The sequence below is a fragment of the Shewanella violacea DSS12 genome, assembly GCF_000091325.1.
Lineage (GTDB): Bacteria > Pseudomonadota > Gammaproteobacteria > Enterobacterales > Shewanellaceae > Shewanella > Shewanella violacea.
The window spans coordinates 3,575,636-3,633,306 of sequence record NC_014012.1 but is presented as its reverse complement, the minus strand read 5'-3'; the positions used below and the strand labels follow the sequence as shown (position 1 = coordinate 3,633,306).

The following is a 57,671-nucleotide window of genomic DNA, read 5'->3' as shown; positions in this document are numbered from 1 at the left end:
CAGGCTGTCAGGATACAGGGCGATAGGCGCGAGCATCTGTGCCAGCTCGGCTTCACTGAAGCTGGCCTCAGCTCCATTAGACTCGGCTTGTGCTTTTGAGAGGCTAGCAAACAGAGTAATACAGAGAATCATACACAGGGCCAAAATCCCCCGAGTTCGATTCTGTCGAGTGAATATCTTCATATCGTCTCCAAACAGCTATTTTTGATTGTGTACCGATTATAAAGAGGCGAAGATGAACGTAAGCTGAAAGTGTTTTTTGTACCCTGGGATGGGCCTAAATGGATTTTGAAACTGCTAAAACATACCTGTTAAATAAGCCTGCAACGGTATTGGATTTCCCCTTCGGTGCAGATGTCTATGTGTTTAAGGTAAAGAAAAAAATGTTCGCCACCTTGGCCATAGGCAAGATGGGTAAAGGTGATAATGAGGGAAACAGGGACTGGTGGATGAATCTTAAGTGTGACCCGGATGAAGCCGCAATCTTGCGGGACATCTTTCCTGGGGTTATTCCCGGTTACCATATGAACAAGGCGCTGTGGAATACCATTATCTTAGATGGTTCGATCCCACGAGGGGAAATCGAGCGCATGATAGATAACTCATTCAAGCTGGTTGTGGGTAATATGACTAAGAAGATGCAGACTTCTATATTACTTCATCTTTAACTTTGAGTATGAGCCTGCAGCTGCAAGCTCCTAGGCCTGTTATTTTTAGTCTCTAGGTCAGTTATAGAGTCACGCGACTGCCATCGTATAGGCCACGGGTTAATGTGTCCTGATCTCCATTTGGGGTGATTAACAAAAGCTCGCCGGACTTGCCATTCTTGATGCTCGAATCGACCGCTAATACCTTGTTGTGAAATAGCCCTAAGACTCTAGTCTGTGAGGTGTGGCCGACGACGATATGCTTCACATCGAAATATGCCAATATCCTATCAATTTCACTCTCTTGGTAATCATCTTCAAAATAGCCTCTGAACCAGGTCGGCCCCTCGCCTAAAAACAGGAAGTTAAGCAGGTCATCACTCTTTATCTCAGCTTTGCTCTTATCGATATTGGCGCGGTAGATTTGATTGGCTTTATCCAGAGTCAGCTTTCTGTCGACCCACTCACCACTGATCCCGCCATGGAGAAACAGGCTGTCGTTGATTTTTACTATGGTGTGCTTGCTGCGCAGCCATTGTCCAATCTCGCTGGTTTTGTCATAAAGCTCATCGTAGCTGCGTTCCAGTAGCCTTTCTGCGGTGTGATAGCGCTCGTTAACGTATCTTAAGTCACCGCGCATCACCATCTGCTCATGGTTACCCATTAACAGGTGCAGTTTTCCACCGGCATCACTGGCCTGTTTATCCAGTTTGTACATAAACCAGAGTACCTCGTTGACCTGATGACCACGGTCGAACATATCTCCCGTCATCACCATATGGCCGGTACCGTAGGCCCAGTTATTATACTCATCGATTATCTTCTGGTTTTTAAGCAGTGTGATAAGCACATCAAATTGGCCATGGACATCACTCAGTGCGACGATTTTGCTGACATGTGTAAATGTGTTAGCTGCTATATTTTTAGCTTTTGGGTTGAGTGTTGGCTCGGGTAATTGGCCACATCCACTGGGACGGTGCAGCTGACCCTTATCTAGGGCTGTGGTTAATAACGCATTGGCGCAAATCCAATAAGCCTGGCGTGTTTGTTGATTTGAACTCTGATCAAACAGGTAAGGCCCATCGAAGATGCTACCTAGTGCTGGTGTTGATTTATATTTTGCTTCATTTGCATCTGCAAAGCTGACCTGAGTAGAAAGCATCAAGGTTAATGTGGCTAAGATTAAGATTTTATTCAATGGACTCTCACTGTTTTTTTCTTATTGATGTTTAGCGTCATAGTCACATAGCGTCATAGTCAAATAGTGACAAGCTGGAAAGATACTAGCATTATCTTTAACAGGGCATCTAGGCATGAAGAGGCCTTAAATAGCGAAGAGATGGAGAAGCGATAGAGAATAGATAGAGAATAGAGATAAAAACGAGATTACAGATTTTAGCTGGTCATTAGCTAGCCATTATTGAGTTTTTTGTGTCTGGATAGACCTGATAGATAGCCTGCCTGCAAGTTTCCCGTTACTGATTGCCCCTTGTTCTATTAATTCCCGGCGTTCATCGCATCTATTTTGTCTCTGAATTGATATCCATGAGAAATGACAACCTATAATTTAAAACAGATAGATTGCCACTGATGTTGGACATATTACTAATTAAATTCCTTGTTAATTCTCGGCGTTCATGGCGTCTATTTTATCGCCTAATATAGATGTCCCCGAGAAGTGACAACCCATGTGTGATAATAAAATATATGGGTAGTCACTCATCGAAATGTTAAGAACGCTAATTGTTAATTCTCGGTGTTCATGGCGTCTATTTTGTCTCCATATAGATACCCCTGAGAAGTGATAATCCTTAGTTTTATTAATTCCCGGCGTTCATTGCGTTCATGGCGTCAATTTTATCGCCTATGGGTCCCGAGAAATTATAACCATCATACTTATCCCAGTTGATTGACCAGGTCATCACGCCGCCAAAATTGGGGAAGTGCTGACTCGGTACTATGCTGCCACAAGCGACGCCTTTAGTGATGCAGTCCAGCGCATCTATGATGTTCTGTGTCGGCGCCTGACCCGAGTTGGCAGAAGCGGGCCCCGAAGGTAAGCCTATGGCCACTTGATCGTCTCGCAGAGGTAAAAATTGTGAGCCGTCGGCGAGTTCGAAGCCTTCGACTAACATCCTGACTGAGGCCACCATCATGTCTACTGAGCCTTCAGGTGCAGCGCCGTTAGTGTAAGGGTTAGAGAGTCCACCATTGTTATACAGCTGAACATGAAGCAAGTCTAAGGTATCTCTTAGCTCGTTGATGAGTGGGATATAAGCGCCCCAAATCCCCGAGTAGGCAACCATACCACCTTGAACATAGGGATGTTCTGGTGCCATGGTGAGGTACATGTCGCCGCCCATATTGGTTTCAATCTGCTTCAGCGCCCTTGGTAATCTGGCCTGGATCTGGGTGCCATGGAGCAAGTTGGAACCACTCTCGAGATCGATATCTAAACCATCGAAGCCCCACTGGGCAATAATCGCAGTCAGACTGGAGACGAAGTTGGCTTCATCGGCATCGGTATTGAGGGTGATATTACCTTCGGCGCCACCTAAAGAGAGCACGATTATCTTACCTTGTGCCTGAAGCGCCGCCATATCTTGCTTAAATTCGCTGGCATCTAGGGCTGGACAGGTAGAGTGAATATCACCACTGAACAGATTGAAGTGCACAGTGCCGTTGGAGTTTCTATCGTTATCGGCAAAGGCGATATCGATAACATCCCATTTCGATGAGATCTCTTTGAGGGGCATAGGACAGCCAGCTGGGTTCACAAAGTCATGCCAGTAGCCAATCAACTTGTGAGTCTGACCCACAGGGGCACTGATGACATTGATGCTGAGCGCCGAGCTGGTGACATTGTTACCTTGAGAGTCTGTGGCCTTAGCAGTAATGGAGTAACTCCCCATAGACCCCGGCGTCCAGCTCGCAGTGTAAGGTTGGCTGTTGTCACTGGAAAGGGCTGCGCCGTTAACCATAAACGCGATACCTGTGATTTCCCCCACCACTGAAGAGGCGGTGGCGGCAAAATTAACGGTTTTTCCTATTGTGACTGTGCCATTTGCATTTGTGGCGCTGATACTCGCGACGATTGGCTCGTTACTTACTGTGACTAACAAGGTATCTTCGGCCGTATTCGCCTCGTTGTCTGTGGCTACAGCCTTGAGTTGAATGTCACCCGTATTTGTTGCAGTCCAGCTGGTTGAGTAGGGCGCGGTTGAATCGACACCTAGACTCACTCCAGCAGCAAAGAACTCTACCTGTGTCACACTGCCATCACTATCACTGGCATCGACCTTGAAATCGACACTGGCATTGGCCAGAACTAGGGCATTACTCCCAGGTGAGGTGATGGTAATTTCAGGTACTATGGCGCAGATACCAAGATCGCTCCAGGCATCACTCCAGTGATCACCGACGCCAGGCTCATAGGCCCAGGCGGCATTAGATGAACACCAACCGGCCACATCACAACGATACTTATGGTTGATATTTTCGACTTGATTGCCGCTCTGATAGCTAGTGCCCGCGACAAATGCAGGCACGCCAGCACAGCCACCACCTACTTGGCCGCCACTCACATTGACCTGAACAGCTGAGCTGAATGTTACTGCGCCGTCATTGTCTGTGGCCTTGACCTTGAAACTGTGGAGTCCTGCTGTTGCTGTCCAGTTATGCTGAAAAGGTGCGCTGGCAACACTTGAGAGTAAGACATCATCGAGATAAAAGTCGACCTGAGTGATAGCGCCATCACTGTCAGCAGCATCGGCTGTGAGTAAGGTTATAGCACCGGCAGTTATCTGTGAATCGGCTGTGGGGCTGGTTAGTGTGGCGCTTGGCGGAATATTGCCGGCCACCGAAGCCACGCTGATATTGACTATGGCAGTAGCACTGGCACCAAGATTGTCAGTGGCTATGGTTTTAATCTGGTGATTGCCAATGGCCGCAGCCCAACTTAGGCTATAGGGAGCCTGGTTACTCATTCCAATGGAGATGCCATCCACCAGATACTCGACACTGACAATACTGCCATCGCTATCATTGGCATTAACGCTGATGACAACGCTGTCATTTTCACTGAAAGAAGCGTTATTTAACGGAGAGGTAAGTGATACCTGAGGTGGGGTGTTTGTCGGGCCGCCATCACAAGTACCTAAACTAGTCCATTCCTGGTAGGGGGCAGATCTTGTTTCTGGGTCGTTGCCCTTGGTCCACCAGTTAGCCGAGTAAGCGATATCCAGATGTTGAACCTGAGCGCCGCCATTATAGGCTTGATCGCCGCTCCAAATTACTAGGCTATTACAATCAACTGCCTGGCTGATGCCGGGAAGTAACAGGCTAGATGCGATTATACTGCGGTATAGAAGAGGTTTAAGGCGAAAATCGCCCAGGGGTGATATGTGGTTTTTCATAATGCATTCCTGATGTTGTTTTTATTTTCATCACGAAATGTAGCCAAAGGCCAACTGCCATGTCGTATGCGTTACTCTGGTTGTTTATCTAACTGTCCATTTATTCTTGTTTCGAAGTGATAGGGTAAATTCACTTCGATAATGAGTCTTTCCTTAACTCTTAATTCAACTTAAAGTGTTTTTAGGATAAATGTAAGTGGCTATTTGCTAATCGATATAAATAATTAAGGATGAGCACTTAACTTGGGCCGCCAAGAAGCTGCAATCATTTGGGTTAGCGCTGAGATTAGCGCTCACGGCACAGGTACTAATGCGCTTTATACTCTGCGACGACAGCTAGATTCAGACAGACAACACATGGTAGTGGGCTCTGTTGGTGATGAATTCACCTTAAAAATAAGCCATTAAAGCTGGGTATATTGCCCATTAATTGAGTATTTTAAGGTCAAGTTTTCTTGCCTTAAAATGAAGGCTGAAGGCATTTTTTGTTGGGTTCATTGGCTGGTTTTGATATTGGGCGATATGTTTGAAGGTGTACCTTCACTGTAACCTATCGCCTACCCGGCGAGGCATGTGCAGACTCTTCTTCGGGACGCTTTTCGCCATCCATGTGAGCTCTACCAAAACATCTGACCGCCACGGATGGTGGAAATGCCGAAAAATGTAGGGAACATTTTTGGCCTTGTTTTGCAAGCTCGTAGCCGTATCTACACCCGTTTATCTATCTCTTCGATTGTAGTTTTAGTGGTAAGCCTAAGCTTTAATTGGTAACACGTTTATGCCCCTTTATGTGTTATCTCATTAGGCTGAGTAGTCTTCAACTAATAACGTTTGCCATACATGCGCTAATGGACAAGCAAAATACAAGACCTGACCCCAAGCTTCTTAAGGAAAAAGCTTATCTCACCACGGAGGGCTACAGACTTACAGACTTCAACAAAACCATAGAACCGACTAAATAACGCCAATTCTGGCTTTGCCTCTATACCCGACCTACCGTTCACTCTCCCCTCCTCTCATTAACCAAATATCCTACTTGATACCGTCTTAGTACTACGCTAGTGTCTATTCTAGTGACCTATTAAAAGAAGATATGTGGCATGATCAATGTGGTCTTAGATACAAACATTCTTTACAAAGAGGGGTTATCCTCTGTTCCTATGTTGAAGTTGCATCGGTTAGTATTATCTGAACACGTAAGAGTGTTTGTCCCTTAATTAGTCAAGATGGAGTTCTTGAATAAAAAAATTTCAGAGTCCGGAACCAAACTACTATCAGCGAAAGATAGCGTTAAAGAAATCCTTTCTAAGAAAACCTTACTAGGTAGAGACATTCACGGTGAAATTAGTACAGTTCAGAATTTGTTAGAGCAACTAATGGAAACAATTGAAGGTGAGCTACGCTTAGATTTTGACGAGTGGGTGCATAAATATAGTGTTGAAATAGTTCCAATTCCTAATGACTGCACTCTAGACGTAATGAAGGATTATTTTGCTGGCAAGAATGCTTTTCGCAAGCCACAAAATAAAGATGACTTCCCTGACTCGTTTATCGAAAAAACAATCAATAGCATCCATGCGAATGTAGGGGAACTAACTGTAATCCTAAACGACGGGATTTTAAATAAGCACTTTGTAAGATCCGGGAAATTACCCATTGCGAATTCTTTAGATTCATTTTTAAGCGAACAAAGGAATGTTGATAAATTTGCAGAACTAGATGCAAACATGGCCTTATTCAGAGTCAATGGTTTAGCTCGAGAATACTTTGGCTCTAAAGAATTTCAGAGGTTGTTTTTAGAACATTTACACACAGAATCAGAGTTTATAGAAGGTATATTCTTAGATGAAGCTAATGTGGCCGTTACTGATACAGGTGGGCTTTATATTTTTGGTGAATCAATATCTGGTTTTAACAACATTACTAACCTAGAGATTATAGAAGTTGAACTACTAGACCAGAATGAGTATTCATTCGATTTTACATGTGACGCAGAGGCTAGAATGTCTTATTGTGCTGAATACCAGTCGGCTCAGGAGCTTTTGGATGACCCCGATCTCGATGTAGAGACTCATAGTATGAATGGTGAAGGCATCCATGACTTAACTCATTCAGTTTCAGTTAGAATATATGGAACTTCCATTATTCGCATCGAAGGTGAAATGGATATAGAGAAAATACAGAGAGATAGTAGTACCCTTCATGTCATTGATAACCCTATAACGGTAACCTTCGACTTTGACGATGTAGAAGTCGATATGTTCAAATAATAGATATCACTACGCGCTAATCATTATCAATCGTGTGATTAACAAGCTTGGTAGGTACATCATCATGTGCCTACCGTATTATGTTCTCTACCCCACCAAACGTACATCAGATCAAACTTGTCACGTCCCCACCACGCAACACCAAACTTTACTTGTCACAATCCCACCAACAAACAACGTTAGACCTCTCCCCCAAAACAGATATCAGATAAAGGGGGCTGAGAGAATTAGATCTTTCTAATAAACCAAGATACTTGTTCTAATCAATGTCAGATTAATTCGACTCAATGCTCTAGCACGTTTATGTCCAAAAGTGAGTTACAACCCAAAAAATCTAATTCGAAGAGATAAACACTCAGGTGTGAACGCGGCTGTGACCTTCGACAGCAAGGACGCTGTCGCAGAGGCTATAGGGACACTTATTATGAAATCAAAAGCCGCGCCGTGTCACAGAAGTAGCTGCACATATCCCGCTGAGCAAGCGATAGATAGCCATGAAGGTACGACCTTCAAAAACACAACCCAAAACACCAACAAAGCCCAATGAACCCAACCGCAAGAAGATATTTGATACTTGTGATCCGACAAGTAAACAATAACCCTATTGGTAAAAACAAAAAAGCCACCCTAAAAAGGGTGGCTAGTCATTACGCTGGTCTACTTACTCATGCGCTTGTACTTGAGGCGATGAGGTTCGATAGCATCTGTGCCCATCGTTTCTTTCAACCAAGTGGTGTATTCGGTGTAGTTACCTTCGTAGAAGTTAACCTGACCTTCGTCGCGGTAATCTAAGATATGGGTGGCGACGCGATCGAGGAACCAGCGATCGTGAGAGATGACCATGGCGCAACCCGGGAACTCGAGTATCGCTTCTTCCAGTGCGCGTAGGGTCTCGACATCGAGATCGTTGGTGGGCTCATCGAGTAACAAGACGTTACCGCCAGACTGGATAAGTTTCGCCAAATGTACCCGGTTACGTTCACCGCCAGATAGGGTGCCGATGATCTTCTGCTGATCGCCACCACGGAAGTTGAAGCGGCCCACATAGGCGCGGCTCGGAACCTCAGTGTTGTTGATACGCATGATATCTTGGCCGCCGGAGATCTCCTGCCAGACGGTTTTCTTATCATCCATGGAGTCACGGAACTGGTCTACCGAGGCAAGTTGTACACTCTCACCAATTTCCACTGTGCCACTGTCTGGCTGCTCTTCGCCTGTGATCATCTTAAATAGTGTAGATTTACCCGCGCCGTTAGCACCGATAATACCGACGATAGCGCCCTTAGGCACAGAGAAACTCAGGTTATCGATGAGTACACGATCGCCATAGGACTTAGTCAGGTTGTTAACTTCGATGACCTTGTCGCCCAGACGTGGTCCAGGTGGAATGAACAGCTCATTGGTCTCGTTACGTTTCTGGTAATCGCTGGTGTTAAGCTCTTCGAAGCGGGCCATACGCGCCTTGCCTTTGGACTGACGGCCCTTAGCACCTTGGCGTACCCATTCGAGTTCCTTGGCTATGGTCTTCTGACGCGCACTCTGGGTGGCGGATTCTAGCTTTAGGCGGGCATCTTTTTGCTCAAGCCAAGAGGAGTAGTTACCTTCCCATGGAATACCTTCACCACGATCTAGCTCTAAAATCCAACCTGCGGCGTTATCGAGGAAGTATCTATCGTGGGTGATAGCGACCACTGTGCCTGTGTAGTCTTTGAGGAAACGTTCCAGCCAGGCGACAGATTCGGCGTCCAGGTGGTTGGTTGGCTCATCGAGTAGCAGCATGTCTGGTTTTTCCAGCAGCAGGCGACAGATGGCTACACGGCGACGTTCACCACCGGATAGCACGGCAATTTTTTGATCCCAGTCTGGCAAGCGCAAGGCGTTAGCGGCGCGCTCTAAGATGTTCTCCAGATTGTGGGCATCTTGAGATTCAATGATGGCTTCCAGTTGACCTTGCTCTTTGGCCAAGGCATCGAAATCAGCATCGGGCTCGGCGTACAGGGCATAGACTTCATCGAGCCTGGTCAGGGCATTTTTAGCTTCAGAAACCGCTTCCTCGATGGCTTCACGCACAGTTTGTGACTCATCGAGTTTAGGCTCCTGGGGCAGATAACCAATTTTAAGGTCTTGCATCGGGCGAGCTTCACCCTCTATGTCGGTATCGATACCAGCCATGATGCGTAGCAGGGTAGATTTACCCGAGCCGTTGAGGCCTAAAACACCGATTTTTGCACCGGGAAAGAAGCTAAGAGAAATGTCTTTAAGAATTTGCTTTTTCGGCGGCACAATCTTGCCGACCCTAAGCATGCTATATACGAACTGAGCCATGATGAATTTACTGAGTGACCAAATAATGGTGCAATTCTACGCGAAACCTAAGTGAACATAAAACTGTTATTAGAAACTTAGCTACCCGGATTGCCTTTAGCTAGTACATGGGAAAGTTCTGGCCCGAATGATGCGATTAACATAGTAAATTTAGCGGTAATAAACCAAGACTTGGTGGTTAAGGTCTAGTGTGACTATGCGAAAAAAGAAACACTGTGTTTTTTAAAAGTTCACATAAGCCATTTTAAAAGAGTAGTTTAGCCTAGGGGCGTCAATAAATCGGATGAAAACAATCACTCATAGGGACTCAGGTGGTAAATTGAGCAAGATAGATGAATTTTCCTCATGGCAAAAAGCAAATGATTTCATGGTGTAAACACTGGGATTGTGAACGATAGCGCTGTAGACTACCGCGCAACCCTACATATAAGAATTTAAAGCTGGAGTGACTAATGCTGAAAAAAGATATGAATATCGCGGACTACGATCCACAACTGTTTAAAGCGATTGAAGATGAGACTCGCCGTCAGGAAGAGCATATCGAACTTATCGCTTCAGAAAACTACGCTAGTCCTCGTGTTCTTGAAGCACAAGGTTCTCAGCTAACCAATAAGTACGCCGAAGGTTACCCAGGTAAGCGTTACTATGGCGGTTGTGAGTATGTAGATATCGCAGAAGCGCTAGCCATTTCTCGTGCTAAAGAACTTTTCGGTGCGACTTACGCCAACGTGCAACCACATTCTGGTTCACAAGCCAATGCTGCAGTATTTATGGCTCTGCTTCAAGGCGGCGACACAGTACTAGGCATGAGCCTGGCTCATGGTGGTCACCTGACTCACGGTTCACACGTTAGCTTCTCTGGTAAGCTATATAATGCGGTTCAGTACGGTATCGATGAGACTACGGGTAAGATCGATTACGCCGAAGTTGAGCGCCTTGCTATTGAGCACAAGCCTAAGATGATCATCGCTGGTTTCAGTGCTTATTCTGGCATCATCGACTGGAGCAAGTTCCGTGAAATCGCCGATAAAGTTGGTGCATACCTGTTCGTAGATATGGCTCACGTTGCCGGTCTGGTTGCTGCGGGTATCTACCCGAACCCTCTGCCACACGCTCACGTTGTTACTACAACAACCCATAAGACCTTAGCCGGTCCGCGCGGTGGTTTGATTCTTTCGGCTATCGATGATGAAGCTATCTACAAGAAGCTAAACTCTGCAGTATTCCCTGGTGGCCAAGGTGGTCCTTTGATGCACGTTATCGCAGCTAAAGCGGTAGCATTTAAAGAAGCCCTAGAGCCTGAGTTTACTGTATATCAGAAGCAAGTTGTTGTTAACGCTAAGGCTATGGCTAAAACCTTCATCGATCGTGGCTATGATGTCGTTTCTGGCGGTACCGATAACCATTTATTCTTGCTGGATTTGATCAGTAAAGATATGACAGGTAAAGATGCCGATGCGGCTCTGGGTCTTGCTAATATCACAGTGAATAAGAACTCAGTACCGAACGATCCACGTTCACCATTTGTCACATCTGGCCTGCGTATTGGTTCTCCGGCTATCACTCGCCGTGGTTTCAAAGAAGAGCAAGCGGTTGCGATTACTAACTGGATGTGTGATGTGTTGGATGACATCACTAATGAAGGTACTATCGAGCGCGTTAAGAATCAGGTTCTGGATCTGTGTGCTAAGTTCCCTGTTTATAGTTAACCTTTAAGGTTAATTCAGGTAAACTTCGATGGCCGCTATTTAGCGGCCATTTTTGTTGGTGATTTCGTTAGAGTAAAAACGTCATTAGTTTTTCTCACTCATTTCTGGAGGCTTGATGCATTGTCCTTTCTGTAGCGCAACCGATACTAAAGTGATCGATTCTCGTCTGGTGGCCGGTGGACATCAGGTAAGACGACGCCGCGAGTGTGTCCAGTGTCACGAGAGATACACCACGTTCGAAGGCGCCGAACTTGTGATGCCACGAGTGGTAAAGCAAGATGGCAGTCGCCAGCCCTTCGATGAAGATAAACTCAGGGGCGGAATGCTCAGGGCGGTAGAGAAGCGCCCCGTGTCTATGGATCAGATTGAACAGGCCCTGACCAAAATCAAGTCGACCCTGAGGGGAACCGGCGAGCGTGAGGTCAAGTCTGAGCTTATCGGAAATTTGATGATGGATCAGCTGGTGGGCCTAGATAAGGTCGCCTATATCCGTTTTGCCTCGGTTTACCGGGCATTCGAAGATGTTTCCGAGTTTGGTGATGCTATCGCCAAACTGCAGAAGTAGACTATTCCATCGATTAGTGATTTTTTAAAACTTTTTTGGTCTGTGAACTTATGTGGTCAATAGAAGATACTGAATTTATGAGCCGTGCAATCAAACTTGCACGTCGAGGCTTATATACCACTCGCCCTAATCCCTGCGTCGGTTGCGTCATCACCTTAGATGATCAGATTTTGGGTGAAGGTTTCCATATTCAAGCCGGTGGCCCCCATGCCGAGGTACACGCCTTAGCCATGGCCACGAAGCGCGCCAGTCAAGCTGCTCTAAAGGGCGCAACAGCCTATGTTACCTTAGAACCTTGCAGCCATTATGGTCGCACTCCTCCCTGCGCAGAAGCACTGATTAAACACGGCATTTCCCGTGTTGTAGTGGCTGTAGAAGATCCCAATCCTCAAGTGTCGGGTCGAGGCATTAAGATGCTCAGAGATGCTGGCATAGAGGTCGATGTTGGTCTGCTTAGTGATGAGGCTGCTGGAATCAATCCAGGTTTTATGAAACGCATGGAGAGGGGACTTCCTTGGGTGACGGTAAAGCTTGCTTCTAGCCTAGATGGCAAGACGGCCTTGAGTAACGGCGCATCAAAATGGATCACAGGTCCAGAGTCTCGCCGTGATGTGCAGCGTCTAAGAGCGCGTAATGAAGCCTTGGTCACAGGCATAGAAACTGTGCTGCTGGATGACCCATGCCTCAATGTACGTCACAGTGAGCTAGGCTTGTTATCGGAGCAAGTCGATGCAGACTCATTGCACCAGCCTCTTAGGGTGGTACTCGATAGCCGCGCCAGACTCACCTCCACGGCTAAGTTATTTACTGTTACCAGTCCTATCCTACTGGTTTCTTGTATCGATTATCCTCAGGCTGAAAAAGACACTTGGCCGCAACATGTTTCCGGGCTCATTCTGGCATCTGACAATGATGGCAGAGTAGAGTTAACGGCCCTGTTTGCTCACTTAGGTAAAACCTATAATTCGGTGTTAATCGAGGCCGGAGCAACACTGGCTGGTAGTGTCATAAGCCAGAATCATGCCGATGAGTTAATCCTCTATCAGGCGATGAAAATTTTAGGCTCGAACGGACGCAATTTAATCTCTCTGCCTGATTATACAGATATGGCAGATATTCCATCCGTCGAATTAATCGATGAACGTAAATTGGGTGGTGACACCCGTTTGACGTTAAAAATAAGGTCATAATTCATGTTTACCGGGATCATAGAGTCAGTCGGGACTTTAAGAAAGATAGAGAGATTAGGCGATGATATTCGTCTTAACGTTGCGAGTAATAAACTCGACCTGTCCGATGTGCGTCTTGGGGATAGCATAGCCACCAATGGCGTGTGTTTGACCGTAGTCGAATGTTTAAGTGATGGATATGTCGCCGATATCTCGGCTGAAACCGTCAGTCTGACAGGCTTTGCCAAATATCAGGTTGGTACCAAGGTTAACCTTGAAAAAGCCGTGACTCCAACAACCCGGTTGGGTGGTCACATGGTTAGCGGTCATGTTGACGGTGTAGCCAGTGTGGATGTCAGGCAATATCGAGGCAAGTCCATCGAGTTTTGGTTGAGTGCACCGGTCGATTTAGCCCGTTATATTGCCCATAAAGGCTCGATAACCATAGATGGGGTCAGCTTGACAGTTAATGAGGTGAAAGATAATCGTTTTAGACTGACAATTGTGCCTCATACTGCCGGAGAGACGACCCTTGAGAGCCTCAAGCCGGGTGACAAGGTGAATATCGAAGTTGACTTGATAGCTCGTCATTTAGAGCGTTTAATGACTTATACCAATAAAGAAGCGTCGGTGCCTGAGTCAAATGTGACTATGGATCTGTTAGCTCGCTCGGGTTTTTTGCGCTAGAGACTAGCAAAACCTGCAAATAGAAGATTAAATTGATAATAAAATATCGGTTCACTGGCTGTTTTGCCTAAACCAGATACTCGAAACTATAAAATTTTAAGGCCTTACAATGTCGTTACACAGTATAGAAGAGATCATCGAAGATATTCGTCTCGGTAAAATGGTTATCTTGATGGACGATGAAGATCGTGAGAATGAAGGCGATCTGATCATGGCAGCAGACATGGTCACGGCGGAAGCGATTAACTTTATGGCGACTTTCGGCCGTGGTTTAATTTGTCAGACCTTGACAAAATCACGTTGTCAGCAGCTGAACTTACCTCTGATGGTTACCAATAACAATGCCCAGTTCTCGACCAACTTCACCATGTCTATCGAGGCTGCTGAAGGGGTTACTACAGGTATTTCGGCCCAAGACAGAGCGGTAACTGTGTTAGCCGCAGTCGCTAAAGAGGCTAAGCCTAGTGATATCGTACAGCCTGGTCATATCTTTCCCTTGATGGCTAAAGAGGGCGGCGTGCTTATTCGCGCCGGTCATACCGAGGCGGGCTGTGATTTAGCCAGACTGGCAGGTTTTGAAGCATCATCTGTGATTGTCGAAATATTGAATGAAGATGGCACCATGGCTCGTCGTCCTGACCTTGAAATTTTTGCTAAAAAACATGGTCTTAAAATGGGCACCATAGCCGACCTTATCGAATATCGAAATACCAAAGAGAGTAATGTGGTACGTGAGGCTAAGTGTAAGCTGCCAACACGTTTCGGTGAATTCGACATGCTGACTTTTAGAGACACTATCGATAATCAGCTCCACTATGTATTGATCAAGGGTGAAGTTAAAGAGGAAGTCTTGGTACGCGTGCATCTGCAAAATACCTTCAATGATCTACTACATTCGGAACGTGATCAGAAGCGTAGTTGGTCCCTTGAGAAGGCGATGCAACGTATTGCCGATGAAGGCGGAGTCTTAGTTCTCTTGGGAAATAGAGAGCATAGCAGTGATATTCTTGCAAAAGTAAAAGCCTTCGAGCTTGAAGACAGTGGCCAGACACTTGCGGCAGCTAAGTGGAAAGGAACTTCTCGTCAAGTGGGGGTAGGATCTCAGATCCTCGCCAACGTTGGAGTGACTAAGATGCGTCTACTCAGCTCTCCTAAACGTTATCATTCACTTTCGGGTTTCGGCTTAGAAGTGACCGAGTACATAAGTGAATAGATAAAATCTATTCAAATTAAATAAATTCTTGTGATTTGCATGGAGAACAACTTAAGGCGCTGTGATATCATACCGCCTCTTCCGTGCCCGAGCCGGTTAAATTAGCTAATTTAGGTAAGATAAATGAACATAGTTCAAGGTAATATCGAGTCGAAAAACGCCAAGGTTGCTATCGTAGTATCACGTTTCAATAGTTTTCTTGTTGAGAGTTTACTCGAAGGCGCGGTTGATACACTAAAGCGTTTCGGTCAAGTCGCTGATGATAACATCACAGTCGTACGAGTCCCCGGAGCCGTAGAGCTGCCTTTAGCCGCACGTCGTGTTGCCGCTAGCGGTAAGTTCGATGGAATTATTGCGCTCGGTGCAGTGATCCGTGGTGGAACGCCACATTTTGATTTTGTTGCAGGTGAATGTAACAAGGGACTAGCTCAAGTTGCACTTGAGTTTGATATTCCTGTCTCATTCGGTGTGTTAACTACCGATACAATAGAGCAAGCGATTGAACGCTCTGGTACTAAGGCAGGTAACAAGGGTGGTGAAGCCGCACTTGGTCTGCTGGAGATGGTTAACGTCCTGCAAGAACTAGAACAGCAGTTGCAAGATTAGGAATAAAGATGAAACCTTCAGAGCGCCGCAAGGCCCGCCGTTTAGCCGTACAAGCCATTTATTCTTGGCAGTTAAGCGGAAATAATATTGCCGATGTGGAGCATGAGTTTCTTACAGAGCAAAAAATCGATGGTATCGATGTCGCATATTTCCGTGAGTTATTCACAGGAACAGCAACAAAACACGCTCAAATAGATGAACTCATTATTCCTCATGTAGAGCGTCCATTTAATGAAGTTTCGCCCATCGAGAAAGCGATATTGAGAATGGCGACCTATGAGCTTACATTCCGCAAGGATGTGCCTTATAAGGTTGCTATTAACGAAGCTATCGAGCTGGCAAAAACTTTTGGTGCAGAAGATGGCCATAAGTTTGTCAACGGTATTCTCGACAAGATAGTGGGTCGTAAGTAATACGAAAAACGGCATCTTAGGATGCCATTTTTTTTGCCTCGCGAATCCAGTATTTATCATAAAATCAGATGTACTTATCTTACTTAGATACGGGCAGACTAATCCTTGAAAGAATTTCAATTAATCGAACACTTCTTTAATCGCCGTGGTCAAACGCGCCGTGATGTCGAGTTGGGCATAGGTGATGATTGTGCGCTGGTACAGGCCGCTCCTAATAAATCCATTGCCATCTCCTGTGACACCTTAGTTGAGAATGTCCATTTTTACCCCGATATACCTCCTCAAGCTTTAGGCTATAAATCCCTTGCAGTTAACTTATCCGATCTCGCTTCCATGGGCGCCGAGCCTGCATGGATGACTCTGGCATTAACTTTGCCTGATGTGGATGAGACCTGGTTAGAGCAGTTTAGTACAGGTTTGTTCGATGCCGCCGAGTATTACGGAGTGTCGCTCATAGGTGGAGACACGACTCGTGGCCCGCGTGCGATTAGCATCACCATCAATGGGTTAGTGCCCACTGGAACCGCGCTGACTCGAAGCGGTGCCAAGAATGGTGACTGGATTTATGTCACCGGCACCTTAGGTGACTCGGCACTAGGCCTGGATGTTATACGAGGTAACAGGCGAGTGGATGTTGAATATAACGAATATTTGATTAATCGTCATTACTACCCGACACCGAGAGTGTTGGCGGGGCAATCGCTGCGAAATCTGGCCACGAGTGCCATAGATCTCTCAGATGGTCTGGCATCGGATATTTTGCATGTACTGAAACGTTCTCAGGTTGGTGCGGTTATCGATGTGGATCTATTGCCGCTATCCCAGGCTGTAAAAGACTCGGTATCAGAGCAAGAAGCCATAAGCTATGCCTTAACCGGCGGTGAGGATTATGAACTGCTCTTTACTGTGCCTGAGGCACAAAAAGGCGCCTTAGAGACGGCTTTAGCCAATGCCTGCGTCGAATTTACCCAGGTGGGACAGGTGACGTCAGACAAACAACTGAGATTAATACGCAATGGAGAGGCATTTAATCTGACCAACATAGGTTTTGAGCATTTTTCCTAATGAACATATTATCTAAAGACAAAGCGTTAACTCATCTTTCCCTGAAGAACCCCATCCACTTTTTAGCACTTGGATTTGGTTCTGGACTCGCGGCAAAAGCGCCGGGAACCTTTGGTACCTTAGCCGCTATTCCGTTATTCCTGCTGATGGCTCCCCTTAGCCTACCTTGGTATCTGGCGCTCACCTTGTTGAGTGTGCTTGCAGGTTTTTATATCTGTGATAAGGCCGCTAAAGATATGGGGGTTCATGATCATGGGGCTATCGTATGGGATGAAATTGCCGGATTACTTATCACCATGATAGCGGCTCCCGCGGGCTGGATCTGGTTAGTGGTGGGCTTCGCCTTATTTCGCTTCTTCGATATCTTAAAGCCTTGGCCGATTCGTTGGCTTGATGCCAAGGTAGAAGGCGGTTTTGGTATCATGATCGATGATGTACTGGCCGGTATTTTCTCGCTGATCTGTTTGCAGGTGTTAGCTTACTATTTCGCTTAGTCTTTTTTCGCTAATTGATTTTGAGTATAGGTAATACCTTGTCTGAGTCTGATTATAAAGACCATGAATACTTCATTAAATCAGCTGCCTGAGCTGAAAACCCATGAAGTGCAATGGGCCGTCAAAACCAAGCGTTAATTGTGGATGCTCAGGTGAGCATTCTTTTCGGCAGTTATACTCGAGGGGAAGGGGTCGAAGATGTTTCTCCAGATACCTTGCAGTTTCATTATTTATTCATATCTATAAAAATCTTAATTATCTATTAGTCAAAACTGATGTTGCGGTCCTAGGACTAATAATCATCAAGTGAGTCTGTGAATCGCTCACCTATATTAGGTTTACTCTTCGGGACCATATAGGCGAGAAGACCAGTCTTCAACCAAGTGTTTTTCCAAGCGATTCTCTACTAGCTTTCTCCATGAGTCGACTAAAGGCAAATTTAATACTTGCTGTAGTGCTTGCTCGTCTAAACAGCCTTCAAAAATTAACTTCATTATTCTAGATAACGGCCAGTCAGGGTAAGGTCGGTCACAGAGGATAATCTCGTCGCCTTCTCCTATATATCCTTCATCTAATACTCTAAAATACCAGCCAGTTCGTAAGGTATTCTGTAGTCTTTGTGCCATATCATGCTGTTCAAATCTAATATTCAATTTCCAACAGGGCATTCGCCCTTGTGATACTTCAAGCAGTGTTGTTCCGATACGAATCTTATCTTTTAGGCAAATTGTATCTTCGTTCAGACCTATTGAACTAATATTCTCACCAAAAGCGCCTAGGGCTTGAAATATTGGTTTTTCACCTAGTTCTTTGCGCCATTCCGGGTAGTGCTCACTCGCATAGCAGTGAAGCGCTTTTTCGACTCCACCGTGAAAACGTCGATCACCTTGTTCGTCATGAATAAACCCCAACCTTGAGGCCTGTTGGCGATCAGTCGTTAACTTCTTATTTATTGCACTTTGTGAACCTTTAGCAAATGGCACTATTTTCCCTACCAATACAGCATTTACCATTCCTATCTTTTTCATATATACCTCTAGTTTTTACCTTGAAGTTGTTAGTAGCAAGGTACTGCTCTTTTATCGTAAGCCCATAGACTTGAAGATTGGCTGCGCGGCCAAAATCTCTATACTTTTGTTGGTCATTTTTAAGTATCGAGTTTCACTGTCTGAGTATAAAACGTGCCTTTGATATCCAGCATTAAGAGGAAATCGATTCAAGAGTATTTCAAGTGCATCATCTCTATCTTTCTTATTAATATTTTCTATCTCTACTTTGAAAAGTAATTTGTTCTCTTTCGATATTTCAACTTGATATCTCATATCTTAATCCTATTTTTTAAGTAAGTTGCTACCAGTTTGTCTAAAAAAATGCCTAGTAATTGGTTCATATGGCTTGTCGGCGTATCGAGTATTCTTGATTCTGACTGCACTAATCTATGCTTGTCACGGGTAGAAAAATCCTCTGAACTCTGCTCTATCAAATCTGGCAAGTCGGAGTTGATAAACTCAAGATGGCATTGAAATCCATAGACCAAGTCTGAGTAACAAATAATTTGTCTTGGGCATCCCTCACTTACCGCTAATACTTTGGCTGAATCAGTGAGCCCTGGCATATCCTTATGCCAGTGTCCTACGACCTCTGATAAACCAAATGCCTCAAGTAATGGGTCATTAATCCCCTCTAGAGTTAATTTGATCGGGAAATAGCCAATTTCTGTTTGTGGACTTTTTTCATATTGAGCACCCAGTGCTTCTCCGATTAGTTGAGCACCAAGGCAAACGCCAATAACTGCTTTACTATCATCATGTGCATTGCGGATCAGTGCCTGTTCTCTTGCCGAATCAAAATATGAACATTCTGCGATACTTGTAGATGGATTTTGTGGGCCGCCTAATATAATTAAGCAATCAAAGTTCTTGGCATCATTGGGGAGAGGCTGTCCAAGATAGACACGGGAGTAACTGCTCTGATAACCACGTTTATGCAACCAGTATTCAAAATACCCAGCACCTTCAAAAGCTTCATGAATAACAAAATGGAACTTCATACATTCTCCAGTGGTTTGTAAGTAGGACCATGATAGCTGGGTAAATCAGTGGCGGGATAATGACAAAAAGACAAATAACAGTGCTAACCCGTCAACTCGGGCTCAAATGAATGAGTTATAGTCATAAGGCTGTGATGCCAAGCTTGAATGATTTAAACGAGCTGTAGTGGGAATGCCGCATTTCTCGGGATAAGTCATAACTGGATCACATAAATAGATGGCTTGAGGATTTGCTTACTTACCTTGTTAACCACATAGCTAATAGCGAGATACCGTTCAGGACCATCTTGGTAGCCTGTTAAGATGGCAGATCTATGTATCAGTTGGCCGATATCGTCGACGCCTTGTGCTAATTACTTAATATGCTAGTCTCGTCATCCCTTGACTTGATAAGGATGAAAGGACATATAACCATGTCAAACCGTCAAACTATATCAGCCAATGAGATGATGGCTGCCAACCCAAGGTCACCCGCTTTGGTCAAGACAATTGAAATGCCTAAAGGTTATGTCGATACCAGGCATCATCATGATTGGCATCAGGTGATATTTCCGATTAAAGGCTTACTTCAAACTGAATCGGAATACTATCAACACCTTGTCCCTCATACTTCAGCCTTATTTGTTCCTGCAACCCTTGAACATCAGTCAATAGCACTATCCAATACAAGCTTCATTGGTATTTATATCAATCCAAAATTTTGTAAAACCTATAGCATGCAGGTTCGTAGCATCTCTTTGACACCTTTCCTCAAGGAGTTACTACAAGAGATCCGCAGAAAGGCTCTGGTGGCAGACAATCAGGATGAACTATTACACCTTTTAGAAGTTCTACATGATCAAATCCTTAGGGATGAAGTGTTTACATTCCAATTATTATTACCCCAAGACAGACGCTTAAAGCTCATTTTTGATTACTTGACCGAAAGGCCTGCTTTAGATTGGTCACTAAAAATGTGGGGAGAGAAAGTAGGAGCCTCAGAGCGAACCCTATCGCGACTTTTTGTAAAAGAATTTAAGACCTCATTTCCTCTGTGGCGACAACATCTACGATTAATATACTCATTATCATTACTAGACGAAAATCTAACGATACAAGCCATTGCCGATAAGATTGGCTACCAAAATGACTCTTCCTATATCAAAGCATTTAAAGTGTATTTCGATACCACACCGCAGCAGTTCAGAGCTAATGGAAATCACCAATATCATGAACTCTGAGAAATTTTATTGGTATTAAGTCTAGGGAAGAAAAGTGCGCATATTCTATCTTTTGATCTTTAGTGTTCCCAAGTTAAACTCCTCCGCCAGGCTGCAGATGGAATCAACACCAGCTAGGCACTTTTATTGCTCATCAGATTTCCGTGTCCTGCTTCCTTCAGGCGCTCCATTAGGATTAACCCCCATTAAAATGACAACCGCCCTCGCCATCTGCCCGAGTTATAAGTCTATTAACTGCTATGTGCCGTGACTACAGTTTGCAATTCTTTGATGGCAGCTTTTATCTGCTTGTAGTGATGGAACCCCGTGAGCGCCTCAGACATCAGCTTTATCAAATAAGTGTATCCATAAAAGTCAGTACCTGTATATCGACATTAAGGGGGAAGGCGTGATTTTGTATGACGCAGACAAGTTTATCCTTGGTGAAGTGAAAGACTGACTAGAGGCAAGTCATTACTTAGCGCAGGAAGATACTCAAGATTGTAATAAAAGGGGTGGTAATGACTGAAGCGACGGGCGGAAGCTATTAGACGTATTGGTCTGCCAAGAGAGACAAATGATGCTAGTGAGCGTCAGAGCTAGCTTTAACCTATAAGGTCGATGCTGGCTATTTAGCCTTACAAGTGACTCTTGGTTATAGCCTCTCGGGGGAAGCTAAAATGTCCAGGTGACTTTGGCAAAGAAGGTGGGATCTGCGATATGGCCAAATAGGTCTTGCCCCGCATTATTAGTACCATTATAAGTGATGCACGCAGTTACTGGACCTATGGGACTGCTTATTCCCAAATTGAAATAGGTATAAGCATCGCCCAGAGCCTTCTTGGTATCCCACCATCCTAGCTGCATATCTAAACTTACTCCGCTGTCCCAGAGTGCAAGCGACTTGTTGTATTCCACTCGGTAGGCCTTAGCTTGACTCAAGTCTCCTAAAATATTATTTAATGTATGGCTAAAAGAGAATTGGCCGTAGGGGGTGTATAGGTCAAACATCAGCTCGGTAAAGTCCAGGCTGATATCTGCAGCATTGGAGCCCTGAATAAGGTATTGATACAGGGTGACGGATAGATACACGTTTTCGTTGAATAGATGTCGGTAGCCAATATAAACATCGGTCTCCAGATTCTCACCAGCCTCAAAGGGACTGGCATCATCGATAAAATTGAATGTCGAAACGAAGGTACCCAGATAGAAACCATTACCGACATCGTATCCAGCGAGCACCTGTACGGCAGGGTCTGTCTGAGTCAAAGATACCCCATAGGCTCTATGATCTGTGGTGACTGTCGTATGACCGTAAAAGCTGCCATCAGCCTGACTGGGTAGTGTGAAAATAAGCAGCAGATAAGCGACTAAATGAAGCGCTTTAGTGACTATAAAAACAGAGAGGGTAGTCGCACTTTTCCATGTGTTCAGTAGATAATTCATATCCCTTGCCTTATTACCGATTAGCTCGTTTCCTTAAAGCCATTAACCTAATGACTCTAAGGAAAATATAGACCAAGGCAAGATCTATATCCAATTTACCTGTGTAGATAATCGTGTTTATACTACCAATAGGTATTATACCGTTTGGTATAACAGCTCCTTAGCGTTTGCTAATGTATTGCTAGTGATCTCATCGCCGCCCAGTAAGCGGGCCAACTCTTCGATGCGTTGATTTCTGTCCAATGGCGTCATGGATGTTTCAGTCTTTCCAGCCTTAGTCTTCTTGTCGACAAACATGTGTTGGTGTCCGTTACCGGCAACTTGAGGTAGGTGGGTGACACACAGCACTTGAGTCGAGTCGCCTAATTTTCTCAGCATACGTCCAACAACGGCCGCAGTCGCTCCTGAAATACCTACATCGACTTCATCGAAAATGAGCGTTGGGGTCGAAACTTTTTTGGCTGTGATAACTTGGATACCTAAGCCTATTCTTGATAGCTCACCACCGGATGCTACCTTCGACAGTGGCTGAAGAGGTTGCCCTGGGTTAGTGGTGACGAGAAACTCTATGGTGTCACAGCCATTGGGGGAATTGAGTTCTTCATTGAATGTGACCGAAATAGTAAATTTTCCCTTCGGCATGTTCAATTCATGGATAGATTGAGTGACTTGCTTGTCTAGCTCTTTGGCATAACGACTACGACTCTGACTGAGTTTTTTGGCATGTACCAAATAGCTGTCTTTACTGGCGGCAACTTGTTGTCTGAGTTCGTCTAAGGCTTCTTCGTCAGAATCTAGGGAGCTTAGCTCAGTTCTAAGTGTGAGATGGTGAGCGGCTAGCTCGTTCGGGCTGACGTGATGTTTACGCGCCAACTCCATGGTTTTGGATAATCTCAGCTCTAAGTGGGTAAAATGTTCCGGATCCAGTTCCAATCCTGCTAAGTAATTCTCCAGCTCGCTGCTGCTCTCTTGAACTTGAATAAGGGCTTCATTTAGCATGCTAACGACATTTTTCAGCAGAGGATCATATGACTCGAGCTCATGGGCTTGAGTGATACCCGCATTGATCAAGGATTCGACGCTGCCCTGATCATTTTCCTGCAAGATGAACAACTCATTTTTACAGGCCTCGACCAAGGCTGTGCCATTGGCGAGTTTCTTGTGCTCAGCCTCTATCTCCTCAAATTCACCAGCAGAAAGGTTAAATTCATCTAGCTCTTCAACTTGGTACTGGAGTAGCTGCTTTCGAGAGATACGCTCTTGTTGTGACTGAGTTAAGACCTTAAGCTCCTTCTCTATCAGTTTACAGCGTTGATAGCCTGCCGTGACTGTATCCAGTAGCATTTTATGATTGGCGTAACTGTCTAACAGAGTAAGCTGATGTTCACTCTTGAGCATGGCATGGTGGGCATGCTGACCGTGAATACCTATAAGCAGTTGGCCAAGATTCTTAGCCTGTGATAATGGCACAGGATTACCATTGATGTATGCCCTAGAGCGACCATCACTGCCAACTGTGCGCCTGAGTATGCAATCATTATCCTGGTCGAGATCATTATCTTCGAGCCAACGTTTGGCAATCGGAATGTCATTTAAGGAGAATCTGGCACTGACTTCAGCTTTCGTCGCACCAGGCCTTACTGTGCCAGCATCGGCTCTGTTACCTAGGCACAGGCCCAGGGCATCAATTGCGATGGATTTACCCGCACCGGTTTCACCTGTAATACTGGTCATCCCAGGTTTGAAGTCCAGCTCCAGAAAGCGGACGATGGCAAAATTATTGATGGTGAGTTGGCAAAGCATAATGACACCCTCTAATGTACTGTGTTTTTAAACAGTATATACTGATTTTATATACAGTAAAGCTTTGAGTGAATTATGTTCAATTTTATTTTTATCTAGGGTAAATAGTGACGAGTTTTTCATTCTGTATTCTAGGGGACAATAAGAACACGACTGGCTGTAGTGGCTTAGGAAGCGAGTAAGTACCCATGAATTGTATCTAGTGACAGGAGTTTATCTTTTGGATAAGCGAGCCTAGAACAAATACTCTCAAGTATGGCGAACTAGGCTATTAAGCCTTATATCATAAGGCTGCTTGTGTTTGTTTTATTTACCTAGCCTCTTTTTAGAGCGCTTTATCTTGGACTCCTCGGCAGGCATATTGTCTCTCATTGGAGGGAGAACACCGAGTTCTTGAAAAAAGTTGATCTGTCTTCTTAACTCAAACAGAGAACCCACACTGGTTTTCTCACCTATGGTGAGTTTCCAAGTATCTGTCTGGCCTTCTGAATTAATCAGAATATGGCCTTCATAAATCAATTTTCTCATGGCTAGGTATAGCTTAGCTCTCAGGCAGTCCTATGCCTATGTTCGATACGCCGGCCTCAATGATCTCTTTTCGCAACGACTTTACAAAGTCGGCATTTAACTTAGGATTATCTTCAATCAGTTGAAGTAGTGTGCCTTGGAGCTCTTTTTCTTCAACCATGACTTCATGATTAAAAATGTAGTCATCGAATGCTTCTTCGTCAAGGTCAACATCTGAAATCGCTTCTATGTAGTTGGCGACTGTGCTTGAAGAAAGTTTACTGATATTGACGATATCTTCTTCGACTTTACCTTGTATTGCACTCAAGAGCGCGATAATCGCAGTGCTTGCATCCATGGCTGGGTAAACCCCATATGCATCGAAGTTGGCAGGATCCGGAGTGTTTAGCTCTAATCTTTCTAGGTAGATATCAATATTGAGCTTTAACTTTTTGTCGTAGATAGATTGCCATAGTAAGCTAAGTGCAGTGTCTAGCACTTGTGGGTCACCAAACTCACACACCTCTGAAAAAAGTTGATAGTTAGGTAGCATACGTTGGCACAATGCGATGGCGAATACTTTTTTCTGTTGCAAGTCTAACGCTTTTACACGTTTAAAGAAGCCGGGCTTGTTTGTCATCTAATACGTCCGTTGATAACTGTGATAACACTTGATTTGCTGCCGATTCTACCTTAGTTAGTTCATCAAGTAACTCTAGTATTTCAGGTTCCACCTCGGCGATACCAGATCCCAATTTTAACCTCGACTCTATCTCATGGCAAAGTTTCTGTGTCGTAGGTACGCCGCAGTAACAACTCGCGCCATGTAGCTTATGTATAGTGCTGAGCATCTGTTTATCATCGAAGTTATCTAAGCAGTATTGAAGCTGTTCTGCAGTCTCAGGTATTGATTCCGCAAACATTTTCAACATATCTAGGGCTAAGTCGGTTTTATTGTTCGCCTGGGTTAAACACAGATCCCAATTTAAGGTGAAGTGATCGAAGTGAGTGAATCTGGGACGAGTCTTCCAGCGGCTGATGACACTCCTAAGAGAGGCTTCATCTATGGGCTTAGGTAAGTAACCATCCATACCACTCTGTTCGATCCTCTCTCTCTCTTCGGCAATGGTATGAGCCGTCACTGCAATAATTGGCGTATTACGATTGAGGGAGTGCTGACGTATCTGTTTCGTGGCGCTAATACCATCAGTACCTGGCATCTGTATATCCATAAAGATGAGATCAAAACTGCGCTCCTGAGCCTGTTTAATCGCGCCCTGACCACTATCAACAACCGTGACTTGACTGACAACTTCTTTCAGCAAGGTATCGATTAATTTTAGATTTGCCGGGTTATCATCCACAGCCAGCACACTCATGGCTTCTCTGGAAATTGGCTCTGGAGGTGTATATTCTTTAAGAAGTTGCTGACTCTCTGAGTTAGGTTGAGGATCTATCAAGGTCTGAGCCAGTACCTTCTCGCCTATTGGCGCCGACATCACCTTATCGACAAAAGGTAGAATGCTATGGAGATCATGCTCCAGATCTCCGCCGATGAAGATAAGATAGTTACACCTGGCTTTAATCTTTTTAAGTTGTGAGCCTATATTTGTGTCTTTATCCAGGCCCTTGTTGCTGATCAGGGCATAATCATAATGAGTATCGTGCTGACTGAAATGATGGGCCAGCAGCTCACTGGAGCGAATATTAGTTAGCCGCATTCCCCAATGCCTGACCTGACGATCTAAGGTATTATTTGACAGTTCTCTTGGCTCAAGTAACAAGATTGTCTTATTGAGCAGTTTATCCACAGATTGTATCTGGCCTATGGGATATATACTGGTGCTGAGGGGGAGGGTGAACCAGAAGGATGAACCGGTATTAGGCTTGGAATGACAGCCTATCTGACCCCCCATACGGTTGATCAGTCGCTTAGTGATGATAAGCCCAAGACCCGTGCCGCCAAATCGACGGGAAATGGATGAGTCTGCCTGGCCAAATGCCTGAAAAAGCAGTTCCTGTTGACTCTCGTCGATACCGATACCTGTATCTATCACTTCACATCTTAGGTTGACCTTGTCATTGGTGGATTCGGTCAACTGGAGTCTTAAATGTACGCTACCAATATCGGTGAATTTGATGGCATTACCGACCAGATTAGTGATGATCTGGCTAAAACGCATCGCATCCCCGGAGAGGTCTTCGGGTATCGACTGATCGATATCTACCACTAATTCTATATCTTTCTCACGGGCACTATTAGATAGCAAGGTAATGGTATCGTCTAAGGTTTCTCTCAGTGCGAACGGCATATTTTCCAATACCATTTTTCCCGCTTCGAGTTTCGAGAAATCTAAGATGTCATTAATGATCCCCAGTAAGTTAGTCGCGCTCTTTTCTATGGTATTAACATAGTCCTGTTGACTCGAATGCAGGGGCGTCTTGAGTAGCTGCTTGGCAAAGCCTATGACGCCATTGAGCGGGGTCCTTAATTCATGGGACATGTTGGCCAGGAACTCTGATTTTATTCGACTGGCCTCTAACGCACGTTTCTTAGCGAGATCTAGCTCGACGTTCTGGATCTCTATCTGCTCTAAAGTTTCCCTTAAATCTGAGGTGGCCTGATCGATATTTTGCTGCATCTCATCGTGATATTCCGACAGGGAGCCAGCCATGGCGTTAATGCCACGTTTGAGCAGGTCTAATTCACCTATCAAGTGACCATCTACCCGAGTATCGAGCTTTCCTTCACGGATCTTGGCCACTACTCGCACCATCTCAGTGATAGGTTGAGTGACGTTTTTAACCAGTCTGAAGGTGAAGAGTAAATTCAGTTGAACACCGATTAACACCATGATAAATGCGGCAACGGCGGCCCTATGTTGCTCAAGCAGGGCATTTTCCTTATTGATTAATACCGCTATATAGCCGAGCTTAGTCGCGATCAGGCGTTCAGTATCATTATTTTCATCGGTATTAAGGTGAAGTTCATTATCAGATGAAAAAATAGGCGTGCGAAGTATGATGCTGTCGCCGACTTGTTCGAGCTGAGTGTTAAGCAGGCTGGTAAAAGGTTGACCGTAACGCATCATCTCATGGTTTTTATAATGATGAGAGGTGACTATGACACGATTCTGGGTATCGAAAATGGCAATAAACTGCACTAAAGAGGCTTTATTTAGTTGGATTGCTGTGATCAGTTTTTTGGTACTTTGGAAATCATCATTCTCTAGGCCTATGGCCGCAGCAATCGCCAATGGCTCAATGATATTGCTGCCTTGTTCTACGAGAGTTTGTTCGAGTTCGTAGAAACGATTTATGGTAAAATAGCAGCCCAGTAGCACACCGACTAGAATCGTCGGCGCTAATGCGAGTACGAGTACCCATGAGCGGAGACTGTATTTCGTCATGTTATCGGCATTATTCATTAAGTTAGCTGATTTCATCAGTTTGTTGACAAATGTGTCACTAGACTGCCAGAGAATGGGCGGTCTTGGCCAGTATTATTATCGATTTAGAGGCCTGAATGGCACAGTTTTTTAAAGCAAAACCAAATAGTTCTAAGCAAATGTCACCCAAAATAAGCTTAGACGTGACTCAGCTCGATCACTTAGGTGCGGGTATCGCTCACCATGATGGCAAGATTGTCTTCATACCCGGGGCGTTACCCGGTGAGCACGTGAAAGGGCAATTGACCGAGCAGAAGAAGCGTCACGCTCGTGCTAAATTGCAAGAGATTGTCACACCATCCCAATATCGAGTCACACCTAAATGTGCCCATTATGACCAATGTGGTGGTTGTGACCTGCAACATCTTTCAATCGATAAGCAACGTAACCATAAGCAAGATGCCTTAGTCGGTCTTATGGCGAAGTTGGGTCAGGCTGAAGCTGAGACTCTCGCACCGGCACTCATAGGTAAAGAATGGGATTATCGTCGCCGTGCCAGACTCGCGACCTTTTATGATAGGAAGACTAAGCATACCACTCTTGGCTTTAGGGCTAAGGCGAGTAAGCAAGTGGTTAAAATCGAGCATTGCCCTGTGTTGGCGGCGCCTCTGTCAGACTTAATTCTGCCTTTATCTCAGGTGTTGAATAGGCTCGCGAGTAAGAAGGCCTTGGGCCATGTAGAGCTTATCGAAGCCAGCAATGGACATTTTGTCGTTATCAGAATGACTCAATCCATGGCGGATAAAGATACTGAAAAATTGCGAGAATTTGCCCTAAGTCACAAGGTAAGCTTGATAGTACAAGGTAATGAATCCGATTTAACCTTGATTGGTGATGAAGCCAAAACGCTGGTTATTGGCTCAAATGAGCTGCCGTATTATGAATTGGATAACGGCATCAAACTGAGTTTCACTCCGGGTAATTTTGTACAGGTTAACGCCGAAATAAATAATGCTATGGTCAATCAAGCCGTAGACTGGTTATCCGTCGAACCCCATGAACGTGTGTTAGATCTCTTCTGTGGTGTCGGCAACTTCAGTCTGCCATTAGCTAAAAAAGGCGCCAGCGTTATAGGTGTTGAAGGTGTGCCTGAGATGGTGCAACAAGCCAAACTCAATGCCACTTTGAGCCAGTTAGATAATGTGTCTTTCTTTCACACAGATCTTAGCGCCGACCTTTCTAAAGAGTCCTGGCTAGGTAAAGTGGATAAGTTGCTATTAGATCCAGCCAGAGCCGGGGCTTTCGAGAGTCTGCAATGGCTGAAGAAAATGAAACCTAAATCAATTGTTTATGTGTCATGCGATCCGGCAACTCTGGCTCGAGACAGTGAGCCTCTGTTAAAGCATGGTTACAAGTTAACAAAGTTAGCTTTGATCGATATGTTTCCTCAAACACATCATATCGAAGCCATGGCCTTGTTCGAATTGAAGGGATCGTAGAAAAAACAGTCTGTTCATGCTTGAGTCAGGGTTTGTTAATTGACATTGGAAGCGGAATGCTGAAGATAGGTAATTCGACTATAAGGGATTAAGTTCCTGAGCGTATTCTAAGATTTAAAGTTAAGGATGTTATTGATATGGTATCAGTTCGAGAAGCACATTTTAGTGATCCGGATTTCCAGCTGGAGGAGTGGGTCAATCGTTACATCAGTGATACGGATGAAGCCCAATCTTTACTCGAGCTGATCCGTCAGGTTGAAACCATGGTGTCGAAACATGGTAATGATACTCATCTGAACCAACGTTTCAGAGAGTTGGTAGAAATTCTCGCTCCCCTGAACATGGATATAGAAACCCTACAGGCATCTGTGCTTTTCGTGGTCTATGATGCCGGCATCTTATCTAAAGAATCTCTGGAGGAGTCTTTCGGCAAAAGGCTCGCGACCTTAGTGTGCAGCGTTGAAACCATGAATGCCATTGGCGCATTGAAAATCAATAACCAGTCCCGCGCCGCAGAGCCTCAGATAGATAACATACGTCGTATGTTACTGGCCATGGTGGAAGATGTCCGCGCCGTGGTGATCAAGCTTGCCGAACGTATCTGTCTGCTCAGAGAAGTGAAGAATGCTGATGAAGAGACCCGGGTACTCTTGGCCCGTGAAATTGCCGATATCTATGCGCCCTTAGCCAACAGGCTTGGAATAGGTCAACTTAAGTGGGAGCTGGAAGATATCTCATTTCGCTATCTTCATCCTACAACGTATAAAGATATCGCCAAACAGCTCGATGGTAAGCGGCTACATCGTGAAGTTTTCATTGATAATTTTGTCAGTCAGTTACAAGCCAAATTAGATAAAGATAATATCAGGGCCAAGGTATATGGCCGCCCTAAACATATCTACAGCATCTGGAAGAAGATGGAGGGCAAAGATCTTAAGTTCGATGAATTGTTCGATGTCCGTGCCGTGCGCATTGTCACCGACAGACTCCAGGACTGTTATGGAGCCTTAGGTGTAGTACATACACTCTGGCATCATATTCCCCGAGAGTTCGACGATTATGTCGCTAACCCTAAGCCCAATGGTTATCAGTCCATTCATACGATTGTTATGGGTCCCGAGGGCAAAACTGTCGAGATCCAGATCCGCACCGAGCAGATGCATGAAGATGCTGAGCTCGGGGTTGCCGCTCACTGGAAATATAAAGAGGGCACCAGTGGCGGTAAACAAAGTGGTTATGAAGAGAAGATTAACTGGCTGCGTAAAATCTTGCAGTGGCAAGAGGATGTGGCCGAGAGTGGTAACTTGGTCGAAGAAGTGCGCAGCCAAGTCTTCGAAGACAGGGTTTATGTGTTTACCCCCAGCGGCGAGGTGGTCGACCTACCGCTTGGTTCTACTGTGCTCGATTTTGCCTACTACATTCATTCCCATGTGGGACATAAGTGTATAGGGGCAAAAGTAGATGGTCGTATCGTGCCTTTTATCTATCAGGTGGAAATGGGCCAGCGTATCGAGATTATTACCTCTAAGCACCCTAATCCTAAACGCGACTGGCTTAATCCAAACTTAGGTTACATTCGCTCATCCCGAGCACGCTCTAAGATTCAGCACTGGTTTAAACAGCAAGATAGAGATAAGAATAGTGCCGCCGGCCGTGAGATGCTTGAAACAGAGCTATCCCGGGTGGGACTCAAGCTCAAAGATGCTCGAAGTGCGGTAGAGCGATTTAACATGGTGAGCGTGGATGACCTTTTGGCCGGGATAGGAGGCGGAGATGTCAGGCTCAATCAGGTCGTTAATTATGTACAGAGCCAGATGCGTAAGCATGAGCGAACCGATGAGGAAGCTGTCGAAGACCTGGTTAAGAAGAGTCAGAGTAAGGCGGGAAAGAAAGGTAAGGGTCAGGTAGAAGTTAATGGTGTGGGCAACTTGATGAGTCATATCGCACGTTGTTGCCAGCCAGTGCCCGGCGATGAGATCTTCGGTTTCATCACTAAGGGGCGCGGCATTTCGGTACACAGAGCCGATTGTGATCAAGTTAAAGAGTTAATACGCGCCTATCCTGAACGTACTGTCGATGTGGTGTGGGGAGAGAACTACTCCGGCGGCTATAAAATCCGCTTAAGGATCATCGCCAATGATCGTTCGGGTCTGTTGCGTGATTTGACCTCGGTACTTGCCGCCGAGAAAACCCATGTGATGGCGATGAGCTCATCATCGGACGTTAAGACCCAGACAGCCGCTATCGAACTCGAGCTTGAGTTGTATAATATCGATGGCTTATCTAAGGTACTGGCAAAAATTAATCAGGTCGAAGGCGTGAGTGAAGCCAGACGTTTATAATTCTGAAGCAGTTTAATTTGAGATTATTGACCCATGAAGGCGGCTTTTGCCGCCTTTTTACATTTGGTTTTATACGGGATTAAGATGAGAAACAGTGAAATTCAACCTCTTCTGGATGTGATGACTAAGCTTAGAGACCCTCAATCGGGTTGTCCCTGGGATCTGGCACAATCATTCAGCACCATAGTGCCCTTCACCTTAGAAGAGGCCTATGAAGTTGCCGATACCATAGAGCGCATGGCCCTAGACGAGCTTCCCGATGAGCTGGGTGACTTGTTATTTCAAGTGGTGTTCTATTGTCAGCTGGGTAAAGAGCAAGGCTTGTTCGATTTTGGCGATGTAGTAGAGAAAATATGCAACAAGCTTACCTCGAGACATCCCCATGTGTTCGGCTCTCTTAAAGAGGCGAGCGCCGAGCAAGTAAAGCAAAACTGGGAAACCATAAAAGCCAAAGAGCGCAGGGATAAATCCCTTTACTCAGTATTGGATAACATTCCCCTTGCCTTACCGGCACTAACACGCTCGGTGAAAATTCAGAAGCGTGTGGCGCGGGTGGGCTTCGACTGGGATGATCTCGGCCCTGTTGTAGATAAAATCCATGAGGAGATCGATGAAGTATTGCATGAGGTTAGGCAAGCCCCGCCGATAAAAGCCAAGATACAAGATGAGATGGGCGATCTGTTATTTGCCGTGACGAATCTAGCGCGTCACTTAGGAATTGAACCCGAACAGGCCCTGCGTCAGGCAAATGCAAAATTTGAACGTCGTTTCAGAGGTGTCGAAGCCTTAGCAAACGAAAGCGGTAAGTCGATGGAGGAGCACAGCTTAATTGAGCTTGACGGCTATTGGGACCAGGTGAAGCGTGAAGAAGTGTACAAATAGATAAAAATTATCGCTGAACTTGTTTGTCGTATCGCAGTAGTTTTGCTACAATTGCGCCCCGTCCTAGTGCTTTCTTACAAGCACATATTTCCAACTCATTTTCTCAGGTTCATAATGACAACAAGGTATATCTTCGTTACTGGTGGCGTGGTTTCATCACTAGGTAAAGGCATTGCAGCAGCATCGTTAGCGGCAATTTTAGAGGCTCGAGGCCTAAACGTAACCATTATGAAGCTAGATCCATATATTAACGTGGATCCAGGCACCATGAGCCCGACTCAGCACGGGGAAGTGTTTGTTACCGAGGACGGAGCAGAGACTGATCTGGATCTAGGTCATTATGAACGTTTCATTCGTACCAAGATGAATCGTCGTAATAACTTCACTACAGGCCGTATCTATGAAGAAGTCCTTCGTAAAGAGCGTCGTGGTGACTATTTAGGTGCGACCATTCAGGTTATTCCTCACATTACTAACGCCATCAAAGCAAGAGTTCTTGCCGGTGGTGAAGGTCATGATGTCGCTATCGTCGAGATTGGCGGCACGGTTGGTGATATCGAATCACTGCCATTCTTAGAATCTATTCGTCAGTTAGGTGTCGAACTGGGTCGTGATCGTACCCTGTTTATGCACCTGACTCTAGTGCCTTTCCTAGGCGCTGCAGGCGAGGTTAAGACTAAGCCTACACAACATTCGGTGAAAGAGTTACGTTCTATCGGTATTGCTCCAGATATTCTTATCTGTCGTGGTGATCGTGTGCTTCCTGCCAATGAGAGAGCGAAAATCTCACTCTTCTGTAATGTTGAAGAACGTGCGGTTATTTCACTTAAAGATGTTGATAGCATCTACAAAATTCCAGCTCTACTCAAGGCTCAAAGCCTAGATGATATTGTAGTTAAGCGCTTCGGTATCGAATGTAAAGAGGCCGACCTTCATGAGTGGGAGCAAGTAATCTACCAAGAAGCCAACCCTACTGGTGATGTCATTATCGGTATGGTGGGTAAATATATTGAACTGCCAGATGCCTATAAGTCTGTCAATGAGGCCTTGAAGCATGCGGGTCTGTTTAACCGAGTATCGGTTAAAATTAAGTATATTGATTCCCAGACCCTTGAAGCTAAGGGTGTCGAAGAGCTACAAGGCTTGGACGGCATCTTAGTGCCGGGTGGTTTCGGTGAGCGTGGCGTAGAAGGTAAGATACTGGCTGCCCAGTTTGCTCGCGAAAACAATGTGCCATATTTTGGTATCTGCCTAGGCATGCAGGTCGCATTAATCGAGTTTGCACGAAACGTAGCAGGCTTGGAAAATGCTCATTCTACTGAATTTAACAAGCAAACGCCGCATCCTGTCGTTGGCTTGATCACCGAGTGGATTAATGAAGATGGTGCTGTTGAAGAGCGTCATGAAACATCAGACCTTGGTGGAACAATGCGCTTGGGTGCACAGCTTTGTCACCTTTCAGAGGGAAGTAAGGCTGCTGAAGCTTACAAAAGTAACTCTTGTGTTGAGCGTCATCGTCATCGTTTCGAAGTGAACAACAAGTATAAAGAACGTTTAGCGAAAGCTGGCCTCATTTTCAGTGGTCTTTCCTCTGACCGCCAGCTTGTTGAAATGATCGAACTACCAAATCATCCTTGGTTTGTTGCCGGTCAATTCCATCCTGAATTTACATCGACCCCACGTGATGGGCAGCCATTATTTATTGGCTTTATTGCAGCAGCCAACGCGTATCAGAAACGCGACTTAGGCTAAATCAGTAACCTGAAGCCGCTTCCTAAACTAGGAAGCGGCTTTTTTGTTTCTGATGATGTAAATTTAGGTGAAAAAGTTTTAATTTTACTTTATTTTGATTTTATTTTTAAACTTAAACCGAGGAAATTATGGCTAAAATTATTAAAGTCATTGGTCGCGAAATCATGGATTCTCGTGGTAACCCAACTGTAGAAGCCGAAGTACATTTAGAAGGTGGCTTTCATGGTATGGCGGCAGCACCGTCAGGGGCATCTACAGGTAGTCGCGAAGCGTTAGAGCTACGTGATGGTGATAAGAGTCGTTACATGGGGAAGGGCGTGCTTAAAGCCGTTGCCAACATCAATGGCCCTATCCGTGATGCACTACTAGGTAAAGACGCTACGGCTCAAGCCGATCTTGATCAGATCATGATCGATGTCGATGGCACAGAGAACAAGGATAAGCTAGGCGCTAACGCGATCTTGGCTGTGTCTTTAGCTGCGGCCAAAGCGGCGGCGGCATTTAAAGGTGTACCTTTATATGCTCATATTGCCGACTTAAATGGTACTCCGGGCCAATACACTATGCCTGTGCCTATGATGAACATCATCAATGGCGGTGAGCATGCTGATAATAACGTCGACATTCAGGAATTCATGGTTCAGCCTGTTGGCGCTAAGAACTTTCGCGAAGCCTTACGTATGGGCGCTGAGATCTTCCATAACTTGAAGAAAGTACTTCAGGATAAGGGTTTGAACACGGCTGTCGGTGATGAAGGTGGTTTCGCTCCCGATTTGGCTTCAAACGCCGAAGCTCTGGCTGTGATCAAGGTTGCTGTCGAGAAAGCTGGCTACATATTAGGCGAAGATGTGACGCTTGCACTAGATTGTGCGGCTTCTGAATTCTATAAAGATGGCCAATATAATCTCGCTGGTGAAGGCAAAGTATTCAACGCTAATGGTTTCTCTGACTTCCTCAAAGAGCTGACTGAGCAATACCCTATCGCATCTATTGAAGATGGCTTAGACGAGTCAGATTGGGATGGTTGGGCATATCAGACTGAGATCTTAGGTGATAAGATCCAGTTAGTGGGTGACGATCTGTTTGTGACCAACACTAAGATCCTCAAGCGCGGTATCGATAACAAGATAGGTAACTCTATCCTTATCAAGTTTAACCAGATAGGTACGCTTACTGAGACCCTTGCGGCAATTCGTATGGCGAAAGAAGCGGGTTATACCGTGGTCATCTCTCATCGTAGTGGTGAGACTGAAGATTCGACTATCGCAGATCTTGCTGTCGGAACTTGTGCAGGGCAAATTAAGACTGGCTCTTTGAGTCGTTCAGATCGTATAGCCAAGTACAATCAGCTTCTTCGTATAGAAGAGCAGTTAGGCGAGAAAGCGCCTTATCTTGGTCGTAGCGAAATCAAGGGTCAATAATAATCAGCTTGCTGATTTATTCAAGATTCGAGATATGCTCTCGATAGAATGAGTCACTGAGCAAGATTAAATTGGCGCTAATTATGAAAAGGTCACCACTGGGTGGCCTTTTTTGTTGTATTATCTCGGCCGAGTGTCGAATAATTGGTATTACAATGAAACGTTTCCTATTTGTATTGATCGCTTTGTTAGGCGTACTCCAGTACCAGTTATGGTATGGCGTAAATAGTCTACCTGGATCGGTTCTACTTCGTGATCAGATAGCGGTTCAGCAAGAAGGCAATGCTAAGTTGGTCGCACGTAATCAAGTGTTACGTGAAGAGATAATCGATCTTCGTAGTGGCACCGAAGCATTAGAAGAGCGTGCCCGAAATGAACTGGGTATGGTAAAAAAGGGTGAAACATTTTTTCGTGTCGTGGGTGGCAGTCCAAAACCTGCGAACTGATAGTTCTCTTTATCTTAAACAGCAGAAATTTGATCCATGAATGATTCCCAACAAAAGATTGTCGCCATAGTCCCTGCTGCCGGTATAGGCAGCCGTATGGGAGCCGACGTACCTAAGCAGTACCTCAAAATAGCCGGCCAGTCTATTTTATCTTTAACCTTACAAGTTCTCCTCACTCATCCCAGAATCGACCGTGTGATCTTAGCGCTTCACCCACAAGACAGCTATTTCTCCTCTCTGCCTGAGGCCAAACACCCAAAATTGCTGACTGTAGTCGGTGGTGAAGAGCGTGCTAATTCAGTGCTATCTTGCTTGAATCGAGTCGATGAAGATTGTTGGGCTATGGTACATGATGCGGCTCGTCCCTGTTTAGCTCACAGTGATATCGATAAGCTTATCGACTCGCGAGTCTTATTTCCCCAGGGAGCCATCTTGGCTTCACCGGTTCGGGATACCATGAAAAGAGGGGATAAACAGGGAAGAATTGAACAGACAGTATGCCGTGAACAGCTATGGCATGCCCTCACTCCCCAATTGTTTCCTGTGATGTCCCTTAGGGAAAATTTATCCAAATCCTTAAAGGTAAAGGCGAACATTACCGATGAAGCTTCTGCCATGGAATGGGCCGGAATCGCACCGGGCCTAGTGACTGGTAGAGCCGATAATATTAAGATCACCCATCCGGATGATCTCCGATTGGCTGAACTTTTTTTAAGTCAGGGCGAATAGAATAACTTAGCTTGCTCATGGGCCCACGGAAACTGACCGGGAATGATCTCAAATTAGAATGAAGATTATTTCGGTGTGTTAATCGAATACGCTAAATGGAAAAAACAATGAATATACGCATAGGCCATGGTTTTGACGTACATAAATTTGGTGGTGATGCCCCATTATTGTTAGGTGGTGTGCATGTCCCCTACGAGTTAGGCTTAATTGCACACTCAGATGGCGATGTTGTGTTACACGCAATATCCGATGCTATCTTAGGCTCAGTCGCCTTAGGGGATATCGGCAAACACTTTCCCGATACCGATGAAGAATTCAAGGGAGCCGACAGTCGTCATCTTTTGCGCCATTGCTACAAGTTGGCAAGGGATAAAGGCTTCGAGCTTGGCAATTTGGATGTCACCATCATAGCTCAAGTACCCAAAATGGCGCCTCATATAGAAGCCATACGTGAAGTGCTAAGCCAAGACTTAGAGAGCAACATAGACAAGATCAATGTTAAGGCGACCACGACCGAGAAGCTAGGTTTTACAGGTCGTAAAGAAGGCATTGCCGTCGAAGCCGTCGTATTGGTAACTAAGATAGTCGTATAAGTTTTTCAAACAGACTCGATTGACCCAAATAGAGAATAGAGTGACCATGATAGAACTGCATTATTTACACGGTAAACCAGCATCTAAAGCCGACCTTCGTACGCAAAATAGCGATTTCATTGTGCAGGAAATATTGCCTTTTGGCCCCACTGGGGAGGGAGAGCACCACCTGCTGCATATACGTAAAGATGGGCTAAATACTGCCGATGTGGTTAAGATATTGTCTGGTTTTGCCCATGTTCATCCCAAAGAGGTGACCTATGCGGGTCAGAAGGATAAGAATGCGATCACTGAGCAATGGTTTGGTGTACGAATTCCCGGTAAAGATACGCCAGATTGGGCCAGCTTAAATTGCGAAGAACTGACTATCTTGTCTAGTCATCGTCACAGTAAAAAATTAAGGATTGGTGCCTTGGCCGGGAACCGCTTTAGTTTAACCTTGCGTAACGTCACCGATATGCCAGATGTTATTACTCGATTAGGGCTGATAAACGAGACCGGAGTGCCAAATTATTTCGGTGAGCAAAGGTTTGGTCATGATGGAAAAAATTTAATCTTCGGTCGACAGATGTTTACTGGGCGTAAGGTGAAAGACAGGAAAAAGCGCAGCATGTATCTGTCTTCTGTTCGCTCCTACCTATTCAATTACGTCACATCATTTAGATTGGCCGAACATGGTCTGGGTAAACTCGATGGCGATAGTGTGATGTTAGCGGGCAGTAGAAGCTATTTTGTTGCCGAGCAGTGGGATGACGCGTTACTGAAACGTCTGGATGAAAAAGATATCCAGTTATCTGCACCTATGTGGGGCAGGGGAGCGCCATTGCCTCAAGGCGATGCAGAAAAGTTCGAAACTAAGGTGTTAGCCGAATTTGATACTGACCGTGATGGATTAGAACATGCGGGATTAGAGCAAGAGCGTCGCCCCTTATTATTAGAGCCTCAACACTTATCTTATGAGGTTGAGGGAGACGATGTGATAGTGATCAAATTTGCCCTGCCCGCAGGTAGCTTCGCGACTTCAGTGCTGCGAGAAGTGTTTGATTATGAAGATGTCAAAGATCGTGAGTTTCGCCAGCGTCAAATAGAGCGACGTGAGCAAGAACAAGCACAAGCCGAGACATAGGCCTAGGCATAGATCTCGGTATGATCTAGACATAGTGCCTTGATTACTTAGCTTCTTCTCGGATGTAGCGCCTTAAGTTAACCTCGCCATCCGGTGATATTTTTAGCTTATTAAATTTTTAGATAATTATTTATAGCAGGTCAAGAATGATAAAGATCCTAGTAAGTAACGATGACGGTGTCACAGCTCCGGGAATTAAGGCGTTATCCAATGCATTATCTGTGTCTTATGAAGTAATGACCGTAGGACCTGATCGTAACTGTTCAGGAGCGAGTAATTCATTAACCTTGACTAACCCTTTACGAATTAATATCTTAAGTAATGGTTTTGTATCAGTAAGTGGAACGCCGACCGATAGTGTTCATCTCGCTATACGTGAGTTGTATGCAAATGAACCTGATATGGTGGTGGCGGGGATCAATGCCGGTGCCAATTTAGGCGATGATACCTTGTATTCAGGCACCGTAGCGGCAGCCATGGAGGGGCGTTTTCTAGGCTTACCAGCCGTTGCCGTTTCACTTGTGGGCTCAAAATTAGTGCATTTCGATACTGCCGCACATTTTGCTTGTCGTATCATTGCCGGTCTACTTAACAAACCTATTGCTCAGGATCAGATTTTAAATATCAATGTTCCTGATTTACCTATCGATGAGATCAAAGGGATCAAGGTCACTCGTTTAGGGGCAAGACACAGAGCCGAAGGTATGATTAAGGATCAAGACCCAGCGGGAAGGGATATCTATTGGTTGGGACCCCCTGGAGATGAGCAGGATGCCAGTGAAGGCACAGACTTTCATGCGGTGAATAATGGCTATGTATCAGTGACTCCTCTAACCGTAGACTTGACTGCTTTCGATAGAATTAAACCACTGCAAGAATGGATAGATAATATATGAATGGCGTTGCGACGACTTCAGCATTAAATTTAGCCAGAAGTTTACATGAGTCAGGGATAAAGAGTGAAAAGGTGTTGCGGGCGTTAGCCAATACCCCCAGAGAGCTCTTCCTGGATGCCGCTTTAGGGCATAAAGCCTATGAAAATACAGCTTTACCTATTGGACTCGGGCAGACAATTTCTCAGCCTTATATCGTTGCTAGAATGACCGAGCTACTGCTGGAACACAGTCCATCTAAGGTGTTGGAAATAGGTACGGGATCAGGGTATCAGGCAGCCATATTGGCTCAACTGGTATCTGAGCTTTGTACTGTCGAGCGGATCAAGAGTCTGCAGATCCAGGCACGTCAAAGATTAAAAAAGATCGATCTTCACAATATCTCATTTAAATACGGTGATGGTTGGAAAGGCTGGCCCAATAAAGGTCCATTCGATGCCATCATGGTAACGGCCGCGGCGAGTAGTATTCCAGAGGCGTTATTGACTCAGTTAGTCGATGGTGGGGTATTGGTTATCCCTGTTGGAGAGGAGTCCCAGCAACTTCTGAAAGTTATACGTAAGGGAGAATCTTTTACTTCAGAAGTAGTTGAAATGGTCCGCTTTGTACCTCTGGTAAACGGTGAGCTGGCTTAACTAGGCAAAGCTTGTCGTTTCGTTTCAGATATTTATTTGGTTTTATATCAGGCCGCTGTGCTGTCTTGTTGGGGATATTCTTGATTACTGGTTTGAAGATGAGTTGCAATTATCTATTTCTATTAGCGCTATGCATTTGCTTCGTAGGCTGTAGTTTTCAGTCGGATAGACCCGCTCCCGTGGTTAATGTCACGACACCCGTCACGGCTAGCTATAATAAAGGCTCATTAAAATCCAATTCTTATCTCGTTAAGAAAGGGGATACTCTCTATTCTATTGCCTGGGCATCAAACAATGACTTTGTTGATTTAGCTAAGAAAAACAAGCTAAAAAGACCATTTATTATTTATCCTGGACAGAAGCTAAATCTTAATTTGACACTTACTGTTACAAATAGCCAAACGGCTAAAACAGTGTCCCCACCCCCATCTAAAGTCGTATCTACCAAGCCTAAAGAGGTTGTAAAACATACACATACCCCTGTGGTGGTGGCAAGTAAACCCCATAAAGTGCATGAAAAGAAACCTCTTGATCCGGTCAAAGACTCTGCGTATTCTGTAACGACTAGTCAACAAGTTGTTAACAAGCCTATCCACAGGCCGACGAGTCAGCTTCCAGCTAAAGTGAGCAAGTGGTTCTGGCCCGTGAGAGGTAAGTTGATTGGACGATTCTCTGCTAACGAGCAAGGAAACAAAGGTATTAAGATCGCAGGCAAACGAGGTGATATAATTAAGTCTGCAGCCGATGGTCGTGTAGTTTATGCGGGCAGTGCCCTTAGAGGGTATGGAAATTTAGTCATCATTAAACATAGTGACAATTTTCTCAGCGCCTATGCACATGCCGACAAGATCTTAGTCAAAGAAAAACAGTTTGTCTCTGTTGGACAAACGCTCGCAACAATGGGTAATACGGGTACCGATCGGGTCATGTTACATTTTGAAATCCGATATCACGGGAAATCTGTTGACCCACTTAAATATTTACCTAAACAATGATGGTTTAGGAGCCAGTTTGGCATTTGGAGGATAGTAAAGTGCAGTAATTTAAATTGAAAATTTGGGAGATCATTTTATGGGTCGTAGAATCAGTACCGCAATAGCGGAGCCGTTGGTGGACTTGTCAAAAAACGAGTCTAAAACACAAACAAAAAAAGGAAAAAAGTTACAAGAAGCAGAGCTTGAACAGCAGGTTCAGGATGATCTACAGAAAAATCTGGATGCAACTCAGTTGTATTTAGGCGAGATTGGTTTTTCCCCTTTGCTGAGCGCAGAAGAGGAAGTGTATTTTTCTCGTAAATCGTTAAAAGGCTGTGGTAAGTCACGTAACCGCATGATTGAAAGCAATCTTAGACTCGTTGTTAAGATAGCTCGTCGCTATAACAACCGTGGACTCGCATTGCTTGATCTTATTGAAGAGGGCAATTTAGGCTTGATCCGAGCGGTCGAGAAATTTGATCCTGAAAGAGGCTTCAGATTTTCTACCTATGCGACTTGGTGGATTAGACAAACCATCGAACGCGCCATCATGAATCAAACCAGAACTATTCGTTTGCCTATCCATGTAGTTAAAGAACTCAATGTATATTTGCGTACAGCAAGAGAACTAGCACACAAGTTAGATCATGAACCTACTGCGGAAGAGATCGCAGCTAAATTGGATCTGCCTAGCTCTGATGTTAGTCGCATGTTGAAACTTAATGAAAGGATCACTTCGGTTGATACGCCATTAGGTGGAGACAATGACAAAGCCTTGCTCGATGTACTTGCCGCTGATGACAGTGTCGGTCCTGATTACAAAGTTCAAGACGAAGATATGTCAAAGTCTGTGGTTAAGTGGCTCGATGAACTCAATACCAAACAAAGAGAAGTGCTAGCACGCCGTTTTGGTTTGTTGGGGTATGAGCCATCTACCCTAGAGAATGTGGGTAAAGAGATAGGGCTAACGCGGGAGCGTGTACGTCAGATTCAAGTTGAAGCTTTAAAACGTCTTAAAGACTTACTCGGTGCCCAGGGCTTATCGGTAGAGGCCATCTTTAAGAGTTAGTTGTCACTTTTTGATTGTTAATCTCAGAGTAAAGGTAAAGGCTAGCCTCACGCATTATGATAATGAAAGTATTTATTTGAGGAAGCCTGATTATCTTTGGGATGACAATTTCTATTGATGCATTCGTGATTAGATTTTTAAGTTAAGGCCAGAATCTAGACTTAGCAATTAGCTTTAGTTTATAGACTGAGTTAATGGACTGAGCTAATAGTCTTAACCAATAGTGGTAAGCATCACATATCAATATTACTACAAAAAAAGCGCACTTTTTAGTGCGCTTTTTGTATAGGGACTCTTGTAAAGAAAGGCTTATCCCACTCTTTCTTTTTAGAGTCCATGGCTAAAGATGCCCCTTACACCTTCAGACATCTCCTTCATCGCCATATTCCTAAGTCAGTTGTTTGAGCCTGTACAATATCTCTAAGGCTTGTTTCGGGCTGAGGTCATCAGGGTTAATACTTTGGAGAGCATCTTCCACTTGCGATATTTTTTGCTCAGGAAAGACCATAGTTTGCTGCGATGGCTCATGGTTGGCGTCCTTGCTATCACGGCTCTCTAAGTGATGCAGTTTATGTTTTGCTGCTGCTATGACTCTAGCGGGTACTCCAGCTAGAGCGGCAACCTGCAAGCCGTAGCTCTTACTTGCGGCGCCTTCTTGTACCGCATGCATGAAGACTATGGTATCTCCATGTTCTATGGCATCAAGATGGACATTTTCTACATTGTCGATGAGATCAGGTAGCTGAGTGAGCTCGAAATAGTGGGTTGCAAACAGTGTCATGGCTCCTATTTTCTCTGCCAGGTATTCGGCAGCGGACCAGGCCAGTGATAGTCCATCGTATGTGGATGTTCCTCGACCAATTTCATCCATTAATACCAGACTTTGAGTCGTGGCATTATGAAGAATATTTGCTGTTTCTGTCATTTCGACCATGAAGGTTGAGCGGCCAGAAGCGAGATCATCCGATGCACCTATTCGAGTAAAAATGCGATCCACTGGACCTATGACAGCCTCTTGGGCCGGAACATAGGAGCCAATGTGCGCCATAAGGGTGATTAAGGCAACTTGCCTCATATAGGTAGACTTACCGCCCATGTTTGGCCCAGTGACGATTAGCATTTTTCGTGTCGAATTTAAGGTCACGGGATTGGCGATGAAGGGGCTTTGACTCACTTGCTCAACCACAGGATGACGGCCCGATTCTATATGTATACCTGAGATGTCAGTGAGTGTCGGGCAGCGATAGTTCAGGGTCTCGGCGCGCTCGGCAAAATTGCTAATGACATCCAGCTCTGCTGCGCCCTGAGCGAATAGTTGTAACTCATGAAGTTTTGGTAAAATAAGATCGAATAACTGCTCCCAAAGTTGCTTTTCCAGTGCCAGAGCCTTGCCTTGACTGGAGAGTACCTTCTCTTCATGTTCTTTCAATTCGGCAACTATGTAACGTTCGGTATTCTTTAGGGTCTGTCTGCGCTGATAACTCAGAGGCACAAGATCAGATTCCCGGCGACTGACTTCGATATAGTAACCGTGAACTCGGTTATAGCCGACTTTAAGGGTAGAGATACCGGTTGACTCTTTCTCGCGAGCCTCTAATTCTTTAAGGTAATCCGTTGCCCCCTTGCTCAAGGCGCGCCACTGATCAAGCTCCTCATTGTAACCATCTCTTAGGACTCCACCATCGCGGATTAGCATAGGTGGATTATCTATAATTGCCCTGTCGAGCAGAGCGAGTTCATCGGGGAATTCACTCATAATCGTCGCTAGACGTTTGAGATGTGGTGACTGGCAACTGGCGAGAAGTTGCTGAATCTCTGGCAGTACTGATAATGCCTGTTTTAGGCGAGAAAAATCCCTGGGTCTGGCACTTCTCAGTGCGAGTCTGGCGGTGATTCGTTCTATATCACCTAGTGCTTTTAAATGTGGAGTCAGGTTGTCAAACAGGCCGCTGTCGAGCAACTCGGTGAGGGCACCTAAACGAGATTCTATTTGTTGGCGATCTCTCAAAGGTTCGTGGAGCCAGCGCTGCAACATGCGACTGCCCATAGGGGTTGTCGTATTATCTAATATCGCAGATAGGGTATTTTCACGTCCACCTTGTAGGTTGATTGTCAGCTCTAAGTTTCTTCTTGTGGCGGCATCGAGCACGATACTGTCGTCTTGATTGAATCGTACGATAGAGTTGATGTGGGGCAGGGCAGTTCTTTGAGTATCTTTAACATACTGCATCAGGCAACCAGCCGCCTGCAGCGATAAACGCGCATTTTCCAGGCCGAAACCACGTAGATCTTTGGTCTTAAATTGATCTAAAAGGAGTTTACGGGAAGTGTCGAAATCGAATTCCCATTCCGGGCGTCTGCGCTTGCCATTGAATCTTGTGATCAGGGACATCTCGCTGAAGTCTTCACTATAGAGTAACTCGGCTGGACTAGTACGTTGTAGCTCAGCCTCTAATGCTTCTCTGCTCTCCAATTCACTGACCACGAAACGGCCAGAGCTTAAGTCTAAGGTGGCATAACCAAAGCCTGCCTTACCATGATATACAGCAGCAAGCAGGTTATCTTGCCTCTCTTGCAGTAAGGCTTCGTCGGTCAAGGTTCCTGGTGTGACGAGACGAACGACCTTGCGTTCAACCGGCCCCTTAGAGGTGGCTGGATCGCCGATCTGTTCACAGATGGCGACAGAGACCCTAAGTTGAACCAGCTTGGCGAGATAACCTTCGACTGCGTGATAGGGCAGTCCAGCCATAGGGATTGGATCGCCACCACTCTTGCCACGTGCGGTGAGTGAAATGCCTAAGAGTTCAGATGCTCTCTTTGCATCGTCATAGAAGAGCTCGTAGAAGTCACCCATACGGTAAAATAATAACATTTCAGGGTTTTCGGCCTTGAGCGTCAAGTATTGACGCATCATAGGTGTGTGTTTTTCTAGGTTTTGGGTGTCGATTGGATTCATCTACAGCTCGTTTCTTCTATGAGGTATTGAACAGGCAAGATGCTCCATCGGAGCAGCCTTAAAATATGTCGCCAATATTAACAATTTTTTGAGTCAGTTGCGTGTTTAAAAAATAAATAGTCAGATTGAATTTTTCTTCGTTAACAAGTGCTTCTAATTGAGTAAATATGGCTAGAAAAAAATAATCATCAACAGTACTTGATACTGTATGATTGTACAGTATACTAGTTGCATATTGAGGCCCCTATTCGAGCAGGATAAAGTTTTCTTAGCTCAAATAACGGAGTTGTCACAAGTTTATATCGGCGTTGTTGCCGTGACTTAGATTATGCACGAAGAGGATATCGGAATGAAGATTGATGCGAACAAAGAGAAAGCACTGAATGCCGTTTTAAGTCAGATCGAGAAACAGTTCGGTAAAGGCTCTATCATGAAACTGGGCGAGAACCGCTCGATGGATGTTGAGACCATCTCTACGGGATCACTTTCTTTAGATGTAGCACTGGGTGCCGGCGGACTTCCTTTAGGACGTATCGTTGAGATTTATGGACCAGAATCTTCTGGTAAGACAACACTGACCCTAGAGGTCATTGCTGCTGCACAACGCCAAGGTAGAGTGTGTGCCTTTATCGATGCAGAGCATGCCTTAGACCCTATATATGCTAAAAAGCTAGGTGTAGATATTGATAACCTACTTTGTTCTCAACCAGATACGGGTGAGCAAGCGTTAGAGATTTGTGATGCCTTGACTCGTTCAGGTGCTGTTGATGTCATCGTTGTCGATTCGGTTGCGGCTTTAACGCCGAAAGCTGAGATTGAAGGTGAAATTGGTGATTCACATATGGGACTTGCTGCTCGTATGATGAGCCAGGCGATGCGTAAGCTCGCTGGTAACCTGAAGCAAACCAATACCATGCTTATCTTTATCAACCAGATCCGTATGAAGATTGGTGTCATGTTCGGTAACCCTGAAACCACCACAGGTGGTAACGCACTTAAGTTTTATGCTTCTGTTCGCCTCGATATTCGCCGTATCGGTGCAATCAAAGATCGTGACGAAGTTATCGGTAACGAGACTCGCGTTAAAGTGGTTAAGAACAAGATCGCAGCACCATTTAAACAGGCGGAATTCCAAATTCTTTATGGCAAAGGCATCAACCGTACGGGTGAACTCGTCGACCTTGGTGTGATACATAAATTAGTAGAGAAAGCGGGTGCTTGGTACAGCTATAAAGGCAATAAAATAGGCCAGGGCCGTGCAAATGCAGGTAAGTACTTAACTGAACATCCTGAAATTTCTGCTGAAATCGAAACTACACTGCGTGGTATGTTACTCGCATCTCCCGATGCGGCTGAGTCAGCTGCAGGTGATGAGAATGTTGACCTCGAGACTGGTGAAGTATTCTAGAGAAGAGTTTATTCTCAAGGGATAGAATATAAGTAACTCGGTGGGCTATTTGGCCCACTAGATCGCGGTTTCGCAACTAGCGTGCCGCGATTATTATCTGCATATGAATAAGGGCCATGGGTACCAGTCACCACTCACAATATATCAATACAGATGATGGCGAAGAAGGTTTCGCTTAAGTTCAAATTGCCTCACACTGGAATACTATTGCTTTAACGATCAATCATGTTCATCCGCTATTAAAGCCATATTTTTCACACTCTATCTTCATTTCGTGCAATACCCCCCCTAAAACTCTGGTTATTATACCAATCGCTATAAAGGTGTGGTCACTCAGCGAGAGTTTAGCGCTTCAGAGGCAAGGTCATTAATTGCTCCTGCATAAATGACATTCACAACATCCATGTTGCTAGCAACGAGTGAGGAACATAGTTATTCTACGTTTAAGCTCGTTAACGCCGTATCGGAAGTGCAAAAACTCGCCTTCAGGAGTGTTTTTGGCAGCCTACTTCTGTGTTGAATGAGTTCAAAAGGGATCACCATTGCCTCACTCTTTCGCCTTGAATTAAGCAGCCAAAAATAACTCTGAGTTGACCACCTTCTTATACCGATTGGTATTATTCTTTAGACTGCTTATAATACGCCTCAAAATAGCGCAAGTGTGTGTTGAATAACGATTGTCGATTCGATTAACTAATCGTCCAACACAGTGCCAATAATTTAAGTAATCTCAATTCAGGGTGATTTCATGTATCAAACCACTGCAGCACTAAGAACTGCTTTCTTGGAGTATTTCCACAAAAATGGTCATCAGGTTGTGGACAGCAGTTCACTGGTCCCTGTTAATGATCCTACTTTGCTCTTTACCAACGCGGGTATGAACCAGTTTAAAGACGTATTTCTGGGTGAAGATAAGCGTAATTACACTCGTGCTACCTCGTCTCAGCGCTGTGTACGCGCCGGCGGTAAACATAATGATTTAGACAACGTAGGTTACACTGCACGTCATCATACTTTCTTTGAGATGTTAGGTAATTTTAGCTTTGGTGATTATTTTAAGCGTGAAGCGATCACATATGCGTGGAACTTCCTGACACAAGAGTTAAAAATCCCTAAAGAACGTCTGTGCGTCACCATCTATGAGACTGATAACGAAGCCTATGATATTTGGACTAAAGAGATAGGTGTTTCGGAGGATAACCTGATCCGCATAGGGGATAACAAAGGTGCCCCTTACGCGTCGGATAACTTCTGGCAGATGGGAGACACGGGTCCTTGTGGTCCATGTTCTGAAATTTTCTATGATCACGGCGAACATATCTGGGGTGGTCGCCCTGGTACGCCAGAAGAAGATGGTGATAGATTTATCGAGATCTGGAACATAGTCTTCATGCAATACAACCGTCAGTCCAATGGTGACATGCTGGCGCTTCCTAAGCCTTCTGTCGACACAGGCATGGGAATTGAGCGTATTGCGGCCATCATGCAAGGCGTTCACTCTAACTATGAAATTGATATTTTCCAGGCCTTGATCAAGAAAACTGCCGAAATATTAGCTGTTACCGACTTAGAAAATAAATCCTTAAGAGTTATCTCAGATCATATTCGTTCATGTGCATTCTTAATTGCTGATGGTGTTATGCCATCTAACGAAGGTCGAGGTTATGTACTTCGTCGCATCATACGTCGTGCGGTACGTCATGGTAATAAGTTAGGTGCAACGGATTCCTTCTTCTATAAGTTAGTGCCAACCTTAATCCTGGTTATGGGCGACGCAGCTAAGGGCTTAGTAGAAACTCAAGACATAGTGGTTAAATCATTGAAGGCCGAAGAGGAACAGTTTGCTCGTACTCTTGAGCGTGGTCTAGGGATCTTAGACGGCGCCCTTAACGCCCTTACAGGGAAAGTTCTCGATGGCGAGACGGCTTTCAAACTCTATGATACCTATGGTTTCCCGGTGGATCTGACTGCTGATGTTTGTCGTGAACGCGAAATAACCGTAGATGAAGCAGGTTTTGAACTTGCTATGTCAGAGCAAAGAAAACGTGCACAAGCGGCGGGTCAGTTCGCGACCGATTACAACGATTCACTAAAGATTGATGAAGAGACTGAGTTTTCAGGTTATTTGGATCTCGTTTCGAATGCCAAAATTACTGCCATATATAAAGAAGGCGAATCTGTTACTGAGATAAACGCCGGCGAAGAGGCCGTTGTTGTGCTCGATACCACACCTTTTTATGGTGAGTCTGGCGGTCAAAGCGGTGATAGCGGTACCTTAAGTGCGGCTGGATTCGACTTTATCGTCAAAGATACCCAAAAATATGGTCAAGCAATCGGTCATATTGGCACCTTGAAGACGGGAAGTTTGTCCCTTGGTCAGTCCCTGGAGGCTAGTGTCGATAAGGCGCTGCGTCAGCGCACCGAGCTTAACCATTCAGTGACTCACTTGCTTCATGCTGCGCTACGTCAGTTACTCGGTACACATGTGAGCCAGAAAGGTTCCTTGGTCGACCCTGAACGTTTACGCTTCGATTTCTCGCATTTTGAAGGGGTTAAGCCCGAAGAGCTGCAAGCCGTTGAAGACTTAGTTAATACCCAGATCCGTTGCAATCATGAATTGACAGCCCAAGTCATGACTATCGATGCGGCAAAAGATAAGGGTGCAATGGCCCTGTTCGGCGAGAAGTATGCCGATGAAGTCCGTGTCGTTACCATGGGAGACTTCTCAATCGAACTCTGTGGTGGTACTCATGTAGGACGTACCGGTGATATAGGTTTGTTTAAAATTACCTCTGAAGCTGGTATTGCGGCGGGTATACGCCGTATCGAAGCTGTGACTGGTGCCGCAGCAATGGCCTATGTGGCTGGTCAAAAATCTGAGTTAGATAAAGCTGCCAAGTTACTCAAGGCAGATGCTGGCTCTGTTGTGACTAAGCTTAAGGCGCAGCTGGATCGTACGAAACAGCTTGAGAAAGAGTTATCTCAGCTAAAGGATAAGCTTGCAGCTGCAACAAGTGCAGACTTAGCCGGTGAAGCTCAAGAGATTAACGGCGTTAAAGTTTTAATTAAGAAGCTCGATGGCGTCGAGCCTGGTGCGTTAAGAGGACTGCTGGACGAGTTAAAGCAAAAGCTAGGTTCAGGTATTGTAGTACTGGGTATTGCAGGTGACGCTAAGGTTAACTTGATTGTAGGTGTGACTAAAGATCTGACCTCGAAAGTGAAGGCTGGTGAGTTGGTGGCTAATATCGCGGCTCAGGTTGGTGGTAAAGGTGGCGGACGCCCTGATATGGCTCAAGCTGGCGGAAGTAAGCCGGAGAACTTAGATGCTGCCCTCAATCAAGTGGCATCCTGGTTACAGGAACGCTTGGCATAAGTTAAGACCTTAGCTAAAGCTTATGAAGCTATTAATCCACACGTGAGGCGATAGTTTTAAATATCTGACCTAACGTAAGTAAAAGGCGCTATATGTATATAGCGCCTTTTTTAATACTCTCTAGCAGGCTTTATAGCCTCTAGTCGTGACTATCTAGTGGACAGAGGTGAGAAGAATATCTATTGTGAATAAAATTTGGATAAAAAATACGTTTTGAGTTTGATTGGCTGAAAGCTTAACCGTGAAGTTATCCAGTTAGCAGTGAACTTAATTAAGCGATTGGTGCAAACTTTGTTATGGTCAATCGGTAAGTGTTAACCTCGTGTGCTTATGTGGGGTGCGTATCCTTGGTGGGGAAGGTGATTTAATGTTCATTTAACTCCCATGGTTTAATACGAGTTACCCGCTGGACTCAAGGTTCTAGCTTTATAGAGCGCTGTTCGAGGACTAGATCACGTTTTTGACTTAAATTAAGTGTATTTGTATCGTGGTTTTGCACTTGGGTACTATTAATTTGTACTAAGCTAACCTTATAATAAGCATATAACGGAATGATATCGTATAAAGCTAAATTTAGAACTAAAGGAGTAAACGAATGCTGATATTGACTCGTCGTGTTGGTGAAACACTGATGATTGGTGACGAAGTGACTGTCACTGTTTTAGGCGTTAAGGGTAATCAAGTGCGCATCGGTGTTAATGCACCTAAAGAAGTATCTGTGCATCGTGAAGAAATTTATCAGCGTATTCAGTCTGAAAAATTAGGCAATGGGTCAGAAGGCGGAAATTTCTAGCCTTAAATGTCTTAAGAGTTATCTCTTAAATAGAAGAGTCAGTTTTTAACTGGCTTTTTTTGTTTCTGGCTTTTAGTTTTGTCTGAGTGTTATTTTTTCTATTAACGTTTTTATTGTTTTAATGCGGTTATTTATACAGAGTTTGTTTGATATCTGATAGATCTGTTTAAAAACAGCTCAAACAGAAATCCTTTCTAAGAAATGGTTTGACTTATTTTCGTCAAACAGTAATATGTGCGCCAAGAAACGGAGAGGTGGCCGAGTGGCCGAAGGCGCTCCCCTGCTAAGGGAGTATGGGCTTTAAATCCCATCGAGGGTTCGAATCCCTCCTTCTCCGCCATTTCTTACTTGCAAATACGATGCGGATGTAGCTCAGCTGGATAGAGTACCTGGCTACGAACCAGGCGGTCGGAGGTTCGACTCCTCCCATCCGCACCATTTTGTAAGATGACGGGAAATATTGAAACGCGTTGCGGATGTAGCTCAGCTGGATAGAGTACCTGGCTACGAACCAGGCGGTCGGAGGTTCGACTCCTCCCATCCGCACCATTCAATATAATGTAAAAGTAGTAAAGTTTTATTTGTGCGAATCTAGTTTGGCTGGATAGAGTATTGGCTACGAACCAAGTGTTTGTAGGTTCGACTCTTCCGATTCGCACCATGTAATCTAAAAGTAGTAAAGTTTTATTTGTGCGGATGTAGCTCAGCTGGATAGAGTACCTGGCTACGAACCAGGCGGTCGGAGGTTCGACTCCTCCCATCCGCACCATATTAAATATCTAGTTGATTTATCGACTGGAATAATTAATTTTTCATTCTTGTTTGATTGAGAAATTAAGTAAAACGAGATTTGCGGATGTAGCTCAGCTGGATAGAGTACCTGGCTACGAACCAGGCGGTCGGAGGTTCGACTCCTCCCATCCGCACCATTTACTCGTTTGTGTGATTTTCGGAGAGGTGGCCGAGTGGCCGAAGGCGCTCCCCTGCTAAGGGAGTATGGGCTTTAAATCCCATCGAGGGTTCGAATCCCTCCTTCTCCGCCATTACAAATAAGCCCGTAGACAACGTCTTCGGGCTTTTTTGTCCCTTACCTAATCTCTTGATATTTAGGTAAGTTGGGATAGTGTTATCTGTTAAGGTAACATGAGTACAAAATATGCGGATGTAGCTCAGCTGGATAGAGTACCTGGCTACGAACCAGGCGGTCGGAGGTTCGACTCCTCCCATCCGCACCATTTTGTAAGATGACGAAAAATATTGAAACGCGTTGCGGATGTAGCTCAGCTGGATAGAGTACCTGGCTACGAACCAGGCGGTCGGAGGTTCGACTCCTCCCATCCGCACCATTCAATATAATGTTAAAGCAGCAAAGTTTTATTTGTGCGGATCTAGTTCAGCTAGATAGAGTATCTGGCTACGAACCAAGCGTTTGTAAGTTCGGCTCTTACCATTCGCACCATGTAATCTAAAAGTAGTAAAGTTTTATTTGTGCGGATCTAGTTCAGCTGGATAGAGTACTGGCTACGAACCAAGTGTTTGTAGGTTCGACTCTTCCCATTGACACCAATCAATATAATGTAAAAGTAGTAAAGTTTTATTTGTGCGGATGTAGCTCAGCTGGATAGAGTACCTGGCTACGAACCAGGCGGTCGGAGGTTCGACTCCTCCCATCCGCACCATATTAAATATCTAGTTGATTTATCGACTGGAATAATTAATTTTTCATTCTTGTTTGATTGAGAAATTAAGTAAAACGAGATTTGCGGATGTAGCTCAGCTGGATAGAGTACCTGGCTACGAACCAGGCGGTCGGAGGTTCGACTCCTCCCATCCGCACCATTTACTCGTTTGTGTGATTTTCGGAGAGGTGGCCGAGTGGCCGAAGGCGCTCCCCTGCTAAGGGAGTATGGGCTTTAAATCCCATCGAGGGTTCGAATCCCTCCTTCTCCGCCATTACAAATAAGCCCGTAGACAACGTCTTCGGGCTTTTTTGTCCCTTACCTAATCTCTTGATATTTAGGTAAGTTGGGATAGTGTTATCTGTTAAGGTAACATGAGTACAAAATATGCGGATGTAGCTCAGCTGGATAGAGTACCTGGCTACGAACCAGGCGGTCGGAGGTTCGACTCCTCCCATCCGCACCATTTTGTAAAATGACGAAAAATATTGAAACGCGTTGCGGATCTAGCTCAGCTGGATAGAGTATCTGGCTACGAACCAAGTGTTTGTAGGTTCGGCTCTTACCATTCGCACCATGTAATCTAAAAGTAGAAAAGTTATATTTGTGCGGATCTAGTTCAGCTAGATAGAGTATCTGGCTACGAACCAAGCGTTTGTAAGTTCGGCTCTTACCATTCGCACTAATCAATATAATGTAAAAGTAGTAAAGTTTTATTTGTGCGGATGTAGCTCAGCTGGATAGAGTACCTGGCTACGAACCAGGCGGTCGGAGGTTCGACTCCTCCCATCCGCACCATATTAAATGTCTAGTTGATTTATCGACTGGAATAATTAATTTTTCATTCTTGTTTGATTGATAAATTAAGTAAAACGAGATTTGCGGATGTAGCTCAGCTGGATAGAGTACCTGGCTACGAACCAGGCGGTCGGAGGTTCGACTCCTCCCATCCGCACCATTTACTCGTTTGTGTGATTTTCGGAGAGGTGGCCGAGTGGCCGAAGGCGCTCCCCTGCTAAGGGAGTATGGGCTTTAAATCCCATCGAGGGTTCGAATCCCTCCTTCTCCGCCATTACAAATAAACCCGTAGACACTGTCTACGGGTTTTTTTGTGCCTATAATTCCTCTCTATTATCCTTCTACATTGCTTATTTTGACTCTTAAGTGCATATGTTCTCACTTTCAGCTGTTTTTGTTGTTTTTTCTACATTCACTTTCTGATCACATTCATCCACTTTAACTATTGTTTTCGTTAATCGGTTAATTGATTGTGTAATCATCATTTTTTCAATCATATTATTGTTGAATCGTAACCTCTTTGGGTTTTATTTAATTACATTGGTATGACCAATTTACAAGTATCTAGCTATTTTGTTATAAATTGGTTACTATTTTTATCGTTAAACTCATTTAATGCTTATTTAGGCGGCTTTCCTCATCTTTTTAGTAATAAAGAAACAGCCCAGAAGTGAATAGATAGTTGAAATTATAATATTTGTATTCGTTTTTTCTAGTTTAAGTAGAGATGCCGCGATCCATGTAAGATTCTGTTAATACTGAGGATGATATGAACTCGATACCTGAGCAAATTACCCAAGCCGTAGGCATCATGTTTTTAGGTATGGGCCTAGTCTTTGTATTTCTGATCGTACTTATCTTGTGCATTAAATTGGTGGCAATGAAATTTGCTCCTTTGCCCCAAGAAAAAGCAACAAGGACGACAGAGAATGAAAGTACCCAGGATGGAGGGGTGGACCCAAAAATTGTCGCGGTGATCACTGCGGCTATCCACCAATATCGCGCTAAAGCATAATAATATTAGTAGGGAGTTTTTATGAGCAATCCACTTGCATTAACTGATGTTGTCTTAAGAGATGCACATCAATCAATTCTCGCCACCCGCCTTCGTCTGGAGGATATGCTCCCCATAGCATCCAAACTAGATAAGGTTGGTTTTTGGTCTCTGGAGTCATGGGGAGGTGCGACGTTTGACTCCTGTATTCGTTATCTTGGTGAAGATCCCTGGGAGCGTTTGCGTGAGCTAAAGAAGGCGATGCCAAATACCCCTCAACAGATGCTGTTAAGGGGACAGAATTTACTCGGTTATCGTCACTATGCCGATGATCTTGTGTATAAGTTTGTCGAGAGAGCCCATACAAACGGTGTCGACGTGTTTCGAATATTCGATGCCATGAATGATGTTCGTAACCTGGAAACATCGGTGAAGGCGGTTGTCGAAGTTGGTGGACACGCTCAGGGAACCATTTCCTATACTACGAGCCCAGTGCATAGTTTAGATACTTGGGTCGACATGGCGAAACGTCTGGAAGACATGGGTTGTCATTCACTGTGTATTAAAGACATGGCCGGCCTATTAAAACCTTACGATGCCTTCGATTTGATAAGCCAAATAAAATCTCAGACAGATCTACTGGTCTCGATGCAGTGTCATGCTACAACCGGACTCAGTACAGCAACTTACCTTAAAGCCATCGAAGCCGGTATCGACGTGCTCGACACCGCAGTGTCTTCCATGAGCCAGACTTATGGTCATAGTGCCACCGAAACCTTAGTGGCCATGCTAGAGGGGACTGACAGGGCTACGGGATACGATATGGCCTTGCTAGAAGAGATTGCCGCCTACTTCAGGGTCATACGTAAGAAATATGCGCAGTTTGAAGGTGAGCTCAAAGGCATTGACTCTCGCATCCTCAGGGCTCAGGTTCCCGGCGGTATGCTAACGAACATGGAGAGCCAGCTCAAAGAGCAGGGCGCTGGTGACAAGTTAGATCTAGTGCTAGAAGAGATACCTAAGGTTAGGCAAGATCTTGGCTATCTGCCATTAGTGACGCCGACCTCACAAATAGTCGGCACTCAAGCGGTTATCAATATATTGACTGGCGAGCGCTACAAGTCGATGACGAAAGAGACCGAAGGTGTGTTAAAAGGTGAGTATGGCGCCACTCCAGCTCCAGTTAATGCCGAGCTACAAGCGCGCGTGCTTAAAGGGGAGAAAGCGATAACCTGTCGCCCTGCGGATTTATTGCTACCTGAGCTAGATAGGCTTAGTGCCGAATTATACCAGAAGGCCGATGCACAAGGGCTTGAACTCGCTATTGAGCCTATCGATGATGTACTGACCTATGCACTATTCCCGCAAATTGGCCTTAAATTTATCAAGAATCGTAATAATCCCGATGCATTTGAGCCCAAACCTGGGGAGAGTGTCACGGCTCCAGTTACGCCAACTGCTGCAGTATCAGATCGTGGTTCAGAGACTTACACTGTGAATGTTCAGGGGCAGAATTATGTGGTGGAGGTCACACCTGGTGGTGATATCAGTCAGATAGTTTCCAGTGAGAATGTGGTTCCTTTCGTGGCGCCAAAAGCGGTTCAAGCTGCAGCAGAGATTAAACTTGAGATGAATGCCCCTCTGTCTGGCAATATCTTCAAAGTGAATGTGGCTTTAGGGGATACGGTTCGAGAGGGAGATGTGGTGATCATCTTAGAAGCGATGAAGATGGAAACAGAAGTTCGCGCCGAAGCCGATGGGGTGATCAGCAAGGTATGGGTCAAAGAGGGTGACTCGGTCGCCGTCGGTCATCAATTACTTGGCATAGCTTAGGAGTCTCAATGGAAGGATTAATTGCTTTTTGGGCCGCATCGGGAATCGCTAATTTTACCCCAGGCCAAGTTTTTATGATGGCAGTCGGTGCCTTGTTGCTCTTTTTGGCGATAGTGAAGGGATTTGAGCCCCTGTTATTATTGCCGATAGGGTTCGGAGCTATCTTGGCCAATATTCCCAATGGTGGTTTCATCGATGAAGGAGGCTTACTGTTTCTTGCTTATCATGTGGGCATAGAAACCGGAGTGTTTCCTCTGCTTATCTTCATGGGCGTCGGTGCATTAACCGATTTTGGTGCATTAATCGCTAATCCTAAGATGTTATTGTTAGGCGCTGCGGCTCAGTTCGGTATTTTTGCTACCTTAATCGGCGCAATAGCGCTTAATTGGGTACCAGGTTTTGAATTTTCCATGAAAGATGCAGGCGCCATCGCGATCATAGGTGGTGCCGACGGTCCTACCGCCATCTTTTTAGCGTCTAAATTGGCGCCAGAGCTCTTGGGAGCCATTGCGGTGGCGGCATATTCTTATATGGCCTTGGTTCCTCTGATACAGCCACCTATCATGAGATTGTTAACCACTGAATCTGAGCGTCAGATAAAGATGGAGCAGCTACGTGAAGTGAGTAAGAAAGAGAAGATCATCTTTCCTCTCATGGTGCTTGGATTAACTATCTTGTTTCTGCCAGCAGCGACGCCTCTGGTAGGCATGTTCTGCCTCGGCAACTTGATGCGGGAATCCGGTGTGGTCGATAGATTATCGAACACGGCTCAAAATGAGCTTATCAACATAGTCACCATCTTCCTGGGTTTGGCTGTTGGCTCTAAGTTATCAGCCGATAAATTTCTTCAACTCGAGACCTTAGGCATCTTGGTACTTGGTGCGATAGCTTTCGCCATAGGTACGGCGACAGGCATCTTAATGGCTAAGTTAATGAGTAAGTTGTCAGGTGGTAAGATTAACCCTTTGATTGGCGCCGCAGGAGTCTCTGCAGTGCCAATGGCTGCAAGAGTAGTTAACAAGGTGGGGTTAGAAGCAAATCAACATAATTATCTCTTGATGCACGCCATGGGTCCTAATGTGGCCGGTGTACTGGGCTCTGCAGTCGCCGCCGGAGTATTGATAGCTGTACTCGGATAAATCATGAGTTTGCCTGAAGCCCATCTTTCGATGGGCTTTTTTATTTTTAAGCTATCAGTATCAGGTTAAGTCATAAGGCTAAATACCCATACTTTTACATTTCAGTCGGCCTCAATCCTATTTAATCAGTACTTCCATGGTTTTCTGTATAAACGAACGATTGAGTCAACTAGGCGGTTTAGGTGAGACAGATCACAAATAGAAACCAGACTAGTAAAAAACGGTCAGTTTAAACCTGTGCTGATTGAAGTCATAATTTGAACATTTTATAATCAAGTTACCATTCTTTTACATCGAACTAGATATGGATTTCTCAACAGATGAAGTGAATTTTTTCAAACAACTCTTTTGTGAAAGTCCCGCCG

44 protein-coding genes and 15 tRNA genes (2 of these 59 running past the window's edge) are annotated in these 57,671 nt (G+C 44.9%); 47 read left to right on the top strand and 12 right to left on the bottom strand.

What is annotated here, in order from left to right; translation table 11 throughout:
* Nucleotides 1-183 carry the 5' end (the start) of a DUF3300 domain-containing protein gene (locus SVI_RS15150; RefSeq protein WP_013052477.1) on the bottom strand. It extends 1,281 nt beyond the left edge of the window, so 183 of the gene's 1,464 nt are visible here — the first part of the coding sequence; it begins with the start codon at nt 181-183; its stop codon lies beyond the left edge, outside the window.
* A gap of 98 nt (nt 184-281) precedes the next feature.
* Here SVI_RS15150 and SVI_RS15145 point away from each other — a divergent pair, with 98 nt between their 5' ends.
* Nucleotides 282-668, top strand: coding sequence for an MmcQ/YjbR family DNA-binding protein (locus SVI_RS15145; protein ID WP_013052476.1), 387 nt, complete (start codon nt 282-284; stop codon nt 666-668).
* Between the two features lie 61 nt (nt 669-729).
* Here SVI_RS15145 and SVI_RS15140 read toward each other — a convergent pair whose 3' ends face one another.
* Together SVI_RS15140 and SVI_RS15135 are read right to left on the bottom strand one after the other, a co-directional pair.
* A complete protein-coding gene (locus SVI_RS15140) occupies nt 730-1,809 on the bottom strand; it encodes a metallophosphoesterase (RefSeq protein ID WP_083779941.1) in 1,080 nt (359 codons plus the stop codon).
* A gap of 658 nt (nt 1,810-2,467) precedes the next feature.
* A complete protein-coding gene (locus tag SVI_RS15135; protein WP_013052474.1) occupies nt 2,468-5,062 on the bottom strand; it encodes an Ig-like domain-containing protein in 2,595 nt (864 codons plus the stop codon).
* A 1,226-nt stretch (nt 5,063-6,288) separates the two neighbouring features.
* Here SVI_RS15135 and SVI_RS15130 point away from each other — a divergent pair.
* Nucleotides 6,289-7,332 (top strand): hypothetical protein, encoded by a 1,044-nt coding sequence (locus SVI_RS15130; protein WP_013052471.1) that lies wholly within the window; start codon nt 6,289-6,291, stop codon nt 7,330-7,332.
* A gap of 657 nt (nt 7,333-7,989) precedes the next feature.
* Here SVI_RS15130 and ettA read toward each other — a convergent pair.
* Nucleotides 7,990-9,657, bottom strand: a complete 1,668-nt coding sequence (gene ettA / locus SVI_RS15125; protein ID WP_013052470.1) for an energy-dependent translational throttle protein EttA — start codon at nt 9,655-9,657, stop codon at nt 7,990-7,992.
* 452 nt (nt 9,658-10,109) lie between these two features.
* Here ettA and glyA point away from each other — a divergent pair, with 452 nt between their 5' ends.
* From glyA to SVI_RS15080, 9 genes are all read left to right on the top strand, one after another.
* Nucleotides 10,110-11,366: a serine hydroxymethyltransferase gene (gene glyA / locus SVI_RS15120; RefSeq protein ID WP_013052468.1), complete on the top strand. Its 1,257-nt coding sequence runs from the start codon at nt 10,110-10,112 to the stop codon at nt 11,364-11,366.
* 115 nt (nt 11,367-11,481) lie between these two features.
* Nucleotides 11,482-11,931: a transcriptional regulator NrdR gene (gene nrdR / locus SVI_RS15115; protein ID WP_041420001.1), complete on the top strand. Its 450-nt coding sequence runs from the start codon at nt 11,482-11,484 to the stop codon at nt 11,929-11,931.
* 50 nt (nt 11,932-11,981) lie between these two features.
* Entirely contained in the window at nt 11,982-13,121 is a 1,140-nt protein-coding gene (gene ribD, locus SVI_RS15110) for a bifunctional diaminohydroxyphosphoribosylaminopyrimidine deaminase/5-amino-6-(5-phosphoribosylamino)uracil reductase RibD (RefSeq protein WP_013052466.1), read from the top strand.
* 3 nt (nt 13,122-13,124) lie between these two features.
* Nucleotides 13,125-13,787: a riboflavin synthase gene (locus tag SVI_RS15105; RefSeq protein ID WP_013052465.1), complete on the top strand. Its 663-nt coding sequence runs from the start codon at nt 13,125-13,127 to the stop codon at nt 13,785-13,787.
* Between the two features lie 109 nt (nt 13,788-13,896).
* Complete coding sequence (gene ribBA, locus SVI_RS15100) at nt 13,897-15,000, top strand: bifunctional 3,4-dihydroxy-2-butanone-4-phosphate synthase/GTP cyclohydrolase II (protein WP_013052464.1); 1,104 nt, start codon at nt 13,897-13,899, stop codon at nt 14,998-15,000.
* 123 nt (nt 15,001-15,123) lie between these two features.
* A complete protein-coding gene (gene ribH, locus SVI_RS15095) occupies nt 15,124-15,606 on the top strand; it encodes a 6,7-dimethyl-8-ribityllumazine synthase (RefSeq protein ID WP_013052463.1) in 483 nt (160 codons plus the stop codon).
* An 8-nt stretch (nt 15,607-15,614) separates the two neighbouring features.
* Complete coding sequence (nusB, locus tag SVI_RS15090) at nt 15,615-16,019, top strand: transcription antitermination factor NusB (RefSeq protein ID WP_013052462.1); 405 nt, start codon at nt 15,615-15,617, stop codon at nt 16,017-16,019.
* A 105-nt stretch (nt 16,020-16,124) separates the two neighbouring features.
* Complete coding sequence (thiL, locus tag SVI_RS15085; RefSeq protein ID WP_013052461.1) at nt 16,125-17,084, top strand: thiamine-phosphate kinase; 960 nt, start codon at nt 16,125-16,127, stop codon at nt 17,082-17,084.
* Nucleotides 17,084-17,578: a phosphatidylglycerophosphatase A family protein gene (locus tag SVI_RS15080; protein WP_013052460.1), complete on the top strand. Its 495-nt coding sequence runs from the start codon at nt 17,084-17,086 to the stop codon at nt 17,576-17,578. Before thiL ends, SVI_RS15080 begins: the two co-directional genes overlap by 1 nt.
* A 338-nt stretch (nt 17,579-17,916) precedes the next feature.
* Here the strand turns inward: SVI_RS15080 and SVI_RS15075 are convergent, their stop codons facing one another.
* The gene (locus SVI_RS15075; protein WP_013052458.1) at nt 17,917-18,606 is read right to left on the bottom strand and encodes an MOSC domain-containing protein; all 690 of its coding nucleotides are present in this window, start codon (nt 18,604-18,606) and stop codon (nt 17,917-17,919) included.
* Between the two features lie 290 nt (nt 18,607-18,896).
* Nucleotides 18,897-19,628, bottom strand: coding sequence for a type 1 glutamine amidotransferase (locus SVI_RS15065; RefSeq protein ID WP_013052456.1), 732 nt, complete (start codon nt 19,626-19,628; stop codon nt 18,897-18,899).
* 413 nt (nt 19,629-20,041) lie between these two features.
* On the opposite strand from SVI_RS15065, the gene SVI_RS15060 reads away from it, so the two are divergent.
* Entirely contained in the window at nt 20,042-20,848 is an 807-nt protein-coding gene (locus SVI_RS15060) for an AraC family transcriptional regulator (protein ID WP_041420000.1), read from the top strand.
* 654 nt (nt 20,849-21,502) lie between these two features.
* Here the strand turns inward: SVI_RS15060 and SVI_RS15055 are convergent.
* From SVI_RS15055 to barA, 5 genes are all read right to left on the bottom strand, one after another.
* Nucleotides 21,503-22,273: a TorF family putative porin gene (locus tag SVI_RS15055; RefSeq protein ID WP_013052453.1), complete on the bottom strand. Its 771-nt coding sequence runs from the start codon at nt 22,271-22,273 to the stop codon at nt 21,503-21,505.
* A gap of 135 nt (nt 22,274-22,408) precedes the next feature.
* A complete protein-coding gene (gene recN, locus SVI_RS15050; protein ID WP_013052452.1) occupies nt 22,409-24,076 on the bottom strand; it encodes a DNA repair protein RecN in 1,668 nt (555 codons plus the stop codon).
* Between the two features lie 306 nt (nt 24,077-24,382).
* On the bottom strand, nt 24,383-24,604 hold the full coding sequence (locus SVI_RS15045; RefSeq protein WP_013052451.1) for a hypothetical protein: 222 nt from the start codon (nt 24,602-24,604) through the stop codon (nt 24,383-24,385).
* A 13-nt stretch (nt 24,605-24,617) separates the two neighbouring features.
* Entirely contained in the window at nt 24,618-25,223 is a 606-nt protein-coding gene (locus tag SVI_RS15040) for a YjaG family protein (protein ID WP_013052450.1), read from the bottom strand.
* Nucleotides 25,198-28,029: a two-component sensor histidine kinase BarA gene (gene barA, locus SVI_RS15035; protein ID WP_456242867.1), complete on the bottom strand. Its 2,832-nt coding sequence runs from the start codon at nt 28,027-28,029 to the stop codon at nt 25,198-25,200. The genes SVI_RS15040 and barA overlap by 26 nt, the downstream gene beginning before the upstream one ends.
* Before the next feature lie 80 nt (nt 28,030-28,109).
* Between barA and rlmD the strand changes: the two genes are divergently transcribed.
* The 13 genes from rlmD (at nt 28,110) to rpoS (ending at nt 42,333) form a co-directional block, all read left to right on the top strand.
* Nucleotides 28,110-29,471, top strand: a complete 1,362-nt coding sequence (gene rlmD, locus SVI_RS15030) for a 23S rRNA (uracil(1939)-C(5))-methyltransferase RlmD (RefSeq protein ID WP_013052447.1) — start codon at nt 28,110-28,112, stop codon at nt 29,469-29,471.
* Between the two features lie 137 nt (nt 29,472-29,608).
* The gene (gene relA, locus SVI_RS15025) at nt 29,609-31,813 is read left to right on the top strand and encodes a GTP diphosphokinase (protein WP_013052446.1); all 2,205 of its coding nucleotides are present in this window, start codon (nt 29,609-29,611) and stop codon (nt 31,811-31,813) included.
* Nucleotides 31,814-31,897: 84 nt separating this feature from the next.
* Nucleotides 31,898-32,695 (top strand): nucleoside triphosphate pyrophosphohydrolase, encoded by a 798-nt coding sequence (gene mazG / locus SVI_RS15020; RefSeq protein ID WP_041420403.1) that lies wholly within the window; start codon nt 31,898-31,900, stop codon nt 32,693-32,695.
* Between the two features lie 114 nt (nt 32,696-32,809).
* Complete coding sequence (locus SVI_RS15015) at nt 32,810-34,447, top strand: CTP synthase (RefSeq protein WP_013052444.1); 1,638 nt, start codon at nt 32,810-32,812, stop codon at nt 34,445-34,447.
* A 128-nt stretch (nt 34,448-34,575) separates the two neighbouring features.
* Nucleotides 34,576-35,868 carry a phosphopyruvate hydratase gene (gene eno, locus SVI_RS15010; protein WP_013052443.1) on the top strand — a complete coding sequence of 431 codons (1,293 nt, stop codon included), beginning with the start codon at nt 34,576-34,578 and terminating at the stop codon, nt 35,866-35,868.
* A 155-nt stretch (nt 35,869-36,023) separates the two neighbouring features.
* Nucleotides 36,024-36,314: a cell division protein FtsB gene (ftsB, locus tag SVI_RS15005; protein WP_013052442.1), complete on the top strand. Its 291-nt coding sequence runs from the start codon at nt 36,024-36,026 to the stop codon at nt 36,312-36,314.
* A gap of 36 nt (nt 36,315-36,350) precedes the next feature.
* Nucleotides 36,351-37,043, top strand: coding sequence for a 2-C-methyl-D-erythritol 4-phosphate cytidylyltransferase (ispD, locus tag SVI_RS15000; RefSeq protein WP_013052441.1), 693 nt, complete (start codon nt 36,351-36,353; stop codon nt 37,041-37,043).
* 107 nt (nt 37,044-37,150) lie between these two features.
* A complete protein-coding gene (gene ispF / locus SVI_RS14995; RefSeq protein ID WP_013052440.1) occupies nt 37,151-37,636 on the top strand; it encodes a 2-C-methyl-D-erythritol 2,4-cyclodiphosphate synthase in 486 nt (161 codons plus the stop codon).
* 46 nt (nt 37,637-37,682) lie between these two features.
* A complete protein-coding gene (gene truD, locus SVI_RS14990; protein ID WP_041419999.1) occupies nt 37,683-38,762 on the top strand; it encodes a tRNA pseudouridine(13) synthase TruD in 1,080 nt (359 codons plus the stop codon).
* 146 nt (nt 38,763-38,908) lie between these two features.
* The gene (gene surE / locus SVI_RS14985) at nt 38,909-39,658 is read left to right on the top strand and encodes a 5'/3'-nucleotidase SurE (protein WP_013052438.1); all 750 of its coding nucleotides are present in this window, start codon (nt 38,909-38,911) and stop codon (nt 39,656-39,658) included.
* On the top strand, nt 39,655-40,290 hold the full coding sequence (locus SVI_RS14980; RefSeq protein WP_013052437.1) for a protein-L-isoaspartate(D-aspartate) O-methyltransferase: 636 nt from the start codon (nt 39,655-39,657) through the stop codon (nt 40,288-40,290). Before surE ends, SVI_RS14980 begins: the two co-directional genes overlap by 4 nt.
* Before the next feature lie 98 nt (nt 40,291-40,388).
* On the top strand, nt 40,389-41,285 hold the full coding sequence (locus SVI_RS14975; RefSeq protein ID WP_041420402.1) for a peptidoglycan DD-metalloendopeptidase family protein: 897 nt from the start codon (nt 40,389-40,391) through the stop codon (nt 41,283-41,285).
* A gap of 76 nt (nt 41,286-41,361) precedes the next feature.
* Nucleotides 41,362-42,333: an RNA polymerase sigma factor RpoS gene (rpoS, locus tag SVI_RS14970; RefSeq protein WP_041419998.1), complete on the top strand. Its 972-nt coding sequence runs from the start codon at nt 41,362-41,364 to the stop codon at nt 42,331-42,333.
* A gap of 388 nt (nt 42,334-42,721) precedes the next feature.
* On the opposite strand, the gene mutS is transcribed toward rpoS, so the two are convergent.
* Nucleotides 42,722-45,289, bottom strand: a complete 2,568-nt coding sequence (gene mutS / locus SVI_RS14965) for a DNA mismatch repair protein MutS (RefSeq protein WP_013052434.1) — start codon at nt 45,287-45,289, stop codon at nt 42,722-42,724.
* Nucleotides 45,290-45,638: 349 nt separating this feature from the next.
* Between mutS and recA the strand changes: the two genes are divergently transcribed.
* The 22 genes from recA to SVI_RS14850 form a co-directional block, all read left to right on the top strand.
* Nucleotides 45,639-46,697, top strand: a complete 1,059-nt coding sequence (gene recA / locus SVI_RS14960) for a recombinase RecA (RefSeq protein WP_013052433.1) — start codon at nt 45,639-45,641, stop codon at nt 46,695-46,697.
* Nucleotides 46,698-47,445: 748 nt separating this feature from the next.
* The gene (gene alaS, locus SVI_RS14955; protein WP_013052432.1) at nt 47,446-50,070 is read left to right on the top strand and encodes an alanine--tRNA ligase; all 2,625 of its coding nucleotides are present in this window, start codon (nt 47,446-47,448) and stop codon (nt 50,068-50,070) included.
* A 595-nt stretch (nt 50,071-50,665) separates the two neighbouring features.
* The gene (gene csrA / locus SVI_RS14950) at nt 50,666-50,863 is read left to right on the top strand and encodes a carbon storage regulator CsrA (protein WP_013052431.1); all 198 of its coding nucleotides are present in this window, start codon (nt 50,666-50,668) and stop codon (nt 50,861-50,863) included.
* Nucleotides 50,864-51,111: 248 nt separating this feature from the next.
* A tRNA-Ser gene (locus tag SVI_RS14945) sits at nt 51,112-51,203 on the top strand.
* A gap of 21 nt (nt 51,204-51,224) precedes the next feature.
* Nucleotides 51,225-51,301: transfer RNA gene (locus SVI_RS14940), tRNA-Arg, on the top strand.
* Nucleotides 51,302-51,335: 34 nt separating this feature from the next.
* Nucleotides 51,336-51,412, top strand: a tRNA-Arg gene (locus tag SVI_RS14935).
* Between the two features lie 143 nt (nt 51,413-51,555).
* Nucleotides 51,556-51,632 (top strand) — tRNA-Arg (locus tag SVI_RS14930).
* Nucleotides 51,633-51,715: 83 nt separating this feature from the next.
* Nucleotides 51,716-51,792: transfer RNA gene (locus SVI_RS14925), tRNA-Arg, on the top strand.
* Nucleotides 51,793-51,814: 22 nt separating this feature from the next.
* A tRNA-Ser gene (locus SVI_RS14920) sits at nt 51,815-51,906 on the top strand.
* 115 nt (nt 51,907-52,021) lie between these two features.
* A tRNA-Arg gene (locus SVI_RS14915) sits at nt 52,022-52,098 on the top strand.
* Nucleotides 52,099-52,132: 34 nt separating this feature from the next.
* Nucleotides 52,133-52,209, top strand: a tRNA-Arg gene (locus SVI_RS14910).
* A gap of 256 nt (nt 52,210-52,465) precedes the next feature.
* Nucleotides 52,466-52,542, top strand: a tRNA-Arg gene (locus SVI_RS14900).
* 83 nt (nt 52,543-52,625) lie between these two features.
* Nucleotides 52,626-52,702 (top strand) — tRNA-Arg (locus SVI_RS14895).
* Between the two features lie 22 nt (nt 52,703-52,724).
* Nucleotides 52,725-52,816: transfer RNA gene (locus SVI_RS14890), tRNA-Ser, on the top strand.
* Between the two features lie 115 nt (nt 52,817-52,931).
* Nucleotides 52,932-53,008: transfer RNA gene (locus SVI_RS14885), tRNA-Arg, on the top strand.
* A 255-nt stretch (nt 53,009-53,263) separates the two neighbouring features.
* Nucleotides 53,264-53,340, top strand: a tRNA-Arg gene (locus SVI_RS14880).
* Nucleotides 53,341-53,423: 83 nt separating this feature from the next.
* Nucleotides 53,424-53,500: transfer RNA gene (locus SVI_RS14875), tRNA-Arg, on the top strand.
* Between the two features lie 22 nt (nt 53,501-53,522).
* Nucleotides 53,523-53,614: transfer RNA gene (locus SVI_RS14870), tRNA-Ser, on the top strand.
* Between the two features lie 495 nt (nt 53,615-54,109).
* On the top strand, nt 54,110-54,355 hold the full coding sequence (locus SVI_RS14865) for an OadG family protein (RefSeq protein ID WP_013052429.1): 246 nt from the start codon (nt 54,110-54,112) through the stop codon (nt 54,353-54,355).
* A gap of 21 nt (nt 54,356-54,376) precedes the next feature.
* Entirely contained in the window at nt 54,377-56,167 is a 1,791-nt protein-coding gene (oadA, locus tag SVI_RS14860) for a sodium-extruding oxaloacetate decarboxylase subunit alpha (protein ID WP_013052428.1), read from the top strand.
* An 8-nt stretch (nt 56,168-56,175) separates the two neighbouring features.
* Nucleotides 56,176-57,306 carry a sodium ion-translocating decarboxylase subunit beta gene (locus SVI_RS14855; RefSeq protein WP_013052427.1) on the top strand — a complete coding sequence of 377 codons (1,131 nt, stop codon included), beginning with the start codon at nt 56,176-56,178 and terminating at the stop codon, nt 57,304-57,306.
* Nucleotides 57,307-57,610: 304 nt separating this feature from the next.
* A protein-coding gene (locus SVI_RS14850) for a hypothetical protein (RefSeq protein WP_041419997.1) crosses the window boundary here: on the top strand, nt 57,611-57,671 show its 5' portion. 548 nt of this gene lie beyond the right edge of the window; 61 of the gene's 609 nt are visible here — the first part of the coding sequence; it begins with the start codon at nt 57,611-57,613; the stop codon falls past the right edge of the window.

Coding starts and splice junctions, on each gene's coding strand:
- SVI_RS14980 (WP_013052437.1), top strand. CDS start 39,655: ATGAATGGCGTTGCGACGACTTCAGCATTAAATTTAGCCAGAAGTTTA.
- SVI_RS15105 (WP_013052465.1), top strand. CDS start 13,125: ATGTTTACCGGGATCATAGAGTCAGTCGGGACTTTAAGAAAGATAGAG.
- rlmD (WP_013052447.1), top strand. CDS start 28,110: ATGGCACAGTTTTTTAAAGCAAAACCAAATAGTTCTAAGCAAATGTCA.
- SVI_RS15065 (WP_013052456.1), bottom strand. CDS start 19,628: ATGAAGTTCCATTTTGTTATTCATGAAGCTTTTGAAGGTGCTGGGTAT.
- SVI_RS15040 (WP_013052450.1), bottom strand. CDS start 25,223: ATGACAAACAAGCCCGGCTTCTTTAAACGTGTAAAAGCGTTAGACTTG.
- ispD (WP_013052441.1), top strand. CDS start 36,351: ATGAATGATTCCCAACAAAAGATTGTCGCCATAGTCCCTGCTGCCGGT.
- ispF (WP_013052440.1), top strand. CDS start 37,151: ATGAATATACGCATAGGCCATGGTTTTGACGTACATAAATTTGGTGGT.
- truD (WP_041419999.1), top strand. CDS start 37,683: ATGATAGAACTGCATTATTTACACGGTAAACCAGCATCTAAAGCCGAC.
- surE (WP_013052438.1), top strand. CDS start 38,909: ATGATAAAGATCCTAGTAAGTAACGATGACGGTGTCACAGCTCCGGGA.
- SVI_RS15140 (WP_083779941.1), bottom strand. CDS start 1,809: ATGCTTTCTACTCAGGTCAGCTTTGCAGATGCAAATGAAGCAAAATAT.
- rpoS (WP_041419998.1), top strand. CDS start 41,362: ATGGGTCGTAGAATCAGTACCGCAATAGCGGAGCCGTTGGTGGACTTG.
- relA (WP_013052446.1), top strand. CDS start 29,609: ATGGTATCAGTTCGAGAAGCACATTTTAGTGATCCGGATTTCCAGCTG.
- alaS (WP_013052432.1), top strand. CDS start 47,446: ATGTATCAAACCACTGCAGCACTAAGAACTGCTTTCTTGGAGTATTTC.
- ftsB (WP_013052442.1), top strand. CDS start 36,024: ATGAAACGTTTCCTATTTGTATTGATCGCTTTGTTAGGCGTACTCCAG.
- ribH (WP_013052463.1), top strand. CDS start 15,124: ATGAACATAGTTCAAGGTAATATCGAGTCGAAAAACGCCAAGGTTGCT.
- mutS (WP_013052434.1), bottom strand. CDS start 45,289: ATGAATCCAATCGACACCCAAAACCTAGAAAAACACACACCTATGATG.
- nrdR (WP_041420001.1), top strand. CDS start 11,482: ATGCATTGTCCTTTCTGTAGCGCAACCGATACTAAAGTGATCGATTCT.
- barA (WP_456242867.1), bottom strand. CDS start 28,029: ATGAAATCAGCTAACTTAATGAATAATGCCGATAACATGACGAAATAC.
- SVI_RS15015 (WP_013052444.1), top strand. CDS start 32,810: ATGACAACAAGGTATATCTTCGTTACTGGTGGCGTGGTTTCATCACTA.
- glyA (WP_013052468.1), top strand. CDS start 10,110: ATGCTGAAAAAAGATATGAATATCGCGGACTACGATCCACAACTGTTT.
- SVI_RS14865 (WP_013052429.1), top strand. CDS start 54,110: ATGAACTCGATACCTGAGCAAATTACCCAAGCCGTAGGCATCATGTTT.
- ettA (WP_013052470.1), bottom strand. CDS start 9,657: ATGGCTCAGTTCGTATATAGCATGCTTAGGGTCGGCAAGATTGTGCCG.
- SVI_RS15075 (WP_013052458.1), bottom strand. CDS start 18,606: ATGAAAAAGATAGGAATGGTAAATGCTGTATTGGTAGGGAAAATAGTG.
- eno (WP_013052443.1), top strand. CDS start 34,576: ATGGCTAAAATTATTAAAGTCATTGGTCGCGAAATCATGGATTCTCGT.
- recN (WP_013052452.1), bottom strand. CDS start 24,076: ATGCTTTGCCAACTCACCATCAATAATTTTGCCATCGTCCGCTTTCTG.
- SVI_RS15080 (WP_013052460.1), top strand. CDS start 17,084: ATGAACATATTATCTAAAGACAAAGCGTTAACTCATCTTTCCCTGAAG.
- mazG (WP_041420403.1), top strand. CDS start 31,898: ATGAGAAACAGTGAAATTCAACCTCTTCTGGATGTGATGACTAAGCTT.
- SVI_RS15145 (WP_013052476.1), top strand. CDS start 282: ATGGATTTTGAAACTGCTAAAACATACCTGTTAAATAAGCCTGCAACG.
- ribBA (WP_013052464.1), top strand. CDS start 13,897: ATGTCGTTACACAGTATAGAAGAGATCATCGAAGATATTCGTCTCGGT.
- csrA (WP_013052431.1), top strand. CDS start 50,666: ATGCTGATATTGACTCGTCGTGTTGGTGAAACACTGATGATTGGTGAC.
- SVI_RS15055 (WP_013052453.1), bottom strand. CDS start 22,273: ATGAATTATCTACTGAACACATGGAAAAGTGCGACTACCCTCTCTGTT.
- oadA (WP_013052428.1), top strand. CDS start 54,377: ATGAGCAATCCACTTGCATTAACTGATGTTGTCTTAAGAGATGCACAT.
- SVI_RS14975 (WP_041420402.1), top strand. CDS start 40,389: ATGAGTTGCAATTATCTATTTCTATTAGCGCTATGCATTTGCTTCGTA.
- ribD (WP_013052466.1), top strand. CDS start 11,982: ATGTGGTCAATAGAAGATACTGAATTTATGAGCCGTGCAATCAAACTT.
- recA (WP_013052433.1), top strand. CDS start 45,639: ATGAAGATTGATGCGAACAAAGAGAAAGCACTGAATGCCGTTTTAAGT.
- SVI_RS15135 (WP_013052474.1), bottom strand. CDS start 5,062: ATGAAAAACCACATATCACCCCTGGGCGATTTTCGCCTTAAACCTCTT.
- SVI_RS14855 (WP_013052427.1), top strand. CDS start 56,176: ATGGAAGGATTAATTGCTTTTTGGGCCGCATCGGGAATCGCTAATTTT.
- SVI_RS15060 (WP_041420000.1), top strand. CDS start 20,042: ATGTCAAACCGTCAAACTATATCAGCCAATGAGATGATGGCTGCCAAC.
- SVI_RS15045 (WP_013052451.1), bottom strand. CDS start 24,604: ATGAGAAAATTGATTTATGAAGGCCATATTCTGATTAATTCAGAAGGC.
- SVI_RS15130 (WP_013052471.1), top strand. CDS start 6,289: ATGGAGTTCTTGAATAAAAAAATTTCAGAGTCCGGAACCAAACTACTA.
- nusB (WP_013052462.1), top strand. CDS start 15,615: ATGAAACCTTCAGAGCGCCGCAAGGCCCGCCGTTTAGCCGTACAAGCC.